Annotated in this window: 57 protein-coding genes, 2 tRNA genes, 1 pseudogene and 1 riboswitch; of the genes and pseudogenes, 31 read left to right on the top strand and 29 right to left on the bottom strand. The window is 43.5% G+C overall.

Going from position 1 to position 57,671, the window contains the following annotated elements:
• Window positions 1-81 precede the first annotated feature (81 nt).
• The 4 genes from BLQ60_RS12415 to ribB all read left to right on the top strand — a co-directional run bounded on the left by BLQ60_RS12415 (window position 82) and on the right by ribB (window position 2,872).
• Complete coding sequence (locus BLQ60_RS12415; RefSeq protein WP_092621063.1) at window positions 82-771, top strand: 50S ribosomal protein L25/general stress protein Ctc; 690 nt, start codon at window positions 82-84, stop codon at window positions 769-771.
• 7 nt (window positions 772-778) lie between these two features.
• A complete protein-coding gene (gene pth / locus BLQ60_RS12410; protein ID WP_092621060.1) occupies window positions 779-1,372 on the top strand; it encodes an aminoacyl-tRNA hydrolase in 594 nt (197 codons plus the stop codon).
• Between the two features lie 119 nt (window positions 1,373-1,491).
• Window positions 1,492-1,872 (top strand): aspartate 1-decarboxylase, encoded by a 381-nt coding sequence (gene panD / locus BLQ60_RS12405; RefSeq protein ID WP_092621057.1) that lies wholly within the window; start codon window positions 1,492-1,494, stop codon window positions 1,870-1,872.
• Window positions 1,873-1,982: 110 nt separating this feature from the next.
• Window positions 1,983-2,121, top strand: a riboswitch (FMN riboswitch).
• Between the two features lie 91 nt (window positions 2,122-2,212).
• Window positions 2,213-2,872 carry a 3,4-dihydroxy-2-butanone-4-phosphate synthase gene (gene ribB / locus BLQ60_RS12400; protein ID WP_092621054.1) on the top strand — a complete coding sequence of 220 codons (660 nt, stop codon included), beginning with the start codon at window positions 2,213-2,215 and terminating at the stop codon, window positions 2,870-2,872.
• A gap of 103 nt (window positions 2,873-2,975) precedes the next feature.
• On the opposite strand, the gene phoA is transcribed toward ribB, so the two are convergent.
• On the bottom strand, window positions 2,976-4,454 hold the full coding sequence (phoA, locus tag BLQ60_RS12395; protein ID WP_244516041.1) for an alkaline phosphatase: 1,479 nt from the start codon (window positions 4,452-4,454) through the stop codon (window positions 2,976-2,978).
• 199 nt (window positions 4,455-4,653) lie between these two features.
• On the bottom strand, window positions 4,654-5,148 hold the full coding sequence (locus BLQ60_RS12390; RefSeq protein WP_092621048.1) for a DUF1289 domain-containing protein: 495 nt from the start codon (window positions 5,146-5,148) through the stop codon (window positions 4,654-4,656).
• Window positions 5,149-5,262: 114 nt separating this feature from the next.
• On the opposite strand from BLQ60_RS12390, the gene trhO reads away from it, so the two are divergent.
• The 4 genes from trhO (at window position 5,263) to BLQ60_RS12370 (ending at window position 9,055) form a co-directional block, all read left to right on the top strand.
• Window positions 5,263-6,198, top strand: a complete 936-nt coding sequence (gene trhO, locus BLQ60_RS12385; RefSeq protein WP_092621045.1) for an oxygen-dependent tRNA uridine(34) hydroxylase TrhO — start codon at window positions 5,263-5,265, stop codon at window positions 6,196-6,198.
• 145 nt (window positions 6,199-6,343) lie between these two features.
• Entirely contained in the window at window positions 6,344-6,997 is a 654-nt protein-coding gene (gene tmpT, locus BLQ60_RS12380) for a thiopurine S-methyltransferase (RefSeq protein WP_092621042.1), read from the top strand.
• A gap of 147 nt (window positions 6,998-7,144) precedes the next feature.
• On the top strand, window positions 7,145-7,879 hold the full coding sequence (locus BLQ60_RS12375; protein ID WP_092621039.1) for a hypothetical protein: 735 nt from the start codon (window positions 7,145-7,147) through the stop codon (window positions 7,877-7,879).
• Window positions 7,880-9,055, top strand: a complete 1,176-nt coding sequence (locus tag BLQ60_RS12370) for a DUF1266 domain-containing protein (protein ID WP_092621036.1) — start codon at window positions 7,880-7,882, stop codon at window positions 9,053-9,055. It abuts the gene before it with no gap.
• A 90-nt stretch (window positions 9,056-9,145) separates the two neighbouring features.
• Here the strand turns inward: BLQ60_RS12370 and BLQ60_RS12365 are convergent, their stop codons facing one another.
• The 7 genes from BLQ60_RS12365 to BLQ60_RS12335 all read right to left on the bottom strand — a co-directional run bounded on the left by BLQ60_RS12365 (window position 9,146) and on the right by BLQ60_RS12335 (window position 14,368).
• Window positions 9,146-10,282 (bottom strand): TonB family protein, encoded by a 1,137-nt coding sequence (locus tag BLQ60_RS12365; RefSeq protein WP_244516040.1) that lies wholly within the window; start codon window positions 10,280-10,282, stop codon window positions 9,146-9,148.
• 215 nt (window positions 10,283-10,497) lie between these two features.
• On the bottom strand, window positions 10,498-10,971 hold the full coding sequence (lysM, locus tag BLQ60_RS12360; RefSeq protein ID WP_092621032.1) for a peptidoglycan-binding protein LysM: 474 nt from the start codon (window positions 10,969-10,971) through the stop codon (window positions 10,498-10,500).
• Window positions 10,972-11,165: 194 nt separating this feature from the next.
• A complete protein-coding gene (gene acpP / locus BLQ60_RS12355; RefSeq protein ID WP_092621029.1) occupies window positions 11,166-11,405 on the bottom strand; it encodes an acyl carrier protein in 240 nt (79 codons plus the stop codon).
• Between the two features lie 92 nt (window positions 11,406-11,497).
• Window positions 11,498-12,244, bottom strand: a complete 747-nt coding sequence (gene fabG, locus BLQ60_RS12350; protein ID WP_092621026.1) for a 3-oxoacyl-ACP reductase FabG — start codon at window positions 12,242-12,244, stop codon at window positions 11,498-11,500.
• Window positions 12,245-12,339: 95 nt separating this feature from the next.
• On the bottom strand, window positions 12,340-13,338 hold the full coding sequence (fabD, locus tag BLQ60_RS12345; RefSeq protein WP_092621023.1) for an ACP S-malonyltransferase: 999 nt from the start codon (window positions 13,336-13,338) through the stop codon (window positions 12,340-12,342).
• 222 nt (window positions 13,339-13,560) lie between these two features.
• Window positions 13,561-13,746, bottom strand: coding sequence for a 50S ribosomal protein L32 (rpmF, locus tag BLQ60_RS12340; protein WP_087621495.1), 186 nt, complete (start codon window positions 13,744-13,746; stop codon window positions 13,561-13,563).
• Between the two features lie 61 nt (window positions 13,747-13,807).
• Window positions 13,808-14,368, bottom strand: a complete 561-nt coding sequence (locus tag BLQ60_RS12335; protein WP_092621020.1) for a YceD family protein — start codon at window positions 14,366-14,368, stop codon at window positions 13,808-13,810.
• A 367-nt stretch (window positions 14,369-14,735) separates the two neighbouring features.
• On the opposite strand from BLQ60_RS12335, the gene BLQ60_RS12330 reads away from it, so the two are divergent.
• A complete protein-coding gene (locus BLQ60_RS12330; RefSeq protein ID WP_092621017.1) occupies window positions 14,736-15,365 on the top strand; it encodes an elongation factor P hydroxylase in 630 nt (209 codons plus the stop codon).
• Window positions 15,366-15,487: 122 nt separating this feature from the next.
• Complete coding sequence (locus BLQ60_RS12325; RefSeq protein WP_092621143.1) at window positions 15,488-16,105, top strand: L-threonylcarbamoyladenylate synthase; 618 nt, start codon at window positions 15,488-15,490, stop codon at window positions 16,103-16,105.
• Between the two features lie 2 nt (window positions 16,106-16,107).
• Here BLQ60_RS12325 and BLQ60_RS12320 read toward each other — a convergent pair whose 3' ends face one another.
• The 4 genes from BLQ60_RS12320 to mqo form a co-directional block, all read right to left on the bottom strand.
• The gene (locus tag BLQ60_RS12320) at window positions 16,108-16,854 is read right to left on the bottom strand and encodes a GNAT family N-acetyltransferase (protein WP_092621014.1); all 747 of its coding nucleotides are present in this window, start codon (window positions 16,852-16,854) and stop codon (window positions 16,108-16,110) included.
• A gap of 2 nt (window positions 16,855-16,856) precedes the next feature.
• A complete protein-coding gene (gene epsC / locus BLQ60_RS12315) occupies window positions 16,857-17,774 on the bottom strand; it encodes a serine O-acetyltransferase EpsC (protein ID WP_092621011.1) in 918 nt (305 codons plus the stop codon).
• Window positions 17,775-17,905: 131 nt separating this feature from the next.
• Window positions 17,906-18,223 carry a hypothetical protein gene (locus BLQ60_RS12310; protein ID WP_092621008.1) on the bottom strand — a complete coding sequence of 106 codons (318 nt, stop codon included), beginning with the start codon at window positions 18,221-18,223 and terminating at the stop codon, window positions 17,906-17,908.
• Window positions 18,224-18,365: 142 nt separating this feature from the next.
• Window positions 18,366-20,069 (bottom strand): malate dehydrogenase (quinone), encoded by a 1,704-nt coding sequence (gene mqo / locus BLQ60_RS12305; protein WP_092621005.1) that lies wholly within the window; start codon window positions 20,067-20,069, stop codon window positions 18,366-18,368.
• 402 nt (window positions 20,070-20,471) lie between these two features.
• Between mqo and BLQ60_RS12300 the strand changes: the two are divergent.
• The 4 genes and pseudogenes from BLQ60_RS12300 to BLQ60_RS12285 form a co-directional block, all read left to right on the top strand.
• Window positions 20,472-21,260, top strand: a pseudogene (locus BLQ60_RS12300) (segregation and condensation protein A); the annotation flags it as partial.
• A gap of 58 nt (window positions 21,261-21,318) precedes the next feature.
• Complete coding sequence (gene scpB, locus BLQ60_RS12295; RefSeq protein ID WP_092620999.1) at window positions 21,319-21,909, top strand: SMC-Scp complex subunit ScpB; 591 nt, start codon at window positions 21,319-21,321, stop codon at window positions 21,907-21,909.
• Between the two features lie 41 nt (window positions 21,910-21,950).
• On the top strand, window positions 21,951-22,895 hold the full coding sequence (rluB, locus tag BLQ60_RS12290) for a 23S rRNA pseudouridine(2605) synthase RluB (protein WP_092620996.1): 945 nt from the start codon (window positions 21,951-21,953) through the stop codon (window positions 22,893-22,895).
• Window positions 22,896-23,156: 261 nt separating this feature from the next.
• A complete protein-coding gene (locus tag BLQ60_RS12285; RefSeq protein ID WP_092620993.1) occupies window positions 23,157-24,671 on the top strand; it encodes an acetyl-CoA hydrolase/transferase family protein in 1,515 nt (504 codons plus the stop codon).
• 226 nt (window positions 24,672-24,897) lie between these two features.
• On the opposite strand, the gene BLQ60_RS12280 is transcribed toward BLQ60_RS12285, so the two are convergent.
• The 3 genes from BLQ60_RS12280 to BLQ60_RS12270 all read right to left on the bottom strand — a co-directional run bounded on the left by BLQ60_RS12280 (window position 24,898) and on the right by BLQ60_RS12270 (window position 25,788).
• Window positions 24,898-24,973: transfer RNA gene (locus BLQ60_RS12280), tRNA-Phe, on the bottom strand.
• Window positions 24,974-25,166: 193 nt separating this feature from the next.
• Window positions 25,167-25,242 (bottom strand) — tRNA-Phe (locus BLQ60_RS12275).
• A 159-nt stretch (window positions 25,243-25,401) separates the two neighbouring features.
• Window positions 25,402-25,788 carry a GNAT family N-acetyltransferase gene (locus BLQ60_RS12270; RefSeq protein WP_092620990.1) on the bottom strand — a complete coding sequence of 129 codons (387 nt, stop codon included), beginning with the start codon at window positions 25,786-25,788 and terminating at the stop codon, window positions 25,402-25,404.
• A 272-nt stretch (window positions 25,789-26,060) separates the two neighbouring features.
• Between BLQ60_RS12270 and hisB the strand changes: the two genes are divergently transcribed.
• Together hisB and hisH are read left to right on the top strand one after the other, a co-directional pair.
• Window positions 26,061-26,654, top strand: a complete 594-nt coding sequence (hisB, locus tag BLQ60_RS12265; RefSeq protein ID WP_092621140.1) for an imidazoleglycerol-phosphate dehydratase HisB — start codon at window positions 26,061-26,063, stop codon at window positions 26,652-26,654.
• Window positions 26,654-27,271: an imidazole glycerol phosphate synthase subunit HisH gene (hisH, locus tag BLQ60_RS12260; RefSeq protein WP_092620987.1), complete on the top strand. Its 618-nt coding sequence runs from the start codon at window positions 26,654-26,656 to the stop codon at window positions 27,269-27,271. The genes hisB and hisH overlap by 1 nt, the downstream gene beginning before the upstream one ends.
• Window positions 27,272-27,376: 105 nt before the next feature.
• Here the strand turns inward: hisH and BLQ60_RS12255 are convergent, their stop codons facing one another.
• The gene (locus BLQ60_RS12255; RefSeq protein ID WP_092620984.1) at window positions 27,377-27,721 is read right to left on the bottom strand and encodes a DUF488 domain-containing protein; all 345 of its coding nucleotides are present in this window, start codon (window positions 27,719-27,721) and stop codon (window positions 27,377-27,379) included.
• A gap of 31 nt (window positions 27,722-27,752) precedes the next feature.
• A complete protein-coding gene (locus BLQ60_RS12250) occupies window positions 27,753-27,998 on the bottom strand; it encodes a SlyX family protein (RefSeq protein ID WP_092620981.1) in 246 nt (81 codons plus the stop codon).
• 56 nt (window positions 27,999-28,054) lie between these two features.
• Between BLQ60_RS12250 and BLQ60_RS12245 the strand changes: the two genes are divergently transcribed.
• The 3 genes from BLQ60_RS12245 to BLQ60_RS12235 all read left to right on the top strand — a co-directional run bounded on the left by BLQ60_RS12245 (window position 28,055) and on the right by BLQ60_RS12235 (window position 31,630).
• Window positions 28,055-29,953, top strand: a complete 1,899-nt coding sequence (locus tag BLQ60_RS12245) for an ATP-binding cassette domain-containing protein (protein ID WP_092620978.1) — start codon at window positions 28,055-28,057, stop codon at window positions 29,951-29,953.
• A gap of 16 nt (window positions 29,954-29,969) precedes the next feature.
• Entirely contained in the window at window positions 29,970-30,629 is a 660-nt protein-coding gene (locus BLQ60_RS12240) for a hypothetical protein (RefSeq protein WP_092620975.1), read from the top strand.
• Window positions 30,630-30,694: 65 nt separating this feature from the next.
• Window positions 30,695-31,630: an LpxL/LpxP family acyltransferase gene (locus tag BLQ60_RS12235; protein ID WP_092620972.1), complete on the top strand. Its 936-nt coding sequence runs from the start codon at window positions 30,695-30,697 to the stop codon at window positions 31,628-31,630.
• A gap of 15 nt (window positions 31,631-31,645) precedes the next feature.
• Here BLQ60_RS12235 and BLQ60_RS12230 read toward each other — a convergent pair whose 3' ends face one another.
• Complete coding sequence (locus BLQ60_RS12230; RefSeq protein WP_092620969.1) at window positions 31,646-32,218, bottom strand: L,D-transpeptidase family protein; 573 nt, start codon at window positions 32,216-32,218, stop codon at window positions 31,646-31,648.
• Window positions 32,219-32,306: 88 nt separating this feature from the next.
• Window positions 32,307-32,534 carry a hypothetical protein gene (locus BLQ60_RS12225; RefSeq protein ID WP_092620966.1) on the bottom strand — a complete coding sequence of 76 codons (228 nt, stop codon included), beginning with the start codon at window positions 32,532-32,534 and terminating at the stop codon, window positions 32,307-32,309.
• A gap of 199 nt (window positions 32,535-32,733) precedes the next feature.
• On the opposite strand from BLQ60_RS12225, the gene tgt reads away from it, so the two are divergent.
• The 4 genes from tgt (at window position 32,734) to secF (ending at window position 37,486) form a co-directional block, all read left to right on the top strand.
• Window positions 32,734-33,870, top strand: a complete 1,137-nt coding sequence (tgt, locus tag BLQ60_RS12220) for a tRNA guanosine(34) transglycosylase Tgt (protein ID WP_092620963.1) — start codon at window positions 32,734-32,736, stop codon at window positions 33,868-33,870.
• Window positions 33,871-34,085: 215 nt separating this feature from the next.
• Window positions 34,086-34,412 (top strand): preprotein translocase subunit YajC, encoded by a 327-nt coding sequence (gene yajC, locus BLQ60_RS12215; RefSeq protein ID WP_092620960.1) that lies wholly within the window; start codon window positions 34,086-34,088, stop codon window positions 34,410-34,412.
• A 145-nt stretch (window positions 34,413-34,557) separates the two neighbouring features.
• Window positions 34,558-36,465, top strand: a complete 1,908-nt coding sequence (gene secD / locus BLQ60_RS12210) for a protein translocase subunit SecD (protein ID WP_092620957.1) — start codon at window positions 34,558-34,560, stop codon at window positions 36,463-36,465.
• A 22-nt stretch (window positions 36,466-36,487) separates the two neighbouring features.
• A complete protein-coding gene (secF, locus tag BLQ60_RS12205) occupies window positions 36,488-37,486 on the top strand; it encodes a protein translocase subunit SecF (RefSeq protein WP_092621137.1) in 999 nt (332 codons plus the stop codon).
• Between the two features lie 79 nt (window positions 37,487-37,565).
• Here the strand turns inward: secF and BLQ60_RS12200 are convergent, their stop codons facing one another.
• The 3 genes from BLQ60_RS12200 to baeS form a co-directional block, all read right to left on the bottom strand.
• On the bottom strand, window positions 37,566-37,811 hold the full coding sequence (locus BLQ60_RS12200; protein WP_143005221.1) for a hypothetical protein: 246 nt from the start codon (window positions 37,809-37,811) through the stop codon (window positions 37,566-37,568).
• 173 nt (window positions 37,812-37,984) lie between these two features.
• The gene (locus BLQ60_RS12195) at window positions 37,985-38,671 is read right to left on the bottom strand and encodes a response regulator (protein WP_092620951.1); all 687 of its coding nucleotides are present in this window, start codon (window positions 38,669-38,671) and stop codon (window positions 37,985-37,987) included.
• Window positions 38,672-38,710: 39 nt separating this feature from the next.
• Window positions 38,711-40,429 (bottom strand): sensor histidine kinase efflux regulator BaeS, encoded by a 1,719-nt coding sequence (gene baeS, locus BLQ60_RS12190; protein WP_092621134.1) that lies wholly within the window; start codon window positions 40,427-40,429, stop codon window positions 38,711-38,713.
• A gap of 188 nt (window positions 40,430-40,617) precedes the next feature.
• Between baeS and BLQ60_RS12185 the strand changes: the two genes are divergently transcribed.
• Window positions 40,618-41,061 (top strand): hypothetical protein, encoded by a 444-nt coding sequence (locus BLQ60_RS12185; RefSeq protein WP_092620948.1) that lies wholly within the window; start codon window positions 40,618-40,620, stop codon window positions 41,059-41,061.
• Window positions 41,062-41,345: 284 nt separating this feature from the next.
• On the opposite strand, the gene BLQ60_RS12180 is transcribed toward BLQ60_RS12185, so the two are convergent.
• The 3 genes from BLQ60_RS12180 to BLQ60_RS12170 all read right to left on the bottom strand — a co-directional run bounded on the left by BLQ60_RS12180 (window position 41,346) and on the right by BLQ60_RS12170 (window position 44,713).
• Entirely contained in the window at window positions 41,346-41,807 is a 462-nt protein-coding gene (locus tag BLQ60_RS12180) for a bacteriohemerythrin (RefSeq protein ID WP_244516039.1), read from the bottom strand.
• 283 nt (window positions 41,808-42,090) lie between these two features.
• The gene (adhP, locus tag BLQ60_RS12175; RefSeq protein WP_092620945.1) at window positions 42,091-43,119 is read right to left on the bottom strand and encodes an alcohol dehydrogenase AdhP; all 1,029 of its coding nucleotides are present in this window, start codon (window positions 43,117-43,119) and stop codon (window positions 42,091-42,093) included.
• 481 nt (window positions 43,120-43,600) lie between these two features.
• Window positions 43,601-44,713: an endonuclease/exonuclease/phosphatase family protein gene (locus BLQ60_RS12170; RefSeq protein WP_092620942.1), complete on the bottom strand. Its 1,113-nt coding sequence runs from the start codon at window positions 44,711-44,713 to the stop codon at window positions 43,601-43,603.
• Between the two features lie 267 nt (window positions 44,714-44,980).
• On the opposite strand from BLQ60_RS12170, the gene asd reads away from it, so the two are divergent.
• The 5 genes from asd to truA all read left to right on the top strand — a co-directional run bounded on the left by asd (window position 44,981) and on the right by truA (window position 51,263).
• On the top strand, window positions 44,981-46,096 hold the full coding sequence (asd, locus tag BLQ60_RS12165) for an aspartate-semialdehyde dehydrogenase (protein WP_092620939.1): 1,116 nt from the start codon (window positions 44,981-44,983) through the stop codon (window positions 46,094-46,096).
• A 199-nt stretch (window positions 46,097-46,295) separates the two neighbouring features.
• A complete protein-coding gene (locus BLQ60_RS12160) occupies window positions 46,296-48,056 on the top strand; it encodes a FimV/HubP family polar landmark protein (RefSeq protein WP_092620936.1) in 1,761 nt (586 codons plus the stop codon).
• On the top strand, window positions 48,056-49,324 hold the full coding sequence (locus BLQ60_RS12155) for a hypothetical protein (protein ID WP_092620933.1): 1,269 nt from the start codon (window positions 48,056-48,058) through the stop codon (window positions 49,322-49,324). Before BLQ60_RS12160 ends, BLQ60_RS12155 begins: the two co-directional genes overlap by 1 nt.
• Window positions 49,325-49,401: 77 nt before the next feature.
• Window positions 49,402-50,379: an asparaginase domain-containing protein gene (locus BLQ60_RS12150; RefSeq protein WP_092620930.1), complete on the top strand. Its 978-nt coding sequence runs from the start codon at window positions 49,402-49,404 to the stop codon at window positions 50,377-50,379.
• Window positions 50,380-50,465: 86 nt separating this feature from the next.
• On the top strand, window positions 50,466-51,263 hold the full coding sequence (truA, locus tag BLQ60_RS12145) for a tRNA pseudouridine(38-40) synthase TruA (RefSeq protein ID WP_092620927.1): 798 nt from the start codon (window positions 50,466-50,468) through the stop codon (window positions 51,261-51,263).
• Between the two features lie 46 nt (window positions 51,264-51,309).
• Here truA and BLQ60_RS12140 read toward each other — a convergent pair whose 3' ends face one another.
• On the bottom strand, window positions 51,310-52,329 hold the full coding sequence (locus BLQ60_RS12140) for an AraC family transcriptional regulator (RefSeq protein WP_092620924.1): 1,020 nt from the start codon (window positions 52,327-52,329) through the stop codon (window positions 51,310-51,312).
• Window positions 52,330-52,593: 264 nt separating this feature from the next.
• Here BLQ60_RS12140 and infA point away from each other — a divergent pair, with 264 nt between their 5' ends.
• Together infA and BLQ60_RS12130 are read left to right on the top strand one after the other, a co-directional pair.
• Window positions 52,594-52,815, top strand: coding sequence for a translation initiation factor IF-1 (gene infA, locus BLQ60_RS12135; protein WP_004920223.1), 222 nt, complete (start codon window positions 52,594-52,596; stop codon window positions 52,813-52,815).
• Window positions 52,816-52,980: 165 nt separating this feature from the next.
• Window positions 52,981-53,409, top strand: a complete 429-nt coding sequence (locus BLQ60_RS12130) for a hypothetical protein (protein WP_092620921.1) — start codon at window positions 52,981-52,983, stop codon at window positions 53,407-53,409.
• Window positions 53,410-53,449: 40 nt separating this feature from the next.
• On the opposite strand, the gene BLQ60_RS12125 is transcribed toward BLQ60_RS12130, so the two are convergent.
• Both BLQ60_RS12125 and rlmD read right to left on the bottom strand, forming a co-directional pair.
• Window positions 53,450-55,768 (bottom strand): RelA/SpoT family protein, encoded by a 2,319-nt coding sequence (locus tag BLQ60_RS12125; protein WP_092621128.1) that lies wholly within the window; start codon window positions 55,766-55,768, stop codon window positions 53,450-53,452.
• 202 nt (window positions 55,769-55,970) lie between these two features.
• Complete coding sequence (rlmD, locus tag BLQ60_RS12120) at window positions 55,971-57,473, bottom strand: 23S rRNA (uracil(1939)-C(5))-methyltransferase RlmD (RefSeq protein ID WP_092620918.1); 1,503 nt, start codon at window positions 57,471-57,473, stop codon at window positions 55,971-55,973.
• Window positions 57,474-57,671: the final 198 nt, after the last annotated feature.

The following is a 57,671-nucleotide window of genomic DNA, read 5'->3' as shown; positions in this document are numbered from 1 at the left end:
GATGAGTTTCGATTCATCGGGTTTTTTATCGTTGAATTGGTCGCAAATTCAACATGTCTTTCACTTTTTGAGGATATCTCAATGAGCAATTTTGTATTAAATGCAAACGCACGTGACACTGCACATGAAGGGAAAGGTGCGAGCCGCCGCCTTCGTCGTGAAGAAAAAGTTCCTGCAATCATCTACGGTGCTGGCAAAGAGCCTGTGTCAATTACTTTGGCACTTCGTGAAGTGGTTAAAGCGATTGAAAGCGAAGCATTCTTCTCTTCTATCGTAACCATCAAAGTTGATGGTAAAGATGAGCAAGTGATTATCAAAGCGATGCAACGTCATCCTGCGAAAAACACCCCGATGCATGCAGACTTCCTACGTGTGAAAGCGGGCGAAGCGTTAACTGTAAATGTACCTTTACACTTCGAAAACCAAGAAACTGCTGTAGGCGTTAAAGCTGGCGGTATGTTGATGGTGAACTTGAACGAAGTTGAAGTAAAAACTTTACCGCGTAACCTTCCTGAGTCAATCACTGTTGACGTTCAAGAATTGGCTATCGGTGACGTGGTTCACTTGTCAGATCTCAAACTTCCAGAAGGCGTGACTATTCCTGCGCTTGAGCAAGGCGAAGGTCATGACCAAGCTGTTGCGTCAATCACTGAAGTTCGTGTAACAGCAGAAGACGTTGAAGCTGAAGCAGCTGAGGCTGAAGTTGCTGAAGAGCAATCAGAAGAAGCTGAACAAGCTGCTGACGACGCTGAAGCGAAAAAAGACGAGTAATCGCCTGATGAGTGATCGTGAAACCTCGCTATCGCTCATTGTCGGTTTGGGCAATCCCGGTTCGGAATATGCCCAAACCCGACACAATGCTGGTTTTTGGTATGTGGAACGTCTCGCTGAGCGCTACAACATCCCACTGAAAAATGACAGCAAATACCACGCCATCTCTGGACGTGGCACTATCGAAGGACATGACGTTCGTTTACTCCTTCCCCTCACCTATATGAATCGATCTGGTCAAAGTGTGGTTCCCTTTGCCAAGTTTTATCAGATAGCGACTCAGCAAATTTTGATTGCACATGACGAACTGGATATGAATCCAGGGGTGATTCGCCTTAAAAATGGTGGCGGTCATGGTGGTCATAATGGCTTAAAAGATATTGTCCCGCACATTGGCGCAGATTTCCTACGTTTGCGTATTGGTATTGGACACCCCGGCAGTAAAGAACGTGTTTCTGGTCATGTGCTGAGTAAAGCACCGAGTTCAGAACAACAACTGATGGATCAAGCGATTGATCATGCTTTGGCACAGTCTAAAGCACTGATTCAAGGGCAAGTACAGCCAGCCATGAATGCAATAAACGCCTTTAAACCTGCTTAATATTTAATCAAAATGTGAAATCGGCTTGTATTCTCCTTGTAAAAATTGCAAAATGCACAACTTAAAGAATATGAGCTCATGATTGTTCTGATCATGACATCTTGTTGAGGAGCACTCCCATGCAATCCCGCTTATTAAAATGCAAAATCCACCGTGCAATCGTCACTCAAGCCGAGCTGCATTATGAGGGATCTTGCGCAATTGATGGCGCATTGATGGATTTGGCTGGCATCCGTGAATACGAAGAAATTCACGTTTGGAATGTCACCAATGGCAAACGTTTTGCAACTTATGCAATCCGTGGCGAAGACAATTCTGGCATTATCTCTGTCAATGGTGGCGCAGCGCATCAGGCAGATGTCGGCGATATTATTATTATTGCGACCTTTGGCAACTTTGATGAAGCCGAAGCCAATCGACATCAACCTCGCTTAGTCTATGCCAACCCAGACAATACCGTCAGCCACACTGCCAACTGCATTCCTGTACAAGTTGCTTAGACTCAGATTTACAACTAAATTTCTAAAGAAGCATCCGACGGGATGCTTTTTTATTGCTGATATTAATTGTGCTTCTCCTTGCTTTCATTCACATAATGTCATTAGAATAGTGCCATCTTCAGGGCGAGGTGTAATTCCTCACCGGTGGTAAATTGCAATTGCAAAAGCCCACGAGCGACATGATATTCATGAAGCAGATTTGGTGTAAATCCAAAGCCGACGGTATAGTCCGGATGAAAGAAGACCATATCACTGTGATCTGTCCAGATCGCAGTATTAGCCTATTTTTCTATGTCCTGAAATGTTTCTGCGTATTTTTTAAATGACGAGAGCGTTTCATATGTCTACTTTATTTGCTGCAGAGTTATTCGTCTCTGCCCTCCCACCATCCGCACAACGTATCCAGCAAGCGTTGCTTGATTTACAAGCAGGCAAGCCCATCCTTGTCATGGATGATTTTGATCGTGAAAATGAAGCCGATTTGATTGTCGCTGCTGAGACTTTAACCACGGCGACAATGGCACAAATGATTCGAGATGGTTCAGGCATTGTCTGCTTATGCCTGACCGAGCAGTTAGCTGACCATCTTGAGCTAACACCAATGGTGACGAATAACTCGAGTGCCTATCAAACTGCATTTACCATCACCATTGAAGCCAAACATGGTGTGACCACAGGCGTCTCTGCTGCCGATCGTGTGACGACGATACACACCGCCGTGCGCCAAGGTGCAGTTGCTGATGATCTGAATCGACCTGGGCATGTTTTCCCCTTGCGTGCGCGTGATGGTGGTGTACTTACCCGCCGAGGGCATACCGAAGCCAGTGTGGATTTGGCACGTTTGTCGGGGCTGACACCTGCTGGTGTGCTGGTTGAGCTGACCAATGCCGATGGCTCGATGGCAAAAGGCATTCAGGTCTTAGCCTATGCAGAAACACATCAGCTAACCGTACTGACTATCGAAGACATCGTGGCATATCGTCAGCAAAATCAGTGTTAATCCCAAGCTCTACAACTTTTTAAAATTTATAATGTTCAATGCCTTGCTACATCATTTGTGCAAGGCATTTTTACACCTGTGCCTAGATCATTCCTCAACTTTTTTACTTTTGAATCGATTCGAGATTGAGCGCATCCCGAATGATGAAAAAGATATCAGTCTGATCAAGTAAACCGTTAATATTCGCCGCGCGAGGCCCAATCGCTGCAGTACGCACTTGCACGCCTGTATGCGCTTGGCTATCTCCAGTTTCCGTGGCATAGTTCACTGCCATGACTGATTGATCAATTGGCGTTTTCAGGGCAACGGTTAAGCCAGGACTATTGGCTTTGATCGGAATGATCTGACTGGTGTGTGCATGATCGCCTGTGACAATGATCAAGGTATCGCCATGCTGTTTTGCAAACTCCAGTCCAACTTGAATGGCTTCATCCAGTTGTTTGGTTTCACCAATCTGACCACAGGCATTGGCTTTATGATTTTGTTTATCAATCGAGCCACTTTCTACTTGCAAGAAGAAGCCCTTTGGGTGGCTGGACAATAATGACAATGCCTTTGCCGTCATCTCTTTGAGTAATGGCGTGCCTGCAACAAATTCAGGATTCTCCTGACAAGATACCGCAGGTTTCTGATTACCGCCCAAAGTCGATTTTGGTCCTGACCAAATCACAGGTAAATTTCCCTGCGCAAATACACCGATCACAGGCTGTTGCTGGCTGACCGCATCAATCGCTTGTAATTGATTTAAATTATTGACCATGCGAAAACCCCTTGCCTTGGCTTGTTGCAATAAGGTTTGTCCTTGATATTGCCCTGCTGTGGCAGTTGCTGCAAAGTACTGCGCACCACCACCTAAGGTAATATCCGCATGATTTTTGAGTAATTGTTCTGTAATCGAGCCAAGACCGCCATTTTGTACAGTCTCCGTTGGACACAGCTCTGCTGTTTTGGCAGGGGTATAGCATTTGCGTGCAGAAATATGCGCATACAATGATGCGGGGGTTGCATCTTGGATTTCAGTGGTAGTGACATTGCCCGTTGCCAAACCATTGGCTTTCGCCAGCTCGAGTAAAGACTGGTGCACCTTGCCATGTCGATCAAGCCCCAATGCGCCATTATAGGCTTTGGTGCCTGTCGCCCATGCTGAGGCTGATGCGGCAGAATCAGTCACATAATTGACCTTGCCATCACGATCGATCGAATAGGTGGTATAGCTACCTGTAAAAGGCAATACATCGATGCCTTTGAGATAACCTGATGCGCCGACCAAATAATTGCGTGCGATGGTAATTTCAGAGTCGCTGGTGCCATCACCAATGAACAAAATCACATTTTTGGCATGTGCATCATCGATTGATGCCTTCAAGATGGCACTGTGCTCTTGATTCAAACGGCGTGCCCCACCAAAGGCATCAGGTTGTCCTTTGGCTTGGGGTGTGATCAATGTACTTTGTAGCGATGCGGATGTACTTACAGGCTGATGGCTACATGCGCTTAGGCTGACCAACATGGCTGTCATGATCATCGTCGTGAGTTTTTTTGTAGTCATTATCGGAAGAATTTTTTTTGCGGGAGTTTGCATCAGTGTCACCTCAATATTTGCTAGACAATCAACTGCGCTCAACTTAATTTAGCGAGATGACTGAATCATGACAAAATCAGGCAATGCTCAATTTTTACGCTGAGCTGATTTGACACAGAGCTGTTGTCAGTGATGCCAATGTATAAATTTCAATCCGTTCATCTAACCCAAACTCTAACCCGAGTATCTATGCTGAAGTTTAGTCTGGATCAAAATCATTGACATTTTGATGGATAAAATTGGCACGAAGCCATGCCACTTCATAGCTGGCTTGCGCTAAGTTTAATACCCGTGCTTCAAACAACTTCCATGTCGCTTTAATCTGAGAGGCATCGATCCCTAAACCGCTTTCCTCTGCAAAATGAATATTTTTTTCACACAACTTCAGCGCATGATAGAGCTTACGCCCAAGACTGGCATTGGGCATCAGTCGTATCCGTTTATGGCTCAAGAAATGTTCTATTTTGATCAACTGATGTTGTGGTAATAGTGGCACCAAGATTTGATCGAGCTGGGCATCGAGCCGTGTCCAAACCGCTTGTTTTTCTTCATTATTATATCGATTCCAATGAATCACTTCATGGTTAAAACGGCGACAGCCACGACAGACACTATCACCAAACACGGTCGAACAGCGTCCTGCACACGGAGTGAGAACAAGTGGGGTTTGTGCTTTGATGATCAGGCTCGACATAATATTTTGCTCAATTAACCCCTATTTTCTTTAAGGGATTATCGCTTTCTGAGTAGGATTCCGTTAGAATACCGCACCATCAAATTTTATCAACTAGATTGGAGTATTCATCCCATGAACGCTACTGTAGAGCAGCTTGCACCTGTCGCAGAGCCAGCATCAAATACCGTTTGGGTTGTTGCCGCACTGTACCAATTTCGTCAAGTTCAAAATCCTGCCGAGTTACGTGAGCGTCTGCTCAGTTTGGTTCAACGCATCAATCTTTGTGGCACACTCATTGTTGCTGATGAAGGGATTAATGGCACCATCGCAGGTGATCGTGATGCAATCGATCAAGTGCATCAATTCTTGCTCAATGAAGGCTTTAATGGCTTGGAATATAAAGAATCGCTAAGCCAAGACAAACCATTTCGCAAGATGAAAATCAAACTTAAAAAAGAAATTGTCACCCTCGGTGTGGACGTCAAGCCACGTGACTTGGTTGGACATTATCTCAATCCACAAGAATGGAACGAGATGATCAGCCGTGATGATGTGATTCTGATTGACACACGCAACGATTACGAATTCCAAGCGGGTACGTTCAAAGGGGCAATCGACCCAAAAACAGAAACATTTCGTGAATTTCCAGAATACGTCAAACAGCAACTCGCTGAACACAAAGACAAAAAAGTCGCCATGTTCTGTACAGGTGGCATCCGCTGTGAAAAATCTACATCACTGCTTCTGCAAGAAGGCTTTGAAGAAGTCTATCACCTCAAAGGCGGTATCTTAAAATACCTCGAAGAAATGCCTGCTGAGCAAAGTTTGTGGCAAGGTGAATGTTTTGTCTTTGATGGACGTACAGCAATCACACACGGACTTGAAGAAGGTCAAAATGAAAAATGTCATGCTTGTGGTTGGTCAGTCACGCCAGAAGAACGTGCCCTACCAAGCTATGAGCATGGTGTGTCTTGCTTGCACTGTATCGATAAAACCAGCGATATGAAAAAAGCCAGCTTCCGTATGCGCCAATCACAAATCGTGGCAGCAAAACGCAAACGTCTATAATCAATATCCTAAGCGCTCATTAATGTTCTGAGTGCTTTTATAAAAATATCCATCAAGCCACTACGCATGTCGTGGCTTTTTTATTGACATTAAAAGTGCTAGTCTCAAAGACGATTTCAATATAGCGAAAAAGAATAGTCGGATTATGGATACTGCATTTTGGCATCGCCGTTGGCAAAAGCAAGAGATTGGATTTCACCGTTCTGAAGTCAATCCTTTACTGACCAACTATTTCCCTACACTTAAGCTCACGCCACCTGCACGAATATTTGTGCCGTTGTGTGGTAAAACTGTGGACATTCACTGGTTATTACATCAAGGCTATTCGGTCTGCGGCGCCGAGCTGTCTGAGCTTGCCATTCAACAGCTTTTTGAAGCGCTGAATATTCAACCACAGATTGAATCTATAGCAGGGTTTAAACATTACTCTGCACAGCACATCGACATTTTTGTCGGCGATATTTTCCAGCTCAGTGCCGAGATGCTCGGTCAGGTCGATGCGGTCTATGATCGAGCGGCTTTGGTTGCACTCCCAGAGCAGATGCGTGCGGACTACGCCAAACAGGTTATCGCACTGACTCAATCGGCGCCACAACTGCTGATTCATTATGAATATGACCAAACATTGATGGATGGCCCGCCCTTCTCAGTCCATGAAAGTGAACTGATGCAACTGTATGCGCACTTTGATCAGAAACAATGTCTACAGAATGAATTACTTCAAAATGACCGACTCAATAGCCGAATTGGCAATGATGCAGATATTTTAGAGAAAGTTTGGCTGTTTAAAACCGAATAAACGCTTTAGCACAAACACGACACCACATAAGTACGCATTGATTCTGATTAAATTATTCCTACAAAAAGGGCAAGAATTGAGCTTGCTGTGCATAGAAATTCATCACTATACTCAAATCATCTTCATTTATTTATATAGTGAATTCGAATGATTTTATTTCTGTCTTTTGAAGAATTGGTGTTTTTTGAGGATCGACCTTACCTCCCCACCGCAGGCTCTCATTCACCGACGCAGCTACGATTTACCCTCGCACAGCGTCATGATTCATCTTATTTTGGTGACTCTTATTCTAAAAAATCGATTGCCCGTTTTTATGATGCACAAGGCTTAGAGATTAAACAGCGCCAATGGACGAAGGAAATGCTCGCCTACGCCACGCAAAATATTGCCACGCATCCTGTGCCTGAAAAGTCAGGTTATCGCATGTCGACTGCGGGTAAAATCTTTGTCGGCTTAGCTTTGGCGATTATTGCGATCTTTGTGGCGATGGCGGTTTACTTCTTTAGCGTGACCAAACCCAATAAAGAACAAGGCTTGGCAATGTTTCTTACACCACCCAAAGCTGGTGATCGCTATTATATGAATCTGTTTGGCGGTGAATATAATCAGGGTGGAACGCTCCGCTCAACTTGGGTCAAAGTCTTGGATGTACAGCCTGAGAATCACGCCACCGTTCAGCTCAGTAGCGAAGTGGTCTCTTCACCCGAAAACATTGCCGATGTCGAGCATGAAAATTTCACTGGACCAAAATTTGAAGTGAAATATAAAATCGATGAGAAGATTAAAAAAGTGACGTTCCGAAGCATTCACGATGATGTGCAGATGGAAGATGCGGTAAGAGCAAATCAATTTGCTGAACATAAGCTCACAGGAGCGCCTTAAATGTCGGATGCTCGCTTACAAAATGCACCAAATCATCGTGAATTTCCTGTGCAACCCAAGCCATTGACTCGCATCATTTATGATTTTTTACAAGATGCGCCTGCGATCACTTACCTCTTTATCATGGGCCTCATCATCAGTGCCGTGATGCTGTATATGAGTGTTCAAGATGCGTTTGCCCGCAAGGTCAGTGTCAATCCTTTAGTTGCAGAACAGCCATTTGTGAGCACCTTGATGATCGTTACGGCGCTATGTTTTATTGGCTTGGTGCTATTGGCATTGTTTTTGATGATGAGACAGCGCAATCTTGGGATCAAAGAACAAATCCAATATTATGATTTAGCGCAAATCACTGCGCCTACGCTCGAACAATTAAAAACGTTGCGCCTAGATGCGCCAAATGATTTTTATCATGGGCTGTGGAGTCAGACCCTTGAATATTATCCATGTGCGACTCGCCTACCCAACACCACGTTCAAACCGAAAACCTTTGCCATTGAGCCAGCCCAGACTTACCGCCAAGCGCTCAATCAGGATTGGGGAATTGTCAGTGGCGAACAATATCAACTGATGGTCAGTCGCTTGTTTGAAGGCATGCATAGTAAAGAATTTGCATTAGATTTGGACTATGTGATTCATTTTGATAAATATGCCGATCCCTATATGGATGAACAGACCAAATCAGCCCGTCAAAATGAAAATCTCAACTATTTGCATCAACTTGCTGGCTTGATTGAAAAACCATCACAGTTCGTCATCGACGCTTTACAATCCACAACGCTACACCCACCGCATTTGGTCTGGGGATTTGACTTGTGGCGTGTTTTTCCAATGGCGCGTCATGCTTACATGGCAGGCTATATTTCCGAACATCAGGCGTGGCAAGATATGGAAAAAGCGGCAAATCTAATTTATTCACTATTTGACAGCGAAGAAGCCTATTTTGATAATTTGCGTCTCGGACATGCCTATTGGTCGCAAAATTTTGAAAAAACCCAAACTCGCCATGAAATGTGGCAACTCTACCAACAATATTGCAACTGGCCTGTGCGTGGTCTGCCGTGGGAACGCAAATCGGCGAATTGGTCGGAAGACATGCGTACTGGATTTACCAGCTATCGAGATCAAGCCAAACAAAGCAAAGGTAGTAATCAATCCATTGGTTTTATAAAATAGTTTTTCATTATAATTCAATTAGTTAAATACCATTATCGCACACTCTTGAAAAGAAAGATTACCTTTTCAAGAGCGCAATTTTCTTTTGATTTAATTTTGCTTGATTTCTTCTGCATCAAACTCAAATGGAAGTTGAATTTTTGCAATGACAGGCTTTCCGTTCACTTTAGGAATAGTAAACTGCCAGCGCTTGAGTGCAGTCAATGCAACCCATGCCTGCTCTTCGTTCGTATATGAAACTAACGTAGGGAGTTGGACAAAGCCATCTTGATCCAAGTAAAACTCAACCAATACTTGATTCTTTCCAGTAGAAATATTATTTGGCATGGGTGAATACAGTGGTTTTGGCATTTGATCAAGTTGATTCAATGTTGCATATTCGGCTTTTTCCTTTTTAAGCTCTCTCAATATGTTCTGTGCACTTTCTGCAAGACGTGTATCACGATGAGTTAAATTAAATCGTTGCTCTTTGGCTAATGCCGACCAACTTGGTTTCCCATCTTTACGTGCAGGATAAAACTGCCATGACCGAAATGAAGCAAGCAATGCCTGACCAAATTCAGGTGCTGATGCAGACAAAATCTCTGCTTTACGCACGACGCCATTTGGATCAATCAAAATATAAACTTTGGCTTTACCTGTCTTTTTAGACGTTAACAATTCATAAGGATAAACCACTGGTGCGGCGACTTTGATTCTTGGCGCCTTATCGTATTGCAAATCTTCAGGTAAATTCTTGGATGCTTTTGGAATTTTAAATGGGTCTGTTGTTTGATTGATCACAAATTCACTTTGATGAATATTAAAATCAATTGTCTGCATCACAGCTTGAATTAAATGTGGCATGGGTTCAAATTTAGCTTGAAGCATTGCCTGTACCGCCGCCTGCTCTAAATCAGGATGTATCGCATACCTTGTCACTACTTGCATTACATCACCCTGCTCATTCGGTTGAACTTCTAGTAGAACACGACCATGATTCCCAAAATCCTGCATATTCTTCGGATATTTCAAGGGTGGTTTCGCCCGATATGCAATGACAATGGGCTCCGCCTGATCAGCTTCAACTGTTTGCTCTGACGAAATCTGTGTTGATTGCATTAATTGTTGTAATGCTTGCTCGCTGAGTGGAAACGCTTGCTCAGATGTGAACTGGTTTGTATCCGTCTGTGCGTGGCATATCGTCGATAAAATCAATAAACTGCTAATCGTTGATATTTTACTCAAAATATATCCCCAAATGAAATGTCATATTTTTAAATATAGTGGTTCAACTTTAATAAATTACACGTTCGAAATTCGAATTAGAACGGAGCATTAGATTGTATTTATAATTAGAATTGTTAGCAATGATTATCATTTAAATATTTGGTCGATTTTATATCAATGATTCATACAAAAAAGAGCATCCGAAGATGCCCTTTAGGTATATCTACATTCACTTATGCAGGAATACGCAAAACTTGACCTGGGAAGATTTCATCAGGATCTTTAAGCATTGGTTTATTTGCTTCAAAGATTTTTGGATATTGGTTGGCATCGCCATACACTTCTTTGGCGATTTTCGACAAGTTATCGCCTGATTTGACCGTATAGAACTTACTTTCAGGTTCTGCGGTCGCTACAGTCATTTGATCGTCAACACGTGCCACATGATCGACATTACCAACCACGAGGATTGCCTTTTCACGCGCGGCTTGCGAGGGTGCTTCACCTTTGATGGTCGCCAGATCGGTGGTGCTGTTATAGCCGATCGATAGCCCTGTAATCCCCAAATCCAATCCTTTCACTAAGCCGAGCAGTTTATTTGCGGTTTCTTGAGCTGTTGGTTCAGTTGCTGCTGGTGTGCTTGGTTGTTCTACTGGCTGTGCATTATTCTTTTTGCCGATACCTTTAACAAAATCAAAAAAGCCCATGATGGATCTCCATTTTCTTAATATACCAAAATTGGTTCTCATTTTTTAACGTGATTCAAAGACTTACTCAAGTTGACTCCGCATGATTTCGTGTAATGTTTTGTAAGATCATCCCACAATATAGGATATTTTATTGATGCCTTAAAATGAAAAAAGGTCGCAAAATGCGACCTTTAAACAAACAGACACTTGAATTATTTTCCAAGTTTCTCTGTCACGTAATCAATTGCAGACTGAACTGTAGTGATTGCGTTTGAATCTTCATCAGGAATCGTGATGTCAAAATCATTTTCAAATGACATAACCAACTCAACTAGATCCAAAGAATCAGCACCTAAATCATCCATAAAAGATGCTTCGTTTTTGATGTCTTCTACGTTTACACCGAGTTGTTCTGCAACTGCTTGCTTCACACGTTGTTCGATATCGCTCACAGGAATTCTCCTCATTGCTTGTGGCGTTGTTTTCGCCTTAGTTTAGATTAAAAATTTATAATGTCAAAGCCAATTGCTTAGTGATTCTGTCACTAGCTCATGTACATGCCACCATTGATATGTAATACCGTACCTGTAATATAACCTGCACGATCACTGGCGAGATAACTCACTGCGTCCGCAATATCTTGGGGTTGACCCAAACGATTTAAAGGGACTTGGGCAATCATTTTCGCCTTTACATCTTCTGCCAAAGCATCGGTCATGTCTGTGGCAATAAATCCTGGGGCAATCGCATTGACCGTGATCTGACGGCTACCCATCTCTTGTGCAAGGCTACGCCCAAAGGCTTCAATGCCTGCTTTTGCTGCAGAATAGTTGGTTTGTCCACCATTGGCAAAGTGCGCAACCACCGAGCTAATATTGATAATGCGCCCAAAGCGTGCTTTGGTCATGCCTTTAAGCACACGCTTCGACAGACGATAGACCGCTTTGAGATGGGTATTGATCACTTCATCCCAATCATCTTCATTCAAACGAAGCAATAGATTGTCTTTGGTAATGCCTGCATTATTGACCAACACCAAGACATTGCCATATTCCGCTTCAATGTCACTAACGATTTGTTCGATCGCATCTTTATCACAGACATTCAGCACTTTGCCCACGCCACAATTCGCACCTTGCGCTGCAAGACTTTGGCTAATGCCATCTGCGCCTTGTTGAGAGGTCGCTGTGCCCACCACAAAGAATCCATCTTGGGCAAGCTGTGCTGCAATTGCCGCACCAATACCACGACTTGCACCTGTCACGAGAGCTACTTTCTTCGTGTCGCTCATGCATTATTCCTTCTATTTAAACACTTTACAGTTTCTAAAAACTTCTAAAAAATAAAATCTTTTTTGATGCTTCAATTACTGAGCCGCAATCGCACTTAAACCTCGATCGCATTCACCTGCTGTAATGCTTCATCAAAACGAGCCACGGTATCAGTCGGAAAAACCTTCTCTACAAATGGCAAGCGTTTCGCCAAATTGCTCAGCACATTACCCGATCCACATTCCAACAAATAATGAATGCCATTTTGCTCAAACACATCCAAAGTCTTTGTCCATTGCACAGGTTGATAGAGCTGGTTAACTAACGCTCGTTTTAAGCTATCAATGTCTGTTGCCACATCTGCATTGACGTTATTAATCACTGCAATTTTTGGCAATTTCAGTGCAACAGCATTCAGCGCCTCGCCAAATTGCTCCGACGCACCTTTCATCAGGCGACAGTGTGAAGGAACAGAGACTGGCAAGACAATGGCTTTTCCGCTCATTTCCTTGGCATTGGTGATGGCAACTTGTACCGCTTCGGCATCCCCTGCAATCACCACTTGACCTTTGGCATTAAAATTCGCCGCTTCGACTTGCCCTGCACCGACTTGTGAAGATGCTTCACACAGCTCAATCACCTGCGCATCGCTCAAACCGAGAATCGCAGCCATCGAACCTTGACCTGGCGGTACAGCTTGTTGCATCAGTTGTCCACGACGGTTGACTAATTTAACCGCATCACCCAACGTCATCGCCTCAGCTGCAACCAGTGCACTATATTCACCCAGTGAATGCCCTGCCATATATTTTGGCAACACACCGCCTTGCTCCAGCCACACACGCCAAAGCGCAATACTTGCAGTCAATAGTGCAGGTTGAGTAAATTCGGTTTGGTCGAGCTGGTGACCTGAGTGTTCGCCTAACTGGACAATCTGCCAAAGATCAAAACCAAGCGCATCAGATGCTTCTTGGAAGGTACTCAAAATCGTTGGATACTTTTCAGCAAGCTCCGCTAACATGCCGACTTTTTGTGAGCCTTGTCCTGGAAAAACGAAAACCGTTTGCGTAGCGTGTTGCTGTGAATCTGAAAATAAAGATGGTGATGATGACATAAAGAATCCGTGTTATATCAACGTATAAAATTATTCTAGCTTATCAACTTGGTTTGGCTTGTCTAGCACCAAAACTGTCTTTTTATGGTTTTTCAAAAATGTCGAAATTGGCAAAAAAGATGATTTGTAATGTTTGATTACACATCTCATCCTCAGCCTGAGAGATTTAAACAGACATTAAAAAAGGAGCTTTCGCTCCCTTTTTGCATTACATGCTAACCATTACTCTGCGTCAGTTGCCTGAGCGAATAATTGACGACCACGGTAGAAACCGTCTTTAGTTACGTGGTGACGACGATGCGTTTCACCAGTAGCTTGGTCTACAGTTAGAGTGCTCGCAGTTAAAGCATCATGAGAACGGCGCATATCACGGCGAGAGCGGCTTTTACGGTTTTGCTGAACAGCCATGAGTGGCTCCTTTACAAATACAAAAATGGATCAAACAATCAACGGGCGCAAGTATAGCACATTATGAGCCCAATTTACCCTTCAAACCTGCTAAAACATCGAACGGATTATCACGTTCGGCTTTTTCCTCAGTCTGAACAGTTGGTCGATGTTTGTGTTCACAAGCATCATGCTTAGGTGAGTTTGGCATCGACAATAACAATTCATCTTCAAGCAAAGTAATCAGATCGATGGTCGCAGGAGCATTCATATCCCCTTTGGTCGTTCCAAGATCTTCACCCAAAATGATGAAATCAGCATCCTCATCCAAGTAATCTAACTCACGATCATCATCGATTAAGGCGACATGCACATCAGTTTCAAGTGCAACATCCACTTGATCCAGACAACGCTGGCATCGAAGCGGTACACTTGCTTCTAAATGCGCAATCAACCAAACAATACGATGATAAGCATCTAATGATAACTTACACTCGACCTGAACCGATCGATCATCAATTGATCCAATCGCGTCATGTGCAATACGGGTAAAGCGAGATAATGGCAGTTGACCTGACCATGAATAACCTTGCTCTGCCCATTTAAATGGCTCAATCTGTGTCGGAAAGGTATTTGCTGACATAGTAGGGTCTGCTGATAGTTCAAATCTAGTTGCGACAGTGATCATTTTTTAGATGATACAAGACAGGGATTGCGAAATTTAGTTATTCTAAATCAGCAAGACCTAACGCAGTAGCATCAAAAAATGATCCTGTCCCTTCGGGTTGCAAGTAAGATTGTCTCATACTTCGTTATGAAACTTGATAAGGAAATACCATTATCTTCGTTTCATGCCTCGTCTGCGACAATTTACTTTGCAACGCAAAATATATTTGAACTGTCAGCAGACCCTTAAGGGACGCAATTCTACAAATTCATCAAACTAATGTCAAAGATTAAGATACAATTTCGCATCTAAATTTTGTACTGTTTGAGAGAAATTAGTCATTATGAATCCGTCGCAAGCGAAAAAGGTCGCTTCTACAACGTCTTCGGCTCAAAATATTCAATCACTTAGCACGTGGTCTCGCTGTCACAGCGAAGTCATGCAAGTGGATTGGCTAATTTTACACTTTAATCAATGGTTTTCCCACCACAATGTGATTTTAGTCCGTGGTGAGCATGAACCTGAATACTTTCCTGCGACTACGGATTCTCCTGCAAAAATTCAGTTTGCGCATGGTTTTTTTAATAGTGCGCTACATGAAATCAGCCATTGGTGCATCGCAGGTGCCAAGCGTCGTACGCAATCTGATCTCGGTTATTGGTATGCGCCTGATGGGCGTAGTGAAGCACAGCAAGCCTTATTCGAACAGGTCGAAGTTAAACCGCAAGCCTTAGAATGGTTATTTGCAAAGTCTTGTGGACGACCATTTCGCGTGTCACTTGATAATCTGACGGGTGAAGGCGGTGACGGCGAAACCTTTAAAGACAATGTGTTTGCGCAAGTACAGGCTTTTTTAAATGATCCGCAAAGCATTCCTAAAGATGGCTTGGCACTCATCCAACATTTATGTGTAGAAATTCGAGATGGAAAATTTTTAGAAATTGGCGAGTTTCAACGCACGGATTTGAATTGATTGTTTTGATGTTTGTTTTTTCACAGCTAAGAATGTTTAGTTTTCAATCAATTGTGATGTATCTAAATTTTATCGATTGAAAAGTGCTATAATTAACACTTATTGATCTCTGGACAATGACCATGTTGCATCTACGCATCCATCCCGACAATCCTCAAGCCCGCTTGATCACCCAAGCGGTTGAGCGCATCCGTGCAGGTGATGTGGTGGTCTACCCGACTGATGCGGCCTATGCGATTGGTTGTCAGATTGGTAATAAATCAGCGATGGATCGAATTTCACAGATTCGTCAGCTTTCCGATAAGCATCAATATGCGATCATTTGTCAGGATTTATCCGACATCGCGACCTATGCCAAAGTCGACAATGCCATGTATCGTTTGCTCAAAGCCAATACCCCTGCGATCACGACTTATATTTTACCTGCGACCAGTGAAGTACCACGACGCTTGATGCACCCAAAGAAAAAAACCATTGGGCTTCGCATTCCAAGTAACCCGATTGCGCAAGCCTTACTCAAAGAGCTTGGTGAGCCACTCATTACCAGTACGCTGATTCTGCCTGATCAAACCGATCCACTGGATGACCCTTTTGATATCGAAATGCAACTGGGTAAACGCATTGATGTCTTTGTTGATGGTGGTATTGGTATGCTTGCCACCACCAGCATTGTTGACCTTTCACAAGATCACCCTGTGGTGGTACGCCGTGGCTTGGGTGATGTGAGTGCTTTTGAATGAATTTAAGCCATATTTGAATCTAAATACTTTTGAATCAAGTCATTTATTTTATTTTTCTGCAAGCCATTCGTATCAAAGTTTTGCTCATCCAACCAAGCCTCATATCCTTTTTGAATAAGCAACCATTCATCATCCAACATAGAAAACCATGCAGTATTACGATTTCGTCCTTTATAAATCCGATCTTGTCGAAATAGACCTTCATAACTAAAACCAAAGCGCAATGCAGCATTTTTTGATGGCTGATTTAGGTCATCACATTTCCACTCGACTCGCCGAAAACCCGATTGAAAACTCGTATTTAGCAGTAGATAAATGACTTCTGTTGAAACTTTCTGACGACGTAGCTCATGTGAAAAATAAACATTGCCAATTTCTATTACACCAACTGTCATACGGGCATTCATTAACGCAATATAGCCCAGCAATCGACCATCAACCTCTATTAAGTAATGAATACAATTTTCAAATCCAAAATTTTGAGATAAGCGTTCTATTAATTGTTCAACATCTATTGGCTTTTCATATGGTAAATATGTCCAGCAACGCTCATCAGGCTCTCTCTCAATCACCTGAAAAAGTTGAGCAATTCTATTTCCCACATCATCTAATCTTTGAAAAGGAATAAGGCGTAGTTGACTTTGACCATTCAACACCTTTTCGTCAATCATTTGAAAATGTATTGTATCAACAAGCTCACCGATTGGTTGTTGATATTCATTCACTCTGTTTTTTTGATAATTTTTCATTTTTAGATTTGCTGTTGAGATTTTACCTGATCACAGTTTTGTTGTAACACTTGGCTATATGGCGCAATACTATGTGTCAGCCAGACATTCCCGCCGATGCTAGACCCTTGACCAATGGTCACTCGCCCAAGTATGGTCGCCCCTGCATAGATCACCACATCATCCTCTACGATCGGATGACGTGCATAATCTTTTTTCAAACTGCCCGCTTCATCGACTTCAAAACGCTTGGCACCCAAGGTCACTGCTTGGTAAATCCGTACATTTTTACCAATAATACAGGTTTCACCAATCACCACACCTGTACCATGATCAATAAAAAAACCTTGTCCAATCGTTGCACCAGGGTGAATATCAATCCCTGTAGCAGAGTGCGCTTGCTCAGAAATCATCCGAGATAATAACGGCACATCAGCATATAACAAATGTGCCAAACGATGATAAGTAATCGCTAACATGCCTGGATAAGTAATCAAGACCTCATCCACACTGCGTGCAGCAGGATCACCCTCATACGCGGCGATCACGTCGGTATCGAGCAAACGGCGAATACTTGGCAGTTGATCGGCAAAATCTTGTACGATCTGATGCGCCAAGGTTTGTAGTTGAGCCAGATCGGTCGTTTTTTGTAGTCGACGATGGTCATAGGACAACGCTAAAACTACTTGATGTTTCAGCGCATTCAGCACTTTATCTAAGGCATAGGCAATATAAAAATCTTCACTTTCTTGACGCAAATCGGTCGGACCAAGACGCATCGGAAATAAGATGCCACACAGCTCATTCACAATGACTTTTAGGGCATTTTTAGACGGAAGCTCTCGCCCACCAAATGCCTTGGCACGATGCTGTGAATCTCGCCAATCATGACGAGCCTGCTGCAAACCATCGATCACCTGTTGTACTTGCCAATGTGCCAATGCGATCTCCTTGAGCAAAATCAGACAAAACCGTATTGAGTAAAATACTCAAACGATTATTGGATTAATTATACATCTTCAATAACTCGCCGAATATGCAAATTGTTTGTACATCTTGATATTTTCAACCCTTACAGCGCACCATATTGTTGCCATGTTTCATCCGTCGTAAATTGTGCGTTGTGGTGCTTGATCTTCAGCAAGGCTTGATGCTGAACAATAGATAAGATGACCAAAAGCACAAAGATTAAAGCATAGTGAGGCAATCTAATTATTTTTGTTTGTTTAAACACAAAATACGTCAGTACAACGATCACGACTAAACTTAAAAACAGATAGACCACCTGACCGCCCAATATCATGATGTATAAAGATTGAAATCCGAGAAACAATATAAATGCAATGATCGCCACCTTGCTCAGCCCTACACATAGTTTTTGATATTTCATTCTCTTAACCTTTTACGTCACCAATTCATATACCATCAGTCACATATCTAAAAATACATTTTCAACATATAAAAATAGGCTGACGAATCAGCCTATTTTTTTGCGATCTTAGTCAGGAAATTTTCCTCACTGAAAATCTAATTTATGATGCTTTTACCGCAGGTTGCGTAGCTGATGCTTCAGCAGGTGCTGTTGCGTCATTTGCTGGCGCTTTGTCCGCTGTACTCGCTGGTGCTTGTGTCGCAGTTGCACCGACGACACGTGGCTTATAATTTAAGCCAAGTGTTGCACTGGTATCCAAACGAATACGATTGAGCAATGCAGGATCAGCATTCAAGTCTTGTTGATACGATTGCACGATCTCATGCAACTTCGGATTCCACTGACCTGCCACTTGTGCTGGGAATGCTTTTTCAAGCAAAGTCAGCATGATGTAAGGCGAAGTCGATGCACCTGGAGAGGCACCAAGTAGCGCCGATACGCTATTGTCTTTCGATACAAATACTTCTGTACCAAATTGCAATTTCGCAGGTTTATCCGCTTCTTTTTTGATGATCTGTACACGTTGACCACCTTGGCTTAAACGCCAATCCTCTGCTTTCGCTTCAGGATAGTATTTTTTCAGCTCGTTCAAGCGGTCATCATCAGACATGCTGACTTGACTCATCAAGTATTTGACCAAATCCAGATTTTCCAAACCAACCGCAGTCATCGGCAGCACGTTATTTTTATTGGTTGATTTAAACAAATCAAGCTGTGAACCATTTTTCAAGAACTTATTCGAGTAAGTTGCAAATGGTCCAAACAAGACATATTTCTTACCATCAATATAACGGGTATCGATATGTGGTACAGACATCGGTGGCGCACCAAGTTCTGCTTTACCATAGACTTTAGCCGTATGTTGTGCTGTGATCGCAGGATTATCTGTGATCAAGAATTCACCACCCACAGGGAAGCCTGCATATTGTTTCGACTCTTCAAGTCCAGTCAATTGCAATAATTTGATCGCCGCACCGCCTGCACCGATAAAGACAAAACGTGTTTTCACATAAGATGATTTGCCCGTTTTGAGATCTTTGAACTGCACAGACCATGTTTTGTCATCATTGCGACTGATGCCAGTCACTTCAGTCGAAACATTGAGTTTAAAGGTTTGGTGCTTTTGTAAATTCGCCACCAACTGCTTGGTGATCGAGCCATAGTTCACATCCGAACCGACATCCATACGTGTCGCAGCAACCGCTTGTTTTGCATCACGACCTTGCATGACCAAAGGCGCCCACTGTTTGATGACCGCTGGATCTTCAGTGATTTCCATGCCTTGGAATAATGGGCTTTGAATCATTGCCGCATGACGTTTTTCCAAGAATTTCACTTCATCGCCCCAGACAAAGGCAATGTGATCTACAGGATTAATAAAGGTTTTTGGATCACCCAAAACACCTTGTTTGACTTGATACGACCAAAACTGCTTCGCCACTTCAAACTGTGACGCCACATCAATGGCTTTTTTGATGTCCATTTTACCGTCTTTTTCAGAGGTATAGTTCATCTCCATAAAGCCTGAGTGACCTGTACCTGCATTATTAAAGCCGTTCGAGCTTTCTTCACCGACTTGATCCAGACGCTCATACATTTGAATGGTCCAGTTTGGCTCAAGCTCAGTCAAATACGTGCCGAGCGTTGCACTCATAATCCCGCCACCGATCAACACAACATCGGTGACTGGATCTTCAGCTTTGGTTTCGACCTTTTTCGATGCAATCGGTCTAAACAAATAAATCAGTCCAATAATGGCAACCACTAAAATCAGGATGCCTAGAATCTTCAGAAACTTTTTCATCAAAGTATCCTTAGTTTTCATTCACTTATATTAATTTTTATCAAAATTTTAAAATTCACATCCAAAATTAAGATAAAAATGCCGCACAATTCAGTGCAACATTATAACGCTCCATACGACTTTAGCACTAGACGCATTAGACTTTAGCCTTATAATTGGCACGCAAATTTCAATTTTATACAGCGATGTTGTTATTTATACAGCAAAAATCGTCTTATGATTATTTAGAAAATTGATTGCAATTTTTAACCATTGCGTTTGCTTTTTACAGTTCATTATTTTGCGTAAATCGACTACAATTGACCGAAATTTCCGATATGCCGTTTTTAAAGTCAATCGGAACCGCATGCTTTTGAAAATTCGCGTGGATATAGCAACTACAAAACTTGGTCTGAATTTGACATGACGATTGACGCCACTCTTAGCCTAGATCGTCCAGCGATTCGTGTGCTGGATGAATATTATCAGGATATCCCTGAGGATCTGTACATCCCGCCAGAAGCCTTTGCGATTTTGTTATCACAGTTTGAAGGGCCTTTAGATTTTTTACTTTACCTCGTGCAAAAGAACGGCTTTGATCTCACACATCTCGATATCGCACCGATCGCCAAACAATATTTGCACTATATGGAGCAAATGAAGTCGCTAAATATTGAGCTCACCGCAGACTATATGGTGATGGCTGCCCTACTTGCTGACCTCAAATCTCGACTCCTACTCCCGATTCCAGAAAGCGCCATCGAATTTGAAGATGATCCAAAAAAGCAACTTATTGATCGTCTTGAGCATTATTTAAAGATCAAACAAGCTGCTGAGCGACTTGCGGCACATTCTATTTTGGAACGTGATGTATTTGTGGCACAGGCAAGTCTCGGTGAGCGCCACCAAGTGATTGATCGCTTCGATGTTGCCGATTTGCATGATGCCCTGCTGTGTATTTTCCAGCGCCCCGATCCACACGTCCATCAAGTCGAACATGAAGCGGTACAGCTCGAAGAGCGTATGCAGTTTATTCAGTCGGTATTGGCGGATGGTGCATGCCTGGAGTTCGGTCGCCTACTTAATCCAAATCAAGGTCGTATGGGTGTGGTGGTGACTTTTGTTGCTGTTTTAGAATTGGTGAAGCAACAACATGTCATGATTGTGCATGATGGTGTCGAACGCACTTTAGCTATTCAAAGCAAAGCAATCCAAAGCAAGGCAATTCAAAGCAAAGCCTTTGAAAATACTCAAGATCAAGGAGAAGCGTATGCAACATCCTTTTCCTGAGACGCATCATTCCATTGATGATTTACATCATGAAGCATTGATGCAAATCGAAGCCTTATTATTCGCCAGCGATAGTCCTGTCACCATCGCTCGTATCAAACAAGCCCTTGGTGGGCAATATGCCAGTAGTCAAATTCGTCAACTGCTGCAGCAATTGGCATTGCTCCAACATGGTCGTTCAGTCGAGCTGATCGAAACGGTACAAGGCTTTCGTCTACAAGTCCGTGCCAAATATCGTCATATTATCCAGCAAGCATGGCCTGAGCGCCCTGTAAAGCTGTCACCGAGTCTATTAGAAATCCTCGCTGTGGTGGCCTATCACCAGCCTGTGACACGTGCTGATATTGAGCAAATCCGTGGGGTGAGTAATAATAGTCAAGTCTTACGTACTTTATTTGAGTGGAGTTGGATCAAAGAGTCAGGTTTTCGGGATGCGCCCGGTCGCCCAGCGTTATTGGTTACGACGCCACATTTTTTAAATGCTTTTGGTTTAGCATCGTTAAATGATCTCCCAGTTATTCAAGATCACAAGGAGGGCTTAGCCGCACTTGAACATTCAAGTCCGTGCTAAAGGGTGATGTTGATGATTTTTATTTTTAAGGTTGTGCTGTTATGAGTGAAAAGCTACAAAAAGTCCTCGCCCGTGTTGGACTGGGCTCGCGCCGTTATATGGAAGAAGTGATTGCTGCTGGTCGTGTCAGCGTCAATGGTAAAGTTGCTGAAGTCGGTCAACGTATCGAACATGGTGATGAACTCCGCATTGATGGGCGTAAAGTAGACTATCAGCTTGAAGATGATATTCGTCGCCGTGTCTTGGTGTATTACAAGCCCGAAGGTGAAATCTGCTCCAAGAATGATCCCGAAAACCGTCCAACCGTGTTTGATAATCTGCCGACGATCGCTAATGATCGCTGGGTGATGGTTGGTCGCTTAGATATTAACAGTACAGGTTTATTGCTATTTACCAATGACGGTGAACTTGCCAATCGTTTGATGCACCCCTCCAATGAAATCGAGCGTGAATATGCTGTGCGTGTCATGGGTGAAGTGACACCGCAGATTCGTAACACTTTACTTGCAGGTGTCGAACTGGACGACGGTCCTGCAAAGTTTGAATCATTCACCGATCTTGGTGGTGAAGGTATTAATCGCTGGTATCAGGTGGTGGTCAAAGAGGGACGTAACCGTGAAGTCCGTCGTCTATTTGAATCACAAGAACTCAAAGTCAGCCGTCTATTGCGTACTCGTTATGGTTCGGTGATCCTGCCACGTGAACTGCGTACAGGTCGTTGGATCGAACTGGATAAGCACGACATTGACAACTTGACCAAGTCGGTTGAACTTAAACCACGTCAAGGTACAGGTCTATACGGTATGGCGAAGCGTCGTACCGAAAAAATGAAAGAAAATCCATTACCAGCACGTCGTGGAGGCTACTTGCGCCAACAACGCCGTGATAACGAAACCAATCCAACTGACGAACAAGGCTTCAGTAAGAAGCGACCTTTCAACAATAATGCAAATAAAGGTTTTCGTCGTCACAATCCAAACCAATAAAATCAACAACATTCACGCTGTTGATTTATCACTTACTTTAAAACCTTTTGATTGATCCATTCACTCAAAAGGTTTTTTATTTTTAATCACTTCAAAATCAACGCACTTCAATGATCCTGTCACTGAATCACGCCGATTATTTTTCAATCGATGTTCAACTATAGTCCTATTAGACCTTAGATGTAGACTAACACTTTTTATTAAAAATTCTCGCTACAATCGATTCGCATTAAGATTTATAGTCATTTTAAAGGGTAAATCATGTCCTATTCTCGTATTCGCCTCCCAAGCCTCCATCAAAAAGTCATGAGCGCAGCCCAAGCCGCCGAATTGATTGAAAACAATATGACCGTGGGGATGAGTGGATTTACCCGTGCAGGCGAAGCCAAAGCGGTACCAAAAGCCTTGGTCGACCGTGCCAAACTCACCCCGATCAAGATCGACCTGATCACTGGCGCAAGTCTTGGTAATGATCTCGATAAGCAGCTCACTGAAGCTGGCGTATTGGCACGTCGTATGCCTTTCCAAGTCGATAATACCTTGCGTAAGGCAATCAATGCGGGACAAGTGATGTTTGTTGATCAGCATTTGTCTGAAACTGTTGAACAGATGCGTAATAAACAATTAAAACGTCCTGATATTGCGGTGATTGAAGCGGTCGCCATCACGGAAGATGGGCATATCGTCCCAACAACCTCGGTGGGGAATTCTGCCAGCTTTGCGATTTTTGCAGAGAAAGTGATTGTGGAAATCAACACCTCAGTCAGTGAAGCATTAGAAGGTTTGCATGATATTTATATCCCGACCTATCGTCCGACACGTACGCCAGTTCCGCTGACCAAAGTCGATGATCGCATTGGGACTACTGCGATTGCGATTGATCCAAGCAAAATCGCTGCGATTGTCTTTAACGACACCTCAGACTCGCCATCCAATGTCACCGAACCTGATATTGACACGCAAGCCATTGCCAATCATTTGATTCAGTTCTTTGAACAGGAAGTCAAAGCTGGTCGTTTGGAAAAAAATCTCGCACCACTGCAAGCAGGCATCGGCTCGATTGCCAATGCCGTGCTGACAGGTCTGATGCATTCAGATTTTGAAGACCTGATCATGTACTCTGAAGTCCTGCAAGATTCAACTTTTGAATTGATCGATGCAGGCAAAATGAAATTCGCCTCAGGTAGCTCGATTACCCTGTCGCCAAAGTTCAATGAAAAAGTATTCTCTGACATTGAAAAGTACAAAGATAAATTGGTTCTTCGCCCACAAGAGATTTCCAACCATCCAGAGCTGGTACGTCGCCTCGGCATTATCGGCATCAATACCGCACTTGAGTTTGACATCTACGGCAATGTCAACTCGACTCACGTTTGTGGCACCAAGATGATGAATGGTATTGGCGGTTCAGGTGATTTCGCACGTAATGCGCATCTCGCCATTTTCGTGACCAAATCCATTGCCAAGAATGGTGCGATTTCTTCGATCGTGCCGATGGTCAGTCATGTCGATCACAATGAGCATGATGTCGATATTTTGGTTACAGAACAAGGTCTTGCGGATTTACGTGGTCTAGCGCCTCGAGAACGTGCCAAAGTGATTATCCAGTACTGTGTCCATCCAGACTTTCAAGCGCCGCTACTCAGCTATTTTGAGCGTGCTTGTGAACGTGGTGGACATACGCCGCATATTCTGCGTGAAGCGCTACAATGGCATATCAACCTTGAAGAAAACGGGCACATGCTTGCCGATCAAGCCCAAGCCAAAACCGCTTAAAACAGGCACAATCAACGCCTAAAAACGGATTCGAGCAAAATCGATTCACCCTTCCCAATGCGACCATTACTTTATGTTTTGGTCGTTTTTTTTGATGGTCAATAAAACGAAATAGCAAAGCAAAATAGCAAAGCCAAATAACAAAGAAGATCAAACAGTAGATTAAAAAGCGGATTAAAAAAGGAATAAAAAAAGCCCCAGATCAAAATCTAGGGCTTTTTAAATATGGTGGCGTGAGGCAGGATCGAACTGCCGACACACGGATTTTCAATCCGTTGCTCTACCGACTGAGCTATCGCGCCGATGGCGTGTATTAAAGCGATTTATCAGGCAAAGGTCAAGCCACTCTGCTTGCAATTCAACCAAACAATCGATCAATTATCCCAAAAATCATCAATTTAAATAAAATGCCAAATTTCAGGCAAAAAAAGAGCCCTGATGGGATCAGGGCTTGAAATCACAATATGCAAAAATCAATACATGTATGTGAATATATGGTGGCGTGAGGCAGGATCGAACTGCCGACACACGGATTTTCAATCCGTTGCTCTACCGACTGAGCTATCGCGCCGATGGCGTGTATTAAAGCGATTTCTCGGGCAAAGGTCAAGGTAAATCTTGGATTATTCTTTTTAGTTGCACATTTTTAAAGCATAAAGCCCATAAAGTTTTCAAAAACGCTTACTTAACCAATGGCTTACCGTATTTTATAAAAAATGATTGAGATCATTTATGCCGAAGTGACTTTGCCCAAATGCGCCAAACAACGATGAATTGCCCCACAACCTGGGCTGAAGGTTTTCACCCCACTTTCTTCTTCAATACGGCACACCTCACCAACCAAACGATCAGCTACGCCTCGCCCTCGATTGGCGGGATGCACGACGATATTTTGCAAGAGTCGATGCGAGCCTGTGCCGACACTCCAGATTGCGCCGATGATCTTGTCATTAAAAATCGCTGTATAGAGCACGGTATCTTCCGCTAGCAGGGTATCGAGTTGATTCACTGCATCTTGTCCATCGCTAAACTCAGGGCTGGTTTCATACAGTCGCTCAATTTGATTACGGGTCATGGCATCAGATAAATTGTTGACAGCTTCGACATTGATTGGCATGAGTAGATTCCTGTGGTGGTGTCGCTTGTGGTTCAATCGACGATGGATAAATTTTGCCTGCGCTACAACTCAGGCGTATAGACAAAATTTGATGTACCCGATCGTTCTGTATATCTCCGATCAGATGCGCTAAACTATATCCGCTGTACGCAATGGAACTCACACATCGATCTCACGTGTATGTGAATGATACGATCTTGATGTTGCATCGTGACAGTGTCTTCAAATTAGCACCGATTATTTTATTGTTCAATGTTTTAAGGAATGTGTCGATGACGCAACGTATCAGTGAAGTGGTTCGAAATACCAATGAGACCAAAATCAAAGTCCGTTTAAACTTAGATGGGACTGGTCAAGGCACACTCAATACTGGCGTTCCTTTCCTTGATCATATGATCGACCAGATCAAACGACACGGCTTATTTGATATAGATATTCATTGTGATGGTGATCTTGAAATCGATGATCATCATACTGTTGAAGATTGTGGCATCACCTTGGGGCAAGCCTTTGCACAGGCATTAGGCGATAAAAAAGGCATCCGTCGTTACGGACATTTTTATGCACCATTAGATGAGTCTTTGTCTCGTGTTGTGGTGGATATTTCTGGTCGTCCAGGGCTGTTTATGGATATTCCATTTACCCGTGCCCGTATCGGTACTTTTGATGTCGATTTGTTTTCAGAATTTTTCCAAGGTTTTGTCAATCACGCTTTGATGACGTTGCACATTGATAATTTAAAAGGCAAAAATAGCCACCATCAGATCGAGAGTACATTCAAAGCCTTTGCGCGTGCACTGCGTATGGCGTGTGAGCATGATCCACGTGCAGCAGGTACCATCGCTTCGACCAAAGGTAGCTTGTAATGACACGTATTGCGCTACTCGATTATGGTATGGGCAACCTGCATTCCGCTGCCAAAGCACTCGAACATGTGGGGGCAACCGTTGATGTAACCAATGATCCAAAGCTCGTCGCTAAAGCGGATAAAATCGTCTTTCCAGGTGTGGGGGCGATGCGTGACTGCATGCATGGAATGCGTGAGGCTGGCATTGATGAAGTGGTCAAGCAGTCTGTATTTAATAAGCCTGTACTGGCAATCTGTGTTGGCATGCAAGCCTTAATGCAACGCTCAGAAGAAAATGGCGGTGCCGATGCGTTAGCTATCTTTCAAGGGCAAGTCAAACATTTCCCAGAGATTGAGCACCTGAAAGTCCCGCATATGGGCTGGAATCAAGTACATCAACTCGATCCAAGCCATCCGATGTGGAAAAATATTCCTGAAGGTAGCCGTTTTTATTTTGTGCACAGCTATTATGTTGAACCACAGGATCAATCGCTGGTTGCTGCGACTTGTGATTACGGGCTAAATTTCTGTACGGCAATTCATCAGGACAATTTATTCGCCACGCAGTTCCACCCTGAGAAAAGTCATACGGCAGGTTTGCAACTACTGAAAAACTTTGTCGAGTGGAATATCTAAGTAGCTAAGTAGACTCCTCAGAGACATTCGCACGGCTTAGGATGGATACGCCCTACCGTGCGCCTAACGCAGTTTGCACAAAATCAAATTGTATAAAATCACAACTTATAATGCTTCAAGTACAGCGATTAATACTTGGGGATGGCAGTATTCAGTGGTTTTCGCCGCATAGAGAAATGTGACTTTTTCATTGCCGATATATTGTTTCAGCTCGGCAAGTTTGGCATTTCCGTCGAGTTCAGCACGATAACGTACTTGGAACTCATCCCATTTTTCCTCATCATGTGCATACCATTTGCGTAGTTCATTCGACGGCGCAACTTCTTTTGCCCAAAGATCGAGTTTGGCATCTTCTTTTTTGATGCCACGAGGCCACAGCCGATCAACCAGTATGCGCTTTCCATCGCTTGCAGATAATTCGTCATAAATTCGCTTCAGTTGAATGGGCATGTTTTCATCCTTGAAAAATGAGCATTTCGGTTTAATAATGTGGCGGTTTATTGGTCAATGGATCGAATGGCGCAACACCTTCTGACAAGTCCGATGCTTCGACACGTTGATAGAGAATTTGCATTTTTTTATTCAAATCGACGATTTCGCTGTTCTGTTTCGCCACTTGATCGTTCAACTGATCAACTAATTCATCTAAAAATGCAATTCTGACTTGCAAATCTTCGACGACTTGGGAAAATGTCGCATAGTCATCTTGGGATGGCTGCTTTGACATTGGATTCTCCTCACAATTTTTTAATACGATTTTTTCGGCACACAAATAGGGTTGGTATGGCTTACATTACTTTAAGAGATGTTCACTTGGCTTTCGGTGGACCAGCTCTGCTCGATGGCGCTCATTTTACGCTAGAACGTGGCGAGCGTGTGTGTTTAATTGGTCGCAATGGTGAGGGCAAATCCACCCTACTCAAGCTGATTGACGGTTCATTACAACCTGATACAGGTGAAGTCGCCATCCAAAATGGTGTGCGTATCTCCATGCTTGCGCAAGATGTACCGATGAGTTCTGGTTTGGTCGCAGATATTGTCGCTGAAGGGGCTGGTAAAGCTGCCGATGTACTGCGTCAATATCACGAAGCGAGCAATGCCTGTGTTGCGGGTGATATGGCAGCTTGTGATCGAATGGGTGAGCTACAGCATCAACTCGATCAACTCGATGGCTGGTCACTGGAAAATCAAGTCAATACCATTCTTGCCAAGATGGGACTCGACCCACAAGCCGATCTTGCCGAACTGTCTGGCGGTCGTAAACGCCGTGTACTTCTTGCTCGTGCGCTACTCACCCAACCTGATGTGTTACTCCTTGATGAACCGACGAACCATTTAGATGTAGAAAGCATTGAATGGCTGGAACAATTCTTACTTGATCAACCAAATTTAACCTTACTGTTTATTTCACATGACCGTTCTTTTGTTGATCGTTTGGCGACTCGTATTGTCGAACTTGATCGAGGTACTTTACGCAGTTTTGAAGGCAATTACGCACGCTATCTTGAGCTTAAAGCGGAACAGCTTGAAGCTGAAGAAAAGCAAAATGCCTTATTCGACAAACGTCTAGCCGAAGAAGAAGTATGGATTCGTCAAGGGATTAAAGCTCGCCGTACCCGTAATGAAGGTCGTGTGCGTGCCCTAAAAGCCTTACGTGAAGAATCCAAAGCACGTCGCTTCCAACAAGGCAAAGTCAATATGGGTGTACAAGAGGCATCTCGATCAGGCAAATTGGTGTTTGAAATTGAACATCTTGCTGTGAGCTACGATGAGCAACCACTGATCAATGATTTCTCAAGCATTGTCATGCGTGGCGATCGCATTGGCTTGGTCGGTGATAATGGTGTCGGAAAAACCACACTGATCAAAGCCATTCTCGGTGATGTGGCACATACAGGTACGGTAAAAGTCGGTACGCAACTGGAAGTTGCCTATTTTGATCAATTGCGCAATCAGCTCGATTTGGAAAAATCAGTCGCCAATAATGTCAGTGAGGGCTCTGACTTTGTCGATATCAATGGCAACCGTCGTCATATTTTGAGTTACTTACAAGACTTCCTATTTGCGCCTGAACGTGCCCGCACACCTGTCAAAGCCTTATCTGGTGGTGAGCGTAACCGTGTGCTTTTGGCAAAATTACTACTTAAACCATCGAACTTAATCGTGATGGATGAGCCAACTAACGACCTCGACATGGTCACGCTAGAGCTGTTAGAAGAAATGCTCGCCGAATACAAAGGCACTTTACTTCTCATCAGCCATGACCGTGCCTTTATGGATAATGTCGTCACCTCAACGTGGGTATTTGATGGCAAAGGTGGCATTCAAGAATATATCGGTGGCTATCAAGACTATTTGGCACAACGTGAGCGTCTAGATGCCAAAGCAGTAGCAAATCAAGCGAAAACCACAAATAAAGTGGAAAAAGCAGAAAATACTGCGCAGAAGCTACCGAAAAAAGTAAAATTAAGTTATAAAGATCAACGAGAGTTAGAACAACTTCCAGCGTTGATTGCAGCACTTGAAGCTGAACAAAAAACTTTGGAAGATAAACTTGCTGATGGGTCATGGTTCGTTGATGCACCTGATCAAGCCTCGCAAGCTGCCACTCGCTTGGCGGAAATAGAAGAACAGTTACTGGAAAAACTAGAACGATGGACGGCTTTGGAGAGCCAACTCTAAGGAGAAAGAAATACCCATGAAACTAATCGCATGGATCGCGTTGGGTTGTTGTCTTGGTGTGAGTGCCTGCCACTCCACCAAAGTGCAAAATCAACCGCAGTTTTTAACGCAAAAAATTTATCACGGTGCAGCGCAAAGCTACGACTTTGATCTCGGCTCAACGGTACTTCGTGGTGAATTGAACCTCAAAGAATTTTGTAGTGTCGACGGATCAAGCCTCGACATTATGGATCAGCTCAACCAGCAAGTGCGTATCGACACCTTAAATCTAAATAACAATGTAAAGCTCGGTAGCACACTAAAGAGTACGCTCGAAGAAGTCAGTCCACAAATTTTGGCGCAATATGAAGCGACCTATCAGGCGACTGCGAGCGATAGCAACACTGAAAAAGTCTTGCTTGGTGATGCGGTTTTTTCACGTCTAAGCAGTGACAGTCACAATATTGATCTGGCGATCTTGAGTCGTTATGGCTATGCCTACGTGGTACAGCTCAACAGTCCAATCACAGGGAGCGATGCAACACAATCACGCAATCAACTGCAAACACTACTCAAATCGCTGTCTATACCAGGTCAGAAGCTAGCCAATAGTACGTCTGAATTGCCAAGCACCTTTGATTTGAGCCAAACGGATAGTAACGCACGCAAAACATGGCAGAACGCAAACTGCCCTTAATATGCTGTTTAAATCGGTGATTTCAGTTAAAATTGCCGATTGACAACCATTCAGCTTAAGTTTCAATGCAACAGCACACTTCTGCACGCCCCGAATTTCAATGGTCTTTCCTTCTGCCTCAGTATTGGGGCATTTGGATTGCATTAACATTCCTGATGTTTCTCACGATTTTGCCGTGGTTTATTCAACGGCAATTGGCGTATGCGCTTGCGAGTTTGTCATGGAAAAGTTTGAAATCTCGTCGTATCACCACGATTCGAAATCTGGAAGTCTGTTTTCCTGAATGGTCACCAACCGAAGTCGAAAAGCAAGCCAAACAAGTCTTCGTCGATATGATGCTTGGTGTCTTTGAAACTTTAAACGCATGGTACAAGCCAAGTTGGTTTAAAGGACGTGTGCAGATTCAAGGTTTAGATGCATTACAGCAAGCCCAAGCCGATGGTAGTGGTATTATCCTAATTGGCTCGCACAGTACCTTGCTCGATGCGGGTGGTTATATTTGCAGTCAATACTTTAATCCTGATGTGGTCTATCGTCCGCAGAATAATCCATTTTTAGACTGGTTAATTTATCGGGCACGTGAGCCGATCTATGGTGAGCAGATCGACCATGATGATATTCGCTTTTTAATCCGTCGCTTGAAAGATGGGCGCATCATTTGGTATTCGCCTGATCAAGATTTTGGTTTAAAGCAAGGTGTGATGGCACCATTTTTTGGTGTGCCTGCGGCATCGGTGACTGCACAGCGTCGTTTAGTGAAAGTCAGTAAAGCCAAAGTATTGTCGGTGCATTTTTATCGAATCGGGGAAGCTGACCCAAAATATCAAATCATCATTGAGCCTGAACTAGAGAATTATCCAACCAATGATGAAATCGCCGATGCGACTCGTGTCAATGAGTTATTAGAGATGCAACTGCGCCGTGCGCCAACCCAGTGGATGTGGTTTCACCGTCGCTTTAAGACTCAACCGAAAGGTTATGAAAAGATTTATAAAAAATAGCACTTTTCTAAAATATTAAGGAAAAATCTCAATCACTGTGCCATTTTTGACATATTTCCATAGCTCATCCATATCTTGATTGGACACGGCGACACAGCCCCACGTCCAATCTGATTTTGGCATGTAACCATACAAAGCCTGACCCTCTGATCCACCGAGATTCTTCGCTGAACCGTGAATCATCACATCACCACCTGCGCTCACGCCACGGCTTTTGGCTTGTGCGAGATCGTCTGCATTGGGATAAGAGATGTGCAGTGATTTATAAAATTGGCTATTCGGATTACGCCAATCCAGTACATATTTCCCTTCTGGGGTTTTGCCGTCGCCTTCGGTGGTTTTATGTCCTATCGGTGCAAAGCCTAAGCGCATTTTGTACGTTTTGATCACTTTGCCATCATCTAAAACCTGTAACAGTCGCTTGGATTTATAGACTTCGACCCGATCAATCTGCACCGCTGACCAATCCACGGTTTGCACAGTGGTTTTTTGCTCTTCTGCACTCGGTAAAAACTTCGCCAAAGTCTTGGCATTCAATATCCCGAAGAATGCGACCACCGCTAGACTCAACAGGATAAATTTTTTCATACACTTATTTCAACTGATTGATGGACTTGATTGAGTGTGCAATGAAAATGATGTGATTTGGTGAACTGAAGATGAAGTTTGGGTGAATTCAGCTATCAATCTGATGGGAAAGCTGTCGGGATTTTTTATATCGGCGATAAATACCATAAATAAAGCATATCGCTGCAATAAGCACTAAAATGATAAAAGCACCCTTTGGCATCAATGCTTGATCAAGAAAATAATTGCTTAGCATCACAGAAAAACTAAGTAAACCAAAAATTTGAAAGAATGAATAATTAAAATCTTTGATAAAATTATTTAAAAACTTTTTCATAACACGATCTTTGTAGATTGATTTTTTGCAAACATAGCATATACGAAATTGATCAATCTAAAAATCCTACTAAGATTTAGGTATTTCAAAACACCCTAGCACTTTCCCACAAAATCTAAGACAATAGCGCCCTATCCAGCGAACTGTTTTTTCGCCCTTGCCTTGCAAACACAGCTATGACGTATAGCTTAGGATTTTTATGAAATTTGAAAAGTTAAATCAATCAGGTCGTGCCCGCCGTGCACGATTGACGCTCAATCACGGTCAGGTGGAAACACCAGCCTTTATGCCAGTTGGTACTTACGGTACGGTCAAAGGCATGTTGCCTCGTGACATTGAAGACATTGGTGCACACATTATTTTAGGCAATACCTTTCACCTTTATCTGCGCCCAGGTCTAGAAGTCATCAAAGAACACGGCGGATTGCATGAATTTGTGAAATGGGACAAACCAATTCTGACCGATTCAGGCGGTTTCCAAGTCTTTAGCCTCGGTGAAATGCGCAAAATCAAAGAAGAAGGTGTGACTTTTCGCTCACCGATCGACGGTTCAAAAGTATTTCTCTCTCCTGAAATTTCAATGGAAATTCAGCAAGTGTTGAATTCTGACATCGTAATGATTTTTGATGAATGCACACCATATCCTGCAACGCATAAGCAAGCACAGGATTCGCTGCAATTGTCACTACGTTGGGCAAAACGCTGTAAAACTGCACACACCGAAAATGGTAACCCGAACGCATTATTCGGCATTATCCAAGGCGGGATGTATGAAGATTTACGTGATGAGTCCTTGCAAGGGCTGTTAGAGATCGACTTTGATGGTTATGCGATCGGCGGTTTATCTGTTGGTGAGCCAAAAGAAGAAATGATTAAAGTGCTGGATTATCTGCCTGCAAAGATGCCTGAAGATAAACCACGCTACTTGATGGGTGTTGGTAAGCCTGAAGATATCGTCGAAGCGGTACGCCGTGGTGTGGATATGTTCGACTGCGTGATGCCGACACGTAATGCACGCAATGCGCATTATTTCGTTACCGATGGCGTGGTGCGGATTCGCAACAGCCAATATCGCCACGATCAACAGCCGCTTGATCCGCATTGTGATTGTTATACCTGCAAGAACTTTACTCGTGCTTATTTATTCCATCTGGAGAAATGTGGCGAGATGCTTGGTGCCATGCTCGGGACAATTCATAACCTGCGCTACTATCAACGTCTGATGCAAGGTATTCGTGATGCACTCGATGCAGGCACTTTTGATGCTTATGTGCAAGATTTTTATCAGCGACGGGGTTTAGAAGTACCTGAATGCCCTCATGATCAAATTGCTTAAACTGCATTTAAAAACACATTTGAAAAATGAAGTTCGAAATGCACTTTAGCATGCATCATACATGGCAGATGTCGACTAAGATGATGACATTCTGACACCATGAATCATTTGCGCTCAACGGCAATACAAGGTAAATTGCTGTGCTAAGAATTTAGGTCATTTTATTCGCAGATGATTGCGAGATTACGCCATTTGTTAACCAATTAGGAAAAACCATGAGTTTATTGATTTCCACTGCTCACGCTGCACAGGGCGCTCAACAAGGTAGCCCGTATATGTCTTTGATCATGATCGTGGTCATGATTGCGATTTTCTACTTTTTGTTGATTCGTCCACAGTCTAAGCGCATGAAAGAACACCGTGCCTTAGTTGAAGGACTTTCTGAAGGCAGTGAAGTGGTTTTTGCGGGTGGTTTGATGGGGCGTATTGTCCGTATCGATGGCGAATATGCAGTGATCGAACTCAATCCAAGCAATCAAGTTAAAATCCAACGTGCATCGGTGATCTCGGTATTGCCTGAAGGTACGTTGAATAACTTGTAATCCGAATTATTTGTATCCGAATGATGTCGTGATCAGTGTTGACTGCCGTCGTGCAGTGATCACATCACGGCATTGGTTTTTTAAAAAAGCTGTTGTTACAGCGTGTTACGCTGCGATAAAAAAGCCCAATTAAAGAAGAAACACAATGCGATATCCTGCATGGAAATATGTGCTGATACTCATTGTCATTGCCTTTAGTACCATTTACGCTTTGCCAAGTTTGTACCCCGATGAACATGCGGTGCAAATCTCAGGCTCCAAAGCAGGTATGCAGATCGATGACACGATAGTCAAACGTGCTGAACAAGCGCTGCAAAAAGCCAATATTGCCACTCATGACAATACCTTCACCAACAATGCTGCCCTACTACGCATGTCTGATGACAAAGCAGAAACTCAGCTCAAAGCACAAGAAGTATTGCGCCGTAGTCTTGGTGATGAATATGTTGTGGCATTGAACCTTGCACCAACCACACCAGCGTGGCTACAAAGCCTCGGCGCCAAACCAATGAAACTCGGTTTGGACTTACGTGGCGGTGTACACTTCTTGCTAGAAGTGGATATGGACAAGGCGATTAGCCAGCGTATGGAAACCTCGGCGACTGAATTACGCCGCCAGTTCCGTGAAAGTAAAATCAATTTCAACCAGCTCAGTCTGGCTAAAAATGAGATTACCGTACGTTTTGCCAATAATGAAGATCGCAACAAAGCGATGGATTTTCTGCGTAGCAATGGCAACGAATATGCACAGCAAGCGCTTGCAACTGCGGACGGGAGCGTGCTGAAACTGCAATATAGCGACACCAAGCGCCAAGAAATCGAAACTTATGCGGTTGAGCAGAACTTAACCACTTTGCGTAATCGTATTAACGAACTCGGTGTGGCGGAGGCGTTGGTACAACGTCAAGGTAGCAATCGTATTGTGGTCGATTTGCCAGGTGTGCAAGACACTGCTGAAGCAAAACGTGTGCTTGGTCGTACAGCCAACTTAGAATTCCGTTTGGTCGCTGATCAAAATGATCAACTGATCGATCCATATACCCAGCAATATAACGGTCAAACCGTTCCTGCGGGCACTGAACTTTTTGCCTATGAAAGTCTAGATAGTGGCAAGCAATTGTTATTGCAACGTCAACGCATCTTGACAGGTGAACGTGTACAAGATGCCCGTTCTGGCATGAGTCAGGACTCTGGCGGTGCTGAGGTGAATATCACCTTGGATAGCGCTGGTGGTAAGTTGATGGCGGCTGCCACACGGAATGCTGTAGGCAAACGCATGGCGGTACTGTTTATTGAAAATAAACAACGCATTAGCTATGTCACCGACCCTGAAACAGGTACGCAAAGTGAAGTGCGCACGCCATATACCGAATCTGTGATTATTAACGCAGCGACGGTACAAGCAGTGCTCGGTTCATCCTTCCGTATTACTGGTCTGGATTCGCCACAAGAAGCCTCTGAATTAGCCTTGATGCTTCGTGCGGGTGCGTTGGCTGCACCAATGTACTTCGTTGAAGAACGTGTGGTTGGTCCAAGTCTTGGTCAAGACAATATTGACAAAGGTCTATTGTCAACTCAGATTGGCTTTATTCTGGTGGCGATTTGGATGGTGGTGTTCTTCCGTCTATTTGGTCTGATTGCTGACTTTGCCTTGGTGTTAAACCTTGCCATGATCTTGGCAGTGATGTCGCTGATGGGCTCTGCCCTGACCTTACCGGGGATTGCAGGTATTGTCATCACCATTGGTATGGCGGTCGATGCCAACGTCTTGATCTGTGAACGAATACGGGAAGAAATGCGCTGGGGTGCCTCGCCCAAACAAGCCATTGTGGCGGGTTATGATCGTGCCTATAACACCATCTTTGACTCGAACTTGACCACATTTATCGTAGCATTGATCTTATTTGCAATCGGTACAGGACCTATCAAAGGTTTTGCTGTCACGCTGATGATCGGTATCGTCTGCTCGATGTTTACTGCAATCACTGTGACCCGTGCCATCGTTCAATTAATTTATGGCAAACGCCGTAACTTAAAAAAATTGAGCATTTAAGGAGTAGCACATGACGACTGAAATGACTCAACACAACAACAGCCAAGAAGACATCGACAAGCAAAATCACGGCAATCCAAAGCAATATGGTCGCCCTGATGAGAAAGTCATCGACTTTATCAAGATCGCCAAACCAATGGCGATCATCTCGATCTTACTGACCATTGCCAGTATCTTCTTCGTTGCAACCAAAGGCTTAAACCTTGGCTTAGACTTTACAGGTGGTATTTCTGCCGAGTTGAATTATAGCCAAGCCGCCAGCCAAGCTGATGTGGTCAATGCCTTAGAGCAAGGTGGCTTCCAAGATCCTGTGGTACAAACGCTAGGTACTGAGCGTGATATGTTGGTGCGTATGCCGCCGCAGGATGCATCTCTAGAGAACTTGGCGAAGCATATCCAACAAGCAGCCACTTTACCAAACAATAGCGTATCGGTACTCAAAGTCGACTCTGTTGGTTCACAAGTGGGTAACGAGCTGTATATCCGCTCTGCAGGTGCGGTGGCGCTGGCGATGGTGCTGATGCTGATCTATGTGACCATTCGCTTTGAGTTTAAACTGGCGATCGGTGCGGTGTTGTCACTATTCCATGACATCATCATCATCTTGGGCTGTTTTGCTTTGTTCCAATGGCCGTTCGATTTAACCGTATTGGCGGCGATTTTGGCGATTATTGGTTTCTCTCTGAACGATAACATCGTGGTCTCGGATCGTATCCGTGAAAACTTCCGTAAGATTCGTGATGCATCGCCTCGTGAAGTGATCAACATTTCCCTGACCGAAACCTTACGTCGTACCATGCATACCTCCCTCACCTTGATGTTGGTGGTGGTTGCCATGATGATTTTGGGTGGTGATGGACTACATTGGTTCTCAGTTGCGATGTTTATCGGTGTGGTGGTCGGAACTTATTCATCGATCTACATCGGTACAGCCTATGCCCTATGGCGTGGACTCAACCGTCAAGACTTTATCGTCCAAGTCAAACCTGAGTTTGATGAAGACGAGGTTGAAATTCCTTAAGTCTTTCAACCTGTATAAAAAATCCCATGGGTCATGTACCGATGGGATTTTTTTTGACTTTAACGTCTGGACTTAGTCATTAATCAAACACATGACGAATCACATACAGTAAGCCTCGAATAGGTAGCAACACCACATCGAAGAAAAATTCCAGTGTCCAAATATCCCATGCGCTCGGCACAGCAGTATTTTTACCATTGGCATAGGGTGCGACAAAATATGCAGTGATGAAAAGCCCGAGCATCAATAACAGCAAATAATAGTGCTCACGCCCACCAATAAAAAATTGAATCAGACAAAACCATGCGCTAAAAAAAGCGATCATGGCAATGACCCGTCGCATATAATAATTCTGCTCGCGATGATGCTGTCTTGGTCTCATCTTTTTATGCTCATCTTTTTATGCTCATCTGGTGTGCTCGTCGGTTGTTCTTATATTCTGCGCTTATATTTTGTCTTGCTCAGCAAATCATATTTTTACTGAGCAAGAACAACACATTATTCTTCAGGATATTCAAAGCGATAACCCACACCATACACCGCTTGAATCCATTCATGACGATTGCCTGTTTCAGCCGCATCACTGATTTTTCGGCGCAAGTTTTTGATATGACTATCAATCACCCGATCCGCCACTTCGTAGCTGTCAGGATTGATATGATCGAGCAATTGCGTGCGTGAATAAACATTGCCGACATGCTCTAAAAATAGTTCTAATAAGCGAAACTCTGTTGGTGTCAAGCTCAAGGCTTTTTGCTGATACCAAATGCGTTGCTGTGCCGCATCGATACGAAAGAGATCAATTGTTTCAGGTTCAGTCTTACGCTCCAAACGACGCATCACCGCCTGTACCCGTGCCACCAATTCTTTCGGGCTAAATGGCTTACAGATATAATCATCCGCACCCATGTTCAAGCCAAGCACCCGATCAATTTCCTCCGTGCGTGCTGTCACCATAATAATCGGTAGATCAGACTGCTCACGCACTTTTCGGCAGATGGTCAAGCCATCCATGCGTGGCACCATCAAATCCAAAATCATCAGGCTAGGCTTTTTCTGATTAAACGCATCAAACGCCGCCTGACCATCATGAAACATGCTCACTTCAAAGCCAGCCGCTTCGAGATAATCCTTCACCAGCTCAGCTAGTTCTACTTCATCTTCTACCAACATGATTTGTTTCATGTTTTAATCCTCATCCTCTATCTAGCGCCATGACTGGCTTTAATCATTCTTTTGAAATTGTCGATTTAAACGCACTGTACAACGCAAACCACCCAAAGGGGAATGAGAAAACTGTAAATCTCCTCCCAAAATTTGCGCAATCTGCTTCGAAAGTGCCAACCCCAGCCCTGTTCCGCCCGTACTACGTGTGCGTGAATCATCTACCCGATAAAAACGCTGTCCAAGCTGTACCAATTGTTCATCACTCACGCCAAGCGGACTATCATCGATATGCAAAATCCACTCGTTGGCAGTCACTTCCCGATGAATATGTATCTGCCCTTCAACATCAGTATAGCGCACGGCATTACTGAGCAAATTGACGATAATCTGGCGCAAACGATCTGGATCAGAAGACAAATAAATAGGCTTCATGTCGTCTTCATCCACCGTGACCTTGAGTTTTTTCTGCTCAAATTGTGAACTAAAATTAATCACTTCATTCAGCACCAGTTGCCACGGTTGAATCTGGCTAAAGTAGCACGTCAACTGCTGTGCATCGGCTTGCGCCAAATCTGCCAAATCTTGGGTAAGTTTTTTTAGACTCATGACTTGCTGTTGCATCCGAGCCAAATGTTCTGGTGTGGCTTTGCGTACACCATCTTGCATGGCTTCGATTTGCGCTTGCAGTACACTAAGTGGCGTTTTTAACTCGTGCGAGGTATCCGCAACCCATTTGCGCCTTGACTGTTCGTGCTGATCTAAAATTTGTGCCAATTGATTGATCACATTGGACAAATCACCCAGCTCATCATTACTACGCACTTCAACATGATGCTGATAATTACCCAAGCTCAATTCTTGTGCCGCATGTAATAGTTGTTGAATCGGCTTACGAAAGGTATTGGCTAACAACAATGCCACCACCAAACTCGCCAAAATCGATAGGCTATAAATCAATAATAAATAACGCTGTTGATTACTAAAGAAATTGATACTCAGTGCATCATCCATATCAATCGCTGGACGCAAGCCAAGATAACCAACCACCTTTTGATCAACCATGATTTTTTGTAATGGGACTTCAGGCGTGTTATCACCTAAAACCAATTTTTTATTGGCATCGTATAACGACAAGCGACTGCCATAGCCCAAGCGATCAGGCATTGGAAATAACCAACGACGCCGATTAGGCTCATTGGGAGGCTGTGTTTTTGCTTGATCTTTGGACTGATCTTGCACATTCGCATTTTGGGTTTGCAGACTGTTGTGCTGTTCTGGTGTCGGAGGTTGACCTTCAGGTGGCTGTCCTTGTGGTGGTTTGCCATCAAATACCTCTGGGAGAATATGCTCAGGCGGCATGGCAAAAGGATTAAAATGCGACGGCATAAATAACTCTTGCACAACATCATTTCCTTCAGCACGCTGTTGGAACAGCAAAGGATTTTTGATCAAATCATTCTGACGCTGAGCAATTTCATATTGTTTGAGCAACCAAATCTGCGCCATGTGTTGCTTACGATCGGCATCAAAGCGCTTATCCAGTCGACTTAAACTGTTTTCAATGGCGTTATTCCAACTGCCATAGACCTGATAAATTTCCGCCAAATTATTATTCAAATGATCGAGCTTTTGCATCTCCACTTGCGTCACATAGCGCGAGAAATTCTTTTGCATCGTCCACTGCGAGACGAATAGACTCACCGTGGTAATCAGCAATACCGTACATAGCACCGCTAGAAATAGCTTTAATGCAATGGGAATTCGCCACCGCAACATGGTCATCGTCCTCTGCCCCATCGACTGAGCAAAAATGTCTTCATAATCACTATTGTAACCAACATCTCCTCAAAACTCTCTCCATTGTTTCTACATGTTATTTGTTTAATCTTTTCTCATCAACGAACAGCCACAACAATTCATGTGCCGTTCATTGCACATCGAAGATATTTTGAGGAAAGTGAGATATGAATAATATGTTAAAAGCCACTGTTGCCACCATCAGCTTAGTCTCGGTTCTTGGATTAACTGCATGTCAAAGCCAACAAGCGGCGCCAGAAAAAGACGGTCATCGTGGTCCAGAGCGTGGTGAAATGCACCATAAGAAAGGTGGCGAACATCGTGGTGAAAAACGTAAGGTACTGACTGCTGAACAAAAAGCAGAAATGAAAAAACGCTATGAAGAACGCAAAGCCACCATGCAAGCGCTTGAAAAAGCCTGTGAAGGCAAAGCGGGACAAGCGATTTCTGTGAAAATCGGCGAGCAAACCTTTGATGGCAAATGTGAAGTGCGTTTCAAACCAAATCGTCCAGACCCAAAACAAGCACCACAAGCAGGTCAGCCACCAATGGGACAACCGCCTATGGGCGAACCGCCAGTTGATGCGCCAGCACCAGCAAGCAACTCATAAGCACGTAACAACATCCGTTTAGCTGACAGCCCAAGCAAATTGATTGCTTGGGCTGTTTTTATTTCTGCTGTTTTTATCTGTACTAATCATTGATCATTTTTGAACTACACAAAAAAAGAAGCCAAACCCAGTGGGCTTGGCTTTTGGAAAGTCGCAGATTCAGTTCATTTATTTTTGCTGTCTGTTTTCGTTTTGCATCGCTTTATTTTAAGCATTGATCATATTCTATTCATGCTGATATTTTCTGCGTCGCTGTTATCAGAACCGAATCGATCTCTAGATCACTAGGCAAAAAATCGTGCAAACCAACCTTTACCCTTTTTCTTTTCTTGTTGCTGAATGTGCTGGATCATATTGTCTTTGACCGCACCCACATAGTCCGCATCGTCATGACGAATATGATTGATCAGCCACTTACAGAGCAATTGATGCAACTCATGTTCGATCGACTCTCCCGCATTAAAGCGTTCACGATAGCTCTCAATCTTACGGATAAATAGATCATGTACCCGCTTATGTGGAATGAAGAATTGATAGCCCGCCTGCTCTTGCAAACTTTCTTCAAAAGCAAAATGCGATTGGGTATAGTCGATAATATCGTTTAAAACATCATAGACATGGAAGCGTTCATAATGCGGATTGTCCAGCACTGTTTCTAACACGTTAATATATTCCACGATGCGCTTATGCTGTTCATCGATGACTTCTATACCTGTGTTGTATTCACTTAACCATTGCATCGCCATGACACAATCCTTCTATGCACTTAATCTAAATGCATCATACTTTCAAAAAATCTTAAATAAAAACAAGCATTTTAGTCAGGATTGAGGATTTTACAGAGAATTCAAATTTTCTCTTTTTAAATAAACAATTTAAGCAGAATACCTGAGCAAAAGAGTTAAGTATTTTTTGATCAATTCAGATTATTAAATATTGTTTTGCTTGATTCAGGCAATCCACTGACACAAAAAAATGCCCTCAGGACTGAAGGCATTTTATGCAAATTTTAAAGAAATTATTCAAATGTTATAAAGACATATCGATCACGATACGCCCATCGATTTTACCTGCTTCCATCCGATCAAAAATATCGTTGATGTTTTCTAATGGCTCAACACTAATGTGCGCTTTGACTTTACCACGTGCAGCAATATCCAGTGCCTCTTTTAAATCAAGGCGTGTACCCACGATCGAACCTCGCACAGTGATGCCTTCGAGCACCATATCAAAGATCGACAAGTCAAATTTGCCTGGTGGTAAACCATTTAACACCATCGTGCCACCACGACGAATAATCTGCACCGCTTGCTCAAAGGCTTTTGGCGACACTGCGGTGACTAAAACGCCATGACAACCATCACCTGTGGCAGCCATCACCGCTTCTTTGACATCTTGTTTCAGCGCATTAATGCCGACATCAGCACCGAGTTTTCTAGCAAGATCGAGCTTGGAATCATCGACATCGATCGCCACGACATTAAAGCCCATGGTTTTGGCGTATTGCACCGCAACATGACCCAAACCACCAATCCCAGAGATAGCAACCCAATCCCCTGTTTTGGCTTCGGTCATTTTCAGCCCTTTGTACACCGTCACACCTGCACACAAAATCGGTGCAATCTCAAGCAAATCTACACCGTCTGGAATCACGCCAACATACTCACCATCCGCAAGACAATATTCTGCAAAGCTACCATTCACCGAATAGCCCGAGTTTTGCTGTTCCTTACATAAGGTTTCCCAGCCTGCATAACAATGATCACAATGTCCACAAGCAGAATATAGCCAAGGTACACCGACTTTATCGCCGACTTTGAGGTGATGAATGCCTTCGCCAATCTCGACCACTTCACCCACGCCTTCGTGTCCTGGGATAAATGGGACGGTTGGTTTGACAGGCCAGTCGCCGTGCATCGCATGCAAATCGGTATGACAAACACCCGTCGCAATCATTTTCACCAAGACTTTGCCAGCACTGACTTTGGGAATGTCGACTTGTTTGATTTCTAAAGGTTGATTAAATGCTGTCACGACAGCCGCTTTCATTGTTTCCATCTTGTTATCTCCATGTCCTAGATATCTGCATCGCTGATGATGCAGATGCTTTGACCATAACAAGGTGAAGGTAGGTATTTGGTATGTATCTACACAGCTAAATTAAAAAATATATTTCTTATTTAAAATCAAACTATTAATCAATAATTAACTTTCAAAATTATTTTTTTCAAATGCCAAAAACACATAACCCGAATTGAACTCCCTGTTCAATTCGGGCAATATGCGGTTGTGCGACTGTTTTTGTTTTTGTTTCGTCTTCCTGACGACATCTGTTCCGTGATGCTTTTCCGTTCAGCTAAAGTCTATCCTTAGTTTGGGCTTCCGATCCCGATCCTGCGCTGATGTAGTTATATTAAGAAAAATCCGTTTTTTCCGAAAGTCGCAAATCACAACAGTCCATGTAAGCTATTTCGTACAAAGGATCATTTTTGCCATATGGTGCAGTCCACATCCTGTAATTCTGGTCATATCGCATAATTTAGGGCGTTTCAATGTGCCCAACATGACTTGTACTTTTTAAATTTTCCTCACGAGATTTAGCAATCCCCTCTTGGATTTTCTCATCTGCTTCTGCTTGATCACCCGCTTCCTCTTCTATTTCCTCGTGAATATGCTCATACATGCGATCCGTTTGCAGTACGGTATACACTGGAAAATGATCCGAACCAATGTGTGGCAAGCGCTCCATTTTCACCAATGCAAAATCGGTACTATGAAAAACATGATCTAATGACCAACGAAAGCAGGGATAGTCGGCATGAAAGGTATTGATAAATTTGCGCCCAACCCGTGGATCAAGCAAGCCACTGATGCGCTGAAACAGCCGTGTTGTCTTGGACCAAGCCACATCATTCAGGTCGCCCATGACGATACAGCTTTGATCGATGTCTTTGATCGCATCACCCACCATCAGCAGTTCAGCATCACGTAAAGTCGATTCAGCGGCTTCAGTTGGGCTAGGTGGCTGCGGATGTAAACAATATAAGTCCACTTCATTGCCCGAACGTAAAATCACCGAGGCATGGATCGATGGAATTTCATCGCTGAGCAAGTATTTAATCTCAATATCCTTTAGCTCAAGTTTGCTGTACAAATGCATGCCATACAAATTATCTAAGGGCACGGCGACACGATACGGATAATCCGCTTCAATGACACTCAGCGCATTTTGCCATGCTTGATCAGTTTCTAAAGTGAGCAATAAATCAGGCTGTAATTCATTGACCAGATCAATCAGCTTTTGATATTTACGGTTGGGTGTGAGCACATTGGAGACGATCATGGAGATTTGATTGTCAGGGTTGAGGTCTTCTTGACGTACCAATTTAACCTGATCTTTCCAGATAAAGGTATAAGGCAAAATCATTTTCATTTGATACGTGATCGCTACCATTAAAGCAATCAGCAATAATTCCCGCCAGATCGTCCATTCGGCTGGCCACCAAATCAGCCCTGCTAAAGTTAAAATCCCCACAAATAAAATCTGTAAGCGAGGAAAATCAGCAATACGAAACCACCACTCATCTCGTGGAATCCGTGACGATATCGTCAGCCAAATTACCAATAATGCCAAAATTACAAACAAAAGCATGCTGTCATTCCCCAAAGCTGTTTTTCATTTTCATCGCTTGAATGCGCATAAGGTCTTGATATTAACCAATCATGGTACATTGATGCATCACTTTTTTGTTATTTCATTGCCTTTTCAAAATAAACACCAATACCCAGATCAGCCGAATTGATAGAGAGATTTGTTACGACTTCAGATGATAAATGCTGTGCAGAAGGTCAGGCATTTGCTACACTTTAAGCCCTTTATTTAATTATTTTTTAATTACAAAACCTGAGGCAAGATGACATGAAAGTAGGTTTGGTTGGCTGGCGTGGAATGGTTGGTTCCGTTCTGATGCAACGTATGGTTGAAGAAAATGATTTTGCGCATTTTGAACCATTTTATTTTTCGACCAGTAATGCAGGTGGTGAAGCCCCTACATTGGGTGGAAAGTCAGCCCCTGCTTTGATGGATGCCAATGACATTAGCAGCTTGAAGCAGATGGATGTGATTGTGACCTGTCAAGGTGGTGATTACACCTCAGCGGTCTATCCTCAGCTTCGTAAAGAAGGCTGGAACGGCTATTGGATTGATGCGGCAAGTACATTGCGTATGGAAGACGAAGCAATCATCGTGCTCGATCCTGTTAATGCCAATGTGATTAAAAATGGCTTGGCAAACGGCGTCAAAACCTTTGCAGGTGGTAACTGCACGGTGTCACTGATGCTGATGGGTCTTGGTTCACTGTTCCAAAACAATTTGGTCGAGTGGATGTCTGCAATGACCTATCAAGCGGCATCAGGTGCTGGTGCACAAAATATGCGTGAGCTGATCACTGGCATGGGCTATTTGTACAATAATACCAAAGAATTACTGGATGATCCGAAATCTGCAATCTTAGACATTGACCGTCAAATCGCTGAATTACAGCGTGGCGATGATTTTCCGAAAGCCAATTTTGGTGTGCCACTTGCAGGTTCATTGATTCCTTATATCGACAAGCAACTTGAGAGCGGTCAATCCAAAGAAGAGTGGAAAGGTCAGGTTGAAACCAATAAAATCTTGGGCAATTCTCACATTATCCCAATCGATGGGCACTGTGTGCGTATTGGTGCAATGCGTTGCCACTCTCAAGCATTGGCCATTAAACTTCGCCAAGATGTGCCATTAGATGAAATCGAAGACATGATCGCCAAATCGAATGAATGGGCGAAAGTCGTGCCGAATACACGTGAAGCATCGATGACCGATCTTACCCCCGTGGCGGTGACTGGCACCCTGTCGATCCCTGTGGGTCGTTTGCGTAAAATGAACATGGGTAAAGAATATCTCGGCGCATTCACCGTGGGCGATCAGTTACTTTGGGGTGCAGCAGAGCCTTTACGCCGTATGTTGCGCATTTTGATTGATTACAAATCTTAATCATTTTACTACCCAAAACTTATTTTAAATTTTGAGTATTCTTGACTTGCCTTAGTGCAATGAAGCGTTTACCTTATGTAGAACAAGTTCGCTTGTTCTACATTATTCAAAACAATACGGTGTCATGGTTGGCACCTATTGCAGGCGTTACCTCTACTGGATTTCGCCACGCTGTAACAGATAATAAGATGGAACGATCATGAGATTGCAACATAAATTCGGGGTGACTTTTATACAGATCGGTTTGGGGCTAAATTTGTTCGCACCGCTACTGAGTCATGCGTTAAATTTTGATCCTGTCCATATTGACTCTTCTCGTGGTGAACCACTCTACGCCGAAATTCCCTTTCGCAATGCACAAAGCCAAACCCCAATTAAGGTCTCGATTGCACAGCCTTTTGAAGTCGGTCGCAATGCTGTACTGGACGAAGCACAATATTCACATTTAAATTTTTATGTACGTCAAAATCCGCAAGGCGATGGTGTAATTGTCATTACGTCAACTCGTGTGATTGATGCCAATAGTGTCGATTTGATGCTAAAAATTGATGATGCAGGTCAAGTGCGCATGCAACAAGTGCGTGCGGCGCTGCCAACACGTATCGATCGCCTCAAAACCAGCTTAAATGATACGCCATTAAAGCCACGCTACGTTGCCAACGATCAAGACATCAAATTAAAATTGCCTGAAGTTACACCGCTTAAAAATGAAAAGCAATTGCAAATTGCCAACTCAGCGCCACCGATGATGCAGGCGAGCAAGCCGATACAGGCACAAAATCTCGCCACCACACCAAGTCCAGCGGTCACAACCGCATCAACAACAAACTCACAAGCTGTCGCAGTACAAACTGCACCTCTTCAGACAACACAAAATAATGTGGCACAAACTGCAAACCAACAGGCTGTATCACAACAAGCAACCGCACCAACAAGCGTACAGCGCACAACCGCGCCATCGATGACGCCAATGCGCTCAGCCGCAGATATCTTACCCGCACAATTAACGATTAATGTCACTCGACATGCGGATACTGCATCTCAAAACAATGTCAGCACAGTGCAAGCGAATCAAGCAAAGCCACAACCAACAACTCAGCCAACTGCGCAAAAGCCAATTGTACAAAAACAAGTTGCACAAACAGCTTCACAGCAGGTCACAAAAAAATCAAACGTAGCAAAGCAAACTGCACAGGTAAAACCGCCGATCAAAAAATCACAGGAAAAAGTACAATCGAAAAAATCACAACAGTCAGCAACCACAGCCAAGAGCAAACATCAAGTCAAAGCCAATGAATCGCTTTGGGGAATCGCCAATCAGATTGCAGAAAAGCAAAATATTCCTGTTGGGCAAGTCATGCAACAGATTCAAGCCAATAACCAGCATGCTTTTATCGGTGGCAATGCCAATCAGCTGAAACAAGGTGCTGTTTTAAATATACCGTATGAGTATCAATCCGTTGCTGCAGTGAATAAACCAACGCAACAGCCAGCGACAAAACCAGTGCAAGCGCCACAGGCTCCAACTACGATTGCCAAAGCAGAAAAGCAAAGCCAAGCACATATGAGTATCGTTGCAGGAGATAGTAAAGGCACCACACAAGGTAGCAAAGCCAAAGGTGGTGATCAAAAAGTATCAAATGAGCTGACGGTACAGTTGAAACAACAACGCCAAAATGCACTCAACCTGCAAAATAATGTGCGTAAACTAGACCGTGAACTGGTGGCAAAAGAAAAACGTATTGCCCTGCTCAATGCTCGACTTGCTGAGATTGAACAGCAACTCAAACAGCGCAAAAGTAAATCGCAGTCAGCTGAGAAAAATACATCTCAGACCAGCTCACAGTCTAAAGCGCATCAAGCGATAGCATCTCAAAACTATACTGCATTACATGCACCGATACACACGAATCCATCAGTTTATCAATATCATCTTGCTCAGTTTCAGGAGTCCGTATAATGTCTACAGCGATCCTCGTCCTTTGTGGACTCATGCTCGTCATTGCACTTGTGGTGCGTTCACGCCAAGGCAAGGCTGAAGCTGATCCAAAACAAAAAAAAAGCAGCCGCACCAGCTCAAAGAGCAACGCAAAAACCAGCAAAAGAGTCACTGCAAGCGAAAGCAAAACAGAGCAAAAGGCTGAAGAAAAACCAAAAACACAAAAAAAACCTGCCATTGATGTGGACAATTTACTGTCTCAGATCGATGTGATGATTGCCGACAAGCAATTCGCCAAAGCGGAAGGCATTATTAACCAAACTTTAAATCAAGATGGTTCGCTAGAAGCACTTTATCCAAAATTACTATCTATTTATCAGCTCCAACATGATGATTTTGCGATTAAGCAACTGCTTGACAACGTCAAAGCACAAGGACTGAATAGCACCTATCAAACCCTCTTCAATGAGCAAGAAGCCTACCTTGAAGAACAACAACGTCTAAATCAACTTGAACCAACAAAGTCAGGCGTGATCGAATTCACACCAACAGAACAGACGCCTACACCTGATTTTGATGCACTCAACACAACGACCAACACACCAAGTCAGGTTGCTGTTGAACCACTTGAATTCGATGCGCCAAGTGATACTCTCCAAACTAAGCCAAACAATAATCTGTCTAGTTTTGATGAGCTGACGCTTGATGTTGACACACCAACAGCTCAATCAAGCACCGATAATGCACCACTTGAATTTAACTTATCTCAAGAAACACCAGCGCCAGTTGAACCAACAGAACCAACTCTTGAGTTTAAACTTGATCAAGACGTTACTGCCCCGCAAACCGAAACCCAAGATTTAGAATTTAAACTGGAAGAACCAACACCTGTTGCACCAGCGGATACAACAAATAGTCTCGATTTTAGCCTCGATACGCCTACCTCAAGCGAAGCACCATTACCAACGGATACACCTGCGCTTGAATCTACACCGACTCTCGATTTAGATACACCACAAGCGCCTACTTTAGACATTGAGCAACCTGTCGCAGAGGAAGCGGTTGAAACCACAGCAACTGAAACCTTTGCTGATGCAGATGATCCAATCATTCAGGCATTCCCTGCTCTCGCACAAGTCGATCCAGTGGCATTAGACATTGAGCTTGCAGAACAATATATTCGTCTTGGTGAAATTGCCGCTGCAAAGCAATTATTGGCGGTAGATCAAGCGCATTTAAACACTGAACAAGCCGAAAAAGTGCAACAGCTTTTGCAAAAGATTGCTTAAGCAAACATTCAAAAGAAGCGTTTTAATACGCAATTTACGCTAAAATAAGCAACTTTCGAGTTGCTTATTTTTTTCATATGAATACTTCCAATATTGCTGTGATTTATATGGGCGGAACCTTTGGTAGTATCGGACAGCCACTTTACCCGATGCCTGCATTAGATTTTATAGACAAGTTGCAGGCGCTTTGTCTGCATCATTACGATTCAAATTTACATTTTTTTCAAGCACTCAGCATCAAAGACAGTAGTGAACTCACCGCTAGCGACTGGCTCAAACTTACACAGCAGATTCTGCAACTCGCCAGACAATTTCAGCATTTTATTATTATTCATGGCACCGATACCCTGCACTATGCTGCAGCCTTTTTATCGCATTGTTTTGCTGATCGGCTCCGTATCATCGTGACGGGAAGCCAATATCCATTGCTTGAGCAATCTAGCACTCACCTTCATCCTGACAGCGATGCTTGGCTTAATTTTCAGTTTAGCTTAAAACACATCCAACAAATTCCCAAAGGCTGTTTTATTGCCTTTGATGGACAATTACACCACGCCAACCTGAGTATTAAGGCACATACGACCGAATTCAATGCCTTTCACAGCAATCCAGCGCAACGATCATGCTCTAGTGTTGTACAGGACATAAATGCCATAAAAATCTCCGCTTGGATTGACCAAGTTGCTTTAATTAATATAGTGAATCTGTATTGCACGCCATCATCTCCCGATCTGCTCGCCAAACAACTCCAAGCCTTGATACATCAGCCACCACAGCTATTGATTCTACAAACTTTTGGCGCTGGCAATTTGGCGTATTCTGCGTCATTAAAATCAGCAATTGAGGATCTACTTGCAAAAAAATGTTGGGTGATCATCAGCAGTCAGGTATTATTCGGCGAATTATCCAATCAGTATGCTGTTGCCGCTTGGCTTGCAGAACTTGGTGTGGTGATCGATCCGCATTATAGTCAGGCAGATTTATACGCTCGAGCTGTGCTACTGTATTTACAATTTGCCGATCAAGTCGACTGGCAACAACATTGGACTGTCTAATGCAATGTACTGTCTAATGCAAAGTACAGCCTGATGCGATGTACTGATGCTTGGTATATTTTTAAAATTTAGGTGAATGATTTCTTATGCAACGCTTTGCACTTGGTATTGAATTTTGCGGAACACGCTTTAAAGGTTGGCAAACACAGCAAGCAGGCGTGCGTAGCATTCAAGAAACCATCGAAACTGTGCTGAGTAAAATCGCCGATGAACCGATCATCGTGCACGGTGCAGGTCGTACTGATGCGGGTGTACATGCCACCAATATGATTGCTCATTTCGACACGCAGGCGATTCGTCCCGAACGTGGCTGGATGATGGGCGCAAATTCACAACTGCCCAAAGATATTGCATTACAGTGGATTCAACCGATGGGTGAGGATTTCCATGCCCGTTTTAAGGCATGCGCACGGCGCTATCGTTATGTGATTTATAATGCACCTCGTCGACCTGCACTGCTCTGGGGGCAAGTCACCCATGCCCACTACCCGCTAAATGTGGCAAAAATGCAACGTGCCGCACTCAAATTTGAAGGCACACATAATTTTGAAACTTTCCGTGCGGCTGCCTGCCAATCCAATCAACCTGTACGCCATGTCAAACATTGCCGACTATTTCAACACGGCGCTTATTTAGTGCTAGATATTCAGGCAGATGGATTCCTACATCACATGGTGCGCAATATCGTCGGATGCTTGCTGGAAATTGGACAAGGACAATATGAGGTCGAGCACATTGACGCCATGTTCGCAGCACAAGATCGTAAAGCCGCAGGGATTACCGCCCCTGCACACGGTTTATATTTTATTAATGCCTATTATCCAGAACAATTTCAATTGCCAAAAACAGCACTTGGTCCACTCTGGCTTAATTTGCCTGAATAATTTTAAAGGCGCTCATGTTACTACCTAATTGCCATTTTATTGAAATTTAATTGTTATTCATCAACTGTTTACGCTTGCGATATTCCACAGGCGTTTCATCTGTCCAGCGTTTAAATGCCCGATAAAATGTACTTGGCTCTGAAAACCCTGTGAGATAAACGATTCGCTCGATACTTTCACTGGTGCTGGCAAGCAGTTTTTTCGCCAGTCGGCAACGATAATCCGAAAGAATCTGCTGAAAACTGGTATTCGCCTCGCTCAGTTGTGTGCGTAAACGTCTTGGAGTGATATTGAGCTGTGCCGCCACGGTTTCCAGCGTAGTTTCACCGCTTTCCAAGGTCGAGCCGACCGCACGGCGCACCTCACCGACCAAATCATAACGTGCTAATTCTTGTAGCTTTTCTAGTGCCAACTGCTCATGTAATTGCAATAACTCTGGCTCAGCCTGCCACATTGGAAAATCTAAAATTGCAGGATCAAAATACAGTCGTGTTTCATTTTGCCCAAGACTCACAGGACAACCATACACCCGTAAATATTCTTCTTCGCTGGCACCTTCTTCAAAATTAAAATCAATAAACGTCGGTGCAAAGCGCCCTTCGGTGACAAATTTAAAAAAGCGCAACACGCCCGAAAAAATGCATTCACTATAATGGCGGTTGACCATCGGATCGACAAACTCTTGCATGCCGTTGGTGATATAACAATGTGCCTCAGTAATCACCAGCTCTGCACTGAGCGCATCACTAATCAAACGCTGGTACGCCAAAGCACGCTGTAAACCTTCGCCAAAGTTGGCACTACTCATAAACAAGTGCTCAATCACTTGCCCACGGTATAAAGGCAAATGTTCACCAAGATGAAGCCCTGCATCTTCATCGCCAGTGACTTGTACCAATGCTGACCAAAATGCATGTTGTGCGCTGAGTGGCGTTCTTGCATTGGCTTGCATCTGACTTTGTGCAACACCCGCTTTGGCAAGAATCTCCTCAGTTGGCAAACCTGCCCGACGCATTGCTTGATAGCCTAAGCGTAAAATCACTGACGCATCTGTTAATTGACCCACGAAATACATCCTTTGTGTTTATCGTTTTTCACGTTTTAGATTAGCGTCAATTGACCGAACTGACAATGCAACTCGGTGCATTTTTACAAGTTTTTTAGAGTTTGTTCAATATTCATACATAGGATTAATCCACATCTAGCCATCCTAAAACCATATCAATATTTGTAAGTTGCTTATTTTTAGAATAGCACCGCACATGACTTGAGATTTTGTGGGAATTTTGCTATATTATGCACCACTATTTTTCAACCCATCAGGTAGGCCATGGCCAATAAAGAAGAACTCATTGAGTTTGAAGGCGTTGTCACCGAAACGCTTCCAAATACAATGTTCCGTGTTCGTTTAGAGAACGGTCACGAAGTTATCGCTCATATTTCAGGTAAAATGCGTAAACACTATATTCGTATTTTGACTGGCGATAATGTCAAAGTCGAAATGACACCATACGATTTGTCGAAAGGTCGTATCACTTATCGTGCGCGTTAATCTGCACGCCAGATCAGTACCGCACGTTTAAGCATTCAGCATTTTCTAAAATCTGAAACGCTGAAATTAAAATCAAGCTACATCAAAGAATGGTGTGGCTTTTTTTGTGGCGAAACCGTATATTCAACAATTAAATACCATAAAACCAATACAACAGGGAAGAAAATGAAACTATCGTATCGCACAAGCCTTAGCGCATTATGTGCGCTATCTTTATGTGTAGTCGCATTCAGCATTGCTGGCTGTACAGGACAAACGCAACTCACCAAGCGACAAAATTTCATCAGCTATCTTGATCAATTTAAAGGTAAAACTCAAGAACAGCTCAAGCAAGAAATTAACTTTCAGCAGTTTGGTTTTGATGCATCAAAAACCAAACTGAGCAAGCAAGATCAAACGATGGTGCACTATTCGATTTATCGACCTGTGACAGTACCTATTCCGATTTTTGAACCCACCATCGATGGCTCAAGAATGAATACCTCACTGCCCACATCACGCAATGCTTATCAGATGCAGATGACTTGTGACATTATTTTTCATCTTGAGAATCAGATCGTGACTAGCTGGGAAAGCAAAGGAAAGGCTTGTTAATACAAGCCTTTTAAAATTGCAAAGGTTTCAGTGAAGCGATTTAACTGCCCTGAACCAAACGTCGTGCACTGATAATGCCTGGTTGTTGCTCAAGCCGAGCCAACAGTTTTGACAGTTGTGCCAAGCCCTTGACTTCGATCAACAGTTTTAAGTTAGCAATGCCATCACTATCTGACAAGGTGTTGACCTGACGGATATTGACATGATCCGCAAAGATGACTTGGGTTAGGTCTTTGAGTAAACCACGACGATCATAAGCCTCGACCATGATTTGCACACTCTGACCACGAGTTGGCTGCATTTCCCAGTCGGCTTCGACGCCACGTTCAGGCTCATTTTCGATCATGCGCAAATAATCTGAACATGCGATTTTATGAATGCTGACACCACGATTAAGCGTGATATAACCGCCGATCGATTCACCATGCACAGGCTGACAACAGCGTGCAATGTGTAGCTCCACATTATCCAAACCATCAATCAAAATACCATGAGCCGATAAGGTATGGCTGGCACGGGGATTCAGTGTTGGCTTGAGCACCAATTCAGGCTCATCCGCATCCAAGTGCATTTGTTTATTGACCTGATTCATCAGCGAATGTAAGCCAATATCACCAGTCACCAGCGCTACCAAAATATCATCGCCTGATTTGACATTGAAATATTGACTATAGTCATTTAAATCAATGCTTTTCGGATGAATCGCCAGACGAGTCAGCTCTTTGTGTAAGGTCTCTCGTCCAACCTCGATGTTTTTGGTGCGATCTTGCTGTCTAAACCAATGACGCAATTTGTCTCTGGCACGTGCAGTTTTGATGTAGCCGAGTGAATTGACCAGCCAATCACGATTTGGCTCACGATCTTTTTTGGTCAGAATTTCAACTTGTTCACCCGTTTTTAATACATAGGTGAGTGGCACATAACGCTGATTGACCCGTGCAGCATAACAACGATTACCGACTTCGGTATGTACATGATAGGCAAAATCCAGCACAGTCGAGTCACGTGGCAATTCTTTAATATCACCGTCACGGCTAAACACATAGATTTTTTCAAAACCTTCAAAATCTTGCAGTGCTTCTAAATTTTCCTGATCTTGCTCATCTTCATCGACCAAATTTTCAGGTTGCGCCTCTTTACGCTCTTGATAATTTTCCAACACAGAACGCAGTGAATGCAGACGATGATTAAAACTTTGATCGGTACGCTTCTCGCCTTCTTTATAGTTAAAGTGTGAGCACACGCCAAGTTCTGCCTCTTGGTGCATATCCTGTGTACGGATTTGAATCTCAAGCGACTTATTTTCCGCAATGACCGCAGTATGCAATGAACGGTAGCCATTGGCTTTGGGGTTGGTAATATAATCATCAAACTGATGCGGAATATGACGCCACATCTGATGTACGATGCCCAAAGCGTGATAACACTCAGGCACATTATTCACCAAGACACGCAGTGCACGAATATCATAGAGCTGATCAAAGCTCAGATTTTTACTGCGCATTTTGCGATAGATCGAATAAATATGCTTGGCACGCCCAGTAATCTCTGCCTGAATATCGTTTTCAGCCAATTCATGCTTTAAGCTGTCGATGACATGCTGGATATAATGCTCACGCTCGGTGCGTTTTTCATTGAGTAAAGATGCAATTTCTTTATAGCGATCTGGAGATAGATAGCGAAATGCCAGATCTTCGAGTTCCCACTTCAGTTGAGCGATACCCAAACGATGCGCAAGCGGTGCATAAATCGTTAAAACTTCTCGAGCAACCCGCTCTTGACGTTCTTTGGATGCTTGGTTGAGCTGACGTAAGCTATATGTCCGCTCCGCCAATTTAATTAATACCACACGCACATCTTCAGTGACCGAAATCAACATCTTATAGATGCCCGTCAGGTGTTCACGCTTATTATTATTAAAATGATCTTCTAAATGTTCGTTTTGCTCGATCAGGTCAGAGAGTTTCCCCATTGCCAGTGCGCCTTGCACCAACTGCAACACATCCCGACCAAAATCACGCTCAAGCGTCTGTAAATCGATAAAGCCTTCACGCACACTACGATACAGCATCGCAGCGACTAAAGTGTGCTCGTCCACATGCAGATGCGCCAAGATGTCTGCCATGCCGACACCCATGGCAAAGGAATTGGTGCGATGCCGAACGGCACTACTCAGCTCAAGCTCGAGCGCAGCATGTCCTGCCTGACTCAATAAATCAAGCTGATGCGAACCATTCAATTGCTCAATGCGTGCCAACCACGCCATCAAGTCAATCTGAGTTTCTGCGGCATGCTCCCCAGTGGTCACTGCGACCGACTCATTGAGTCTACTCGGCAGCTCCTCCCGTACTGTGACCATACCATCCTCCATTCGTTCTTCAATAATCAAAAGTGCTGTGATTGGTATTCAATTGAGCATGATGCTCGATTGCACATTCCATTTCACATCACTTCAAGACCGTACACATACTGTACCAATCCTGCGTTTAAACTGTTTTACATCAACTTTTAGAGCAACAACTTTCTACAGCAAAAATATCATTTAGATTAATCGTATCGATTTACATCAAATTCGAATCTGTCGTTATCGCATCAACCATCGTCGCATCAATGCGCTTAAATAATGTAATCGACTCCACATGCTCGGTATGGGTAAACATATCCATTACGCCAGCTTTACACAATTGGTAACCTTGCGCAATCAATATCGCCGTATCTCGAGCCAAGGTTGCAGGATCACAAGAGACATAAACAATGCGTTTGGCTTGAAAATTCGCCACATAATGCATCACTTGCGAAGCGCCTGCTCTTGGTGGATCAATCAATAATGCATCAAAACCCTGCCTCGCCCACGCTTGATCAGAAAAGTCGCTTGCCAAATCTTGCTGATAAAATTGCACATGGTCGATCTGATTGAGTGTGGCATTCTCATAACCACGATGCACCATCTCATCCACACCTTCTACCGCAACCACTTGCCCTGTTGCACCAACACAGCGCGCCAAAGCAAAGCTAAAATTACCTAATCCACAAAACAGATCTAGCACGCGCTCACCTGCCTTAAGATCAAGCAACTGACATGCCAGCGACACAGTCTGCTGATTTACATTGGCATTGACTTGGGTAAAATCCATCGGCGAAAATGCCAACTTCAGATCAAACGCAGGCAACGCATAGTGCAAGCGCATTATAGCATCTGGCTGATCAATCCGCCTTAGGCTTTGGTATCGATCTGGCAACAAATACAGTTGCCACACCCGAGATTTTACAAAATCTAACAATTTATCAATGTCTTGCTGTGGCATATCAACAGTATGACGTAGCACCAATGCCACATCTTCATCACCGAGCGCAAACTCTAAATGGGTGATTTTCTCTCGAATATCAAGCTGACTGAGGCAGTTGCGCAGTGCGTCTAAATGTGCGGATACACGCTGATCCAAAACCGTACATTCTGAAATCGGCGAGAGATGATTACTCTGTACTTCCCGAAAGCCGATAATCAATTGCTGAGATTTGGCAAGCCAACGCACACCCAAACGTGCACGACGACGATAATCTTCTTTGCGATTTTGAATTGCTGCGAGCCACTCTAAAGGCTCAACATTGGCAAAGTGTTTGAGATGCGATGCCAATACTTGTTGTTTATGTGCTAACTGCGCTTCGACACCCAAATGCTGTAGCGCACAACCTCCACATTGCCCAAAATGTTTGCAACTCGGTTGAATGCGATCTTTTGAAGGTGCACTGAGTAATTCCACCATTTCCGCTTCGTCAAAGCGTTTATGTGATTTGGTGAGTTTGGCTTGGACGGTTTCCCCTACAAGTGCGTAGCGAATAAAAACTTTTTTACCTGCCTGTGTGCTCTCTTTTTGGCTTAAATCATTCTCAGCAAAGTCATTTTCATTTGCGCCATACATGGCAACGCCACGCCCTTCATGCGATAAGCTCGTCACATGAAATGCGATCGGCTCAGATGAAAGCGTTTGAGATGTTGTAGTTTTTTGGCGGGAACGGCGATCAACTGGCTTTTGGTGTGGCTGTGACCGTAAATGTTTTTTCAAAATGGATACTCAATACAACGATTTTGTGCGGTGAAAATTTGACGATGACAGTATATAAAAGTTGTGGGGAAAGCACTATGTAATTATAGTTCTATAGATATGATGAATAGCCACCGATTTTGTAGACACCTTTTAGTTAGATAAAATGGCTAATTAACGAGGTGCTTATGAGCAGTAAACGATATACTCCAGAATTTA

It is taken from the genome of Acinetobacter marinus (genome assembly GCF_900096915.1).
In the GTDB taxonomy this organism is placed as follows: domain Bacteria; phylum Pseudomonadota; class Gammaproteobacteria; order Pseudomonadales; family Moraxellaceae; genus Acinetobacter; species Acinetobacter marinus.
Note: the sequence above shows the minus strand (reverse complement) of the source record. Positions and strands in the feature narration are given on the sequence as shown.

Coding starts and splice junctions, on each gene's coding strand:
- BLQ60_RS12415 (WP_092621063.1), top strand. CDS start 82: ATGAGCAATTTTGTATTAAATGCAAACGCACGTGACACTGCACATGAA.
- pth (WP_092621060.1), top strand. CDS start 779: ATGAGTGATCGTGAAACCTCGCTATCGCTCATTGTCGGTTTGGGCAAT.
- panD (WP_092621057.1), top strand. CDS start 1,492: ATGCAATCCCGCTTATTAAAATGCAAAATCCACCGTGCAATCGTCACT.
- ribB (WP_092621054.1), top strand. CDS start 2,213: ATGTCTACTTTATTTGCTGCAGAGTTATTCGTCTCTGCCCTCCCACCA.
- phoA (WP_244516041.1), bottom strand. CDS start 4,454: ATGCAAACTCCCGCAAAAAAAATTCTTCCGATAATGACTACAAAAAAA.
- BLQ60_RS12390 (WP_092621048.1), bottom strand. CDS start 5,148: ATGTCGAGCCTGATCATCAAAGCACAAACCCCACTTGTTCTCACTCCG.
- trhO (WP_092621045.1), top strand. CDS start 5,263: ATGAACGCTACTGTAGAGCAGCTTGCACCTGTCGCAGAGCCAGCATCA.
- tmpT (WP_092621042.1), top strand. CDS start 6,344: ATGGATACTGCATTTTGGCATCGCCGTTGGCAAAAGCAAGAGATTGGA.
- BLQ60_RS12375 (WP_092621039.1), top strand. CDS start 7,145: ATGATTTTATTTCTGTCTTTTGAAGAATTGGTGTTTTTTGAGGATCGA.
- BLQ60_RS12370 (WP_092621036.1), top strand. CDS start 7,880: ATGTCGGATGCTCGCTTACAAAATGCACCAAATCATCGTGAATTTCCT.
- lysM (WP_092621032.1), bottom strand. CDS start 10,971: ATGGGCTTTTTTGATTTTGTTAAAGGTATCGGCAAAAAGAATAATGCA.
- fabG (WP_092621026.1), bottom strand. CDS start 12,244: ATGAGCGACACGAAGAAAGTAGCTCTCGTGACAGGTGCAAGTCGTGGT.
- fabD (WP_092621023.1), bottom strand. CDS start 13,338: ATGTCATCATCACCATCTTTATTTTCAGATTCACAGCAACACGCTACG.
- rpmF (WP_087621495.1), bottom strand. CDS start 13,746: ATGGCTGTTCAGCAAAACCGTAAAAGCCGCTCTCGCCGTGATATGCGC.
- BLQ60_RS12335 (WP_092621020.1), bottom strand. CDS start 14,368: ATGTCAGCAAATACCTTTCCGACACAGATTGAGCCATTTAAATGGGCA.
- BLQ60_RS12330 (WP_092621017.1), top strand. CDS start 14,736: ATGAATCCGTCGCAAGCGAAAAAGGTCGCTTCTACAACGTCTTCGGCT.
- BLQ60_RS12325 (WP_092621143.1), top strand. CDS start 15,488: ATGTTGCATCTACGCATCCATCCCGACAATCCTCAAGCCCGCTTGATC.
- BLQ60_RS12320 (WP_092621014.1), bottom strand. CDS start 16,854: ATGAAAAATTATCAAAAAAACAGAGTGAATGAATATCAACAACCAATC.
- BLQ60_RS12310 (WP_092621008.1), bottom strand. CDS start 18,223: ATGAAATATCAAAAACTATGTGTAGGGCTGAGCAAGGTGGCGATCATT.
- mqo (WP_092621005.1), bottom strand. CDS start 20,069: ATGAAAAAGTTTCTGAAGATTCTAGGCATCCTGATTTTAGTGGTTGCC.
- scpB (WP_092620999.1), top strand. CDS start 21,319: ATGCAACATCCTTTTCCTGAGACGCATCATTCCATTGATGATTTACAT.
- rluB (WP_092620996.1), top strand. CDS start 21,951: ATGAGTGAAAAGCTACAAAAAGTCCTCGCCCGTGTTGGACTGGGCTCG.
- BLQ60_RS12285 (WP_092620993.1), top strand. CDS start 23,157: ATGTCCTATTCTCGTATTCGCCTCCCAAGCCTCCATCAAAAAGTCATG.
- BLQ60_RS12270 (WP_092620990.1), bottom strand. CDS start 25,788: ATGCCAATCAATGTCGAAGCTGTCAACAATTTATCTGATGCCATGACC.
- hisB (WP_092621140.1), top strand. CDS start 26,061: ATGACGCAACGTATCAGTGAAGTGGTTCGAAATACCAATGAGACCAAA.
- hisH (WP_092620987.1), top strand. CDS start 26,654: ATGACACGTATTGCGCTACTCGATTATGGTATGGGCAACCTGCATTCC.
- BLQ60_RS12255 (WP_092620984.1), bottom strand. CDS start 27,721: ATGCCCATTCAACTGAAGCGAATTTATGACGAATTATCTGCAAGCGAT.
- BLQ60_RS12250 (WP_092620981.1), bottom strand. CDS start 27,998: ATGTCAAAGCAGCCATCCCAAGATGACTATGCGACATTTTCCCAAGTC.
- BLQ60_RS12245 (WP_092620978.1), top strand. CDS start 28,055: ATGGCTTACATTACTTTAAGAGATGTTCACTTGGCTTTCGGTGGACCA.
- BLQ60_RS12240 (WP_092620975.1), top strand. CDS start 29,970: ATGAAACTAATCGCATGGATCGCGTTGGGTTGTTGTCTTGGTGTGAGT.
- BLQ60_RS12235 (WP_092620972.1), top strand. CDS start 30,695: ATGCAACAGCACACTTCTGCACGCCCCGAATTTCAATGGTCTTTCCTT.
- BLQ60_RS12230 (WP_092620969.1), bottom strand. CDS start 32,218: ATGAAAAAATTTATCCTGTTGAGTCTAGCGGTGGTCGCATTCTTCGGG.
- BLQ60_RS12225 (WP_092620966.1), bottom strand. CDS start 32,534: ATGAAAAAGTTTTTAAATAATTTTATCAAAGATTTTAATTATTCATTC.
- tgt (WP_092620963.1), top strand. CDS start 32,734: ATGAAATTTGAAAAGTTAAATCAATCAGGTCGTGCCCGCCGTGCACGA.
- yajC (WP_092620960.1), top strand. CDS start 34,086: ATGAGTTTATTGATTTCCACTGCTCACGCTGCACAGGGCGCTCAACAA.
- secD (WP_092620957.1), top strand. CDS start 34,558: ATGCGATATCCTGCATGGAAATATGTGCTGATACTCATTGTCATTGCC.
- secF (WP_092621137.1), top strand. CDS start 36,488: ATGACTCAACACAACAACAGCCAAGAAGACATCGACAAGCAAAATCAC.
- BLQ60_RS12200 (WP_143005221.1), bottom strand. CDS start 37,811: ATGATCGCTTTTTTTAGCGCATGGTTTTGTCTGATTCAATTTTTTATT.
- BLQ60_RS12195 (WP_092620951.1), bottom strand. CDS start 38,671: ATGAAACAAATCATGTTGGTAGAAGATGAAGTAGAACTAGCTGAGCTG.
- baeS (WP_092621134.1), bottom strand. CDS start 40,429: ATGTTGCGGTGGCGAATTCCCATTGCATTAAAGCTATTTCTAGCGGTG.
- BLQ60_RS12185 (WP_092620948.1), top strand. CDS start 40,618: ATGAATAATATGTTAAAAGCCACTGTTGCCACCATCAGCTTAGTCTCG.
- BLQ60_RS12180 (WP_244516039.1), bottom strand. CDS start 41,807: ATGGCGATGCAATGGTTAAGTGAATACAACACAGGTATAGAAGTCATC.
- adhP (WP_092620945.1), bottom strand. CDS start 43,119: ATGGAAACAATGAAAGCGGCTGTCGTGACAGCATTTAATCAACCTTTA.
- BLQ60_RS12170 (WP_092620942.1), bottom strand. CDS start 44,713: ATGCTTTTGTTTGTAATTTTGGCATTATTGGTAATTTGGCTGACGATA.
- asd (WP_092620939.1), top strand. CDS start 44,981: ATGAAAGTAGGTTTGGTTGGCTGGCGTGGAATGGTTGGTTCCGTTCTG.
- BLQ60_RS12160 (WP_092620936.1), top strand. CDS start 46,296: ATGAGATTGCAACATAAATTCGGGGTGACTTTTATACAGATCGGTTTG.
- BLQ60_RS12155 (WP_092620933.1), top strand. CDS start 48,056: ATGTCTACAGCGATCCTCGTCCTTTGTGGACTCATGCTCGTCATTGCA.
- BLQ60_RS12150 (WP_092620930.1), top strand. CDS start 49,402: ATGAATACTTCCAATATTGCTGTGATTTATATGGGCGGAACCTTTGGT.
- truA (WP_092620927.1), top strand. CDS start 50,466: ATGCAACGCTTTGCACTTGGTATTGAATTTTGCGGAACACGCTTTAAA.
- infA (WP_004920223.1), top strand. CDS start 52,594: ATGGCCAATAAAGAAGAACTCATTGAGTTTGAAGGCGTTGTCACCGAA.
- BLQ60_RS12130 (WP_092620921.1), top strand. CDS start 52,981: ATGAAACTATCGTATCGCACAAGCCTTAGCGCATTATGTGCGCTATCT.
- BLQ60_RS12125 (WP_092621128.1), bottom strand. CDS start 55,768: ATGGTCACAGTACGGGAGGAGCTGCCGAGTAGACTCAATGAGTCGGTC.